The organism is Streptomyces sp. PU-14G (assembly GCF_041028275.1).
Taxonomy (GTDB): domain Bacteria; phylum Actinomycetota; class Actinomycetes; order Streptomycetales; family Streptomycetaceae; genus Streptomyces.
In genome coordinates, this window is the sequence record NZ_JASKYT010000011.1 from 1 (window position 1) to 46,801 (window position 46,801).

Annotated in this window: 32 protein-coding genes, 1 tRNA gene, 1 pseudogene and 1 riboswitch; of the genes and pseudogenes, 13 read left to right on the forward strand and 21 right to left on the reverse strand. The window is 71.1% G+C overall.

The genetic code is table 11. The features are described from left to right. Nucleotides 1-64 precede the first annotated feature (64 nt). Complete coding sequence (locus AB8Z75_RS02715; protein WP_369199718.1) at nucleotides 65-2,089, forward strand: galactose oxidase-like domain-containing protein; 2,025 nt, start codon at nucleotides 65-67, stop codon at nucleotides 2,087-2,089. 22 nt (nucleotides 2,090-2,111) lie between these two features. On the opposite strand, the gene AB8Z75_RS02720 is transcribed toward AB8Z75_RS02715, so the two are convergent. The 10 genes from AB8Z75_RS02720 to AB8Z75_RS02765 form a co-directional block, all read right to left on the reverse strand. Then, the gene (locus tag AB8Z75_RS02720; protein ID WP_369199719.1) at nucleotides 2,112-3,203 is read right to left on the reverse strand and encodes a glycoside hydrolase family 6 protein; all 1,092 of its coding nucleotides are present in this window, start codon (nucleotides 3,201-3,203) and stop codon (nucleotides 2,112-2,114) included. Nucleotides 3,204-3,472: 269 nt separating this feature from the next. Beyond that, nucleotides 3,473-4,252, reverse strand: coding sequence for an HAD-IIA family hydrolase (locus AB8Z75_RS02725; protein ID WP_114024486.1), 780 nt, complete (start codon nucleotides 4,250-4,252; stop codon nucleotides 3,473-3,475). A 107-nt stretch (nucleotides 4,253-4,359) separates the two neighbouring features. After that, nucleotides 4,360-5,892, reverse strand: a complete 1,533-nt coding sequence (locus AB8Z75_RS02730) for an alkaline phosphatase family protein (protein WP_369199720.1) — start codon at nucleotides 5,890-5,892, stop codon at nucleotides 4,360-4,362. A gap of 112 nt (nucleotides 5,893-6,004) precedes the next feature. Then, entirely contained in the window at nucleotides 6,005-7,081 is a 1,077-nt protein-coding gene (locus AB8Z75_RS02735) for a 2-aminoethylphosphonate ABC transporter substrate-binding protein (RefSeq protein WP_369199721.1), read from the reverse strand. Between the two features lie 70 nt (nucleotides 7,082-7,151). Next, the gene (locus AB8Z75_RS02740; protein ID WP_369199722.1) at nucleotides 7,152-7,949 is read right to left on the reverse strand and encodes an ABC transporter permease subunit; all 798 of its coding nucleotides are present in this window, start codon (nucleotides 7,947-7,949) and stop codon (nucleotides 7,152-7,154) included. Further along, a complete protein-coding gene (locus AB8Z75_RS02745; RefSeq protein WP_369199723.1) occupies nucleotides 7,930-8,838 on the reverse strand; it encodes a 2-aminoethylphosphonate ABC transporter permease subunit in 909 nt (302 codons plus the stop codon). Before AB8Z75_RS02745 ends, AB8Z75_RS02740 begins: the two co-directional genes overlap by 20 nt. Continuing rightward, the gene (locus tag AB8Z75_RS02750) at nucleotides 8,831-9,901 is read right to left on the reverse strand and encodes an ABC transporter ATP-binding protein (RefSeq protein ID WP_369199724.1); all 1,071 of its coding nucleotides are present in this window, start codon (nucleotides 9,899-9,901) and stop codon (nucleotides 8,831-8,833) included. The genes AB8Z75_RS02745 and AB8Z75_RS02750 overlap by 8 nt, the downstream gene beginning before the upstream one ends. Next, nucleotides 9,894-10,610 (reverse strand): phosphonatase-like hydrolase, encoded by a 717-nt coding sequence (locus AB8Z75_RS02755; protein ID WP_369199744.1) that lies wholly within the window; start codon nucleotides 10,608-10,610, stop codon nucleotides 9,894-9,896. Before AB8Z75_RS02755 ends, AB8Z75_RS02750 begins: the two co-directional genes overlap by 8 nt. A gap of 41 nt (nucleotides 10,611-10,651) precedes the next feature. Beyond that, nucleotides 10,652-11,794: a TIGR03364 family FAD-dependent oxidoreductase gene (locus AB8Z75_RS02760; protein WP_369199725.1), complete on the reverse strand. Its 1,143-nt coding sequence runs from the start codon at nucleotides 11,792-11,794 to the stop codon at nucleotides 10,652-10,654. A 151-nt stretch (nucleotides 11,795-11,945) separates the two neighbouring features. Next, entirely contained in the window at nucleotides 11,946-12,728 is a 783-nt protein-coding gene (locus AB8Z75_RS02765) for a GntR family transcriptional regulator (protein ID WP_369199726.1), read from the reverse strand. Between the two features lie 391 nt (nucleotides 12,729-13,119). Here AB8Z75_RS02765 and AB8Z75_RS02770 point away from each other — a divergent pair, with 391 nt between their 5' ends. Next, nucleotides 13,120-14,196: a Gfo/Idh/MocA family oxidoreductase gene (locus tag AB8Z75_RS02770; protein WP_369199727.1), complete on the forward strand. Its 1,077-nt coding sequence runs from the start codon at nucleotides 13,120-13,122 to the stop codon at nucleotides 14,194-14,196. A gap of 60 nt (nucleotides 14,197-14,256) precedes the next feature. Here AB8Z75_RS02770 and AB8Z75_RS02775 read toward each other — a convergent pair whose 3' ends face one another. The 3 genes and pseudogenes from AB8Z75_RS02775 to AB8Z75_RS02785 form a co-directional block, all read right to left on the reverse strand. Continuing rightward, complete coding sequence (locus AB8Z75_RS02775) at nucleotides 14,257-15,126, reverse strand: fumarylacetoacetate hydrolase family protein (protein WP_369199728.1); 870 nt, start codon at nucleotides 15,124-15,126, stop codon at nucleotides 14,257-14,259. 294 nt (nucleotides 15,127-15,420) lie between these two features. Continuing rightward, a pseudogene (locus tag AB8Z75_RS02780) lies at nucleotides 15,421-15,528 on the reverse strand (TetR family transcriptional regulator); the annotation flags it as partial. Between the two features lie 27 nt (nucleotides 15,529-15,555). Beyond that, nucleotides 15,556-17,001, reverse strand: a complete 1,446-nt coding sequence (locus AB8Z75_RS02785; protein ID WP_369199729.1) for a DUF445 domain-containing protein — start codon at nucleotides 16,999-17,001, stop codon at nucleotides 15,556-15,558. 554 nt (nucleotides 17,002-17,555) lie between these two features. Between AB8Z75_RS02785 and AB8Z75_RS02790 the strand changes: the two genes are divergently transcribed. Further along, nucleotides 17,556-18,854 (forward strand): SGNH/GDSL hydrolase family protein, encoded by a 1,299-nt coding sequence (locus AB8Z75_RS02790; RefSeq protein WP_369199745.1) that lies wholly within the window; start codon nucleotides 17,556-17,558, stop codon nucleotides 18,852-18,854. 95 nt (nucleotides 18,855-18,949) lie between these two features. Here the strand turns inward: AB8Z75_RS02790 and AB8Z75_RS02795 are convergent, their stop codons facing one another. The 3 genes from AB8Z75_RS02795 to AB8Z75_RS02805 all read right to left on the reverse strand — a co-directional run bounded on the left by AB8Z75_RS02795 (nucleotide 18,950) and on the right by AB8Z75_RS02805 (nucleotide 21,699). Next, the gene (locus AB8Z75_RS02795; RefSeq protein WP_369199730.1) at nucleotides 18,950-19,939 is read right to left on the reverse strand and encodes an ATP-binding cassette domain-containing protein; all 990 of its coding nucleotides are present in this window, start codon (nucleotides 19,937-19,939) and stop codon (nucleotides 18,950-18,952) included. An 85-nt stretch (nucleotides 19,940-20,024) separates the two neighbouring features. Beyond that, entirely contained in the window at nucleotides 20,025-20,789 is a 765-nt protein-coding gene (locus AB8Z75_RS02800) for an ABC transporter permease (RefSeq protein ID WP_369199746.1), read from the reverse strand. 103 nt (nucleotides 20,790-20,892) lie between these two features. Next, nucleotides 20,893-21,699 (reverse strand): ABC transporter permease, encoded by an 807-nt coding sequence (locus tag AB8Z75_RS02805; protein ID WP_369199731.1) that lies wholly within the window; start codon nucleotides 21,697-21,699, stop codon nucleotides 20,893-20,895. A 1,601-nt stretch (nucleotides 21,700-23,300) separates the two neighbouring features. Here AB8Z75_RS02805 and AB8Z75_RS02810 point away from each other — a divergent pair. Then, nucleotides 23,301-25,622, forward strand: a complete 2,322-nt coding sequence (locus AB8Z75_RS02810; protein ID WP_369199747.1) for a transglycosylase domain-containing protein — start codon at nucleotides 23,301-23,303, stop codon at nucleotides 25,620-25,622. 80 nt (nucleotides 25,623-25,702) lie between these two features. Continuing rightward, nucleotides 25,703-25,756, forward strand: a riboswitch (guanidine-III (ykkC-III) riboswitch). 29 nt (nucleotides 25,757-25,785) lie between these two features. Then, a complete protein-coding gene (locus tag AB8Z75_RS02815) occupies nucleotides 25,786-26,106 on the forward strand; it encodes a multidrug efflux SMR transporter (RefSeq protein ID WP_369199732.1) in 321 nt (106 codons plus the stop codon). A 116-nt stretch (nucleotides 26,107-26,222) separates the two neighbouring features. Here the strand turns inward: AB8Z75_RS02815 and AB8Z75_RS02820 are convergent, their stop codons facing one another. Next, the gene (locus AB8Z75_RS02820; RefSeq protein WP_114013724.1) at nucleotides 26,223-26,525 is read right to left on the reverse strand and encodes a co-chaperone GroES; all 303 of its coding nucleotides are present in this window, start codon (nucleotides 26,523-26,525) and stop codon (nucleotides 26,223-26,225) included. 73 nt (nucleotides 26,526-26,598) lie between these two features. Beyond that, nucleotides 26,599-26,952: a DUF3618 domain-containing protein gene (locus AB8Z75_RS02825; protein ID WP_369199733.1), complete on the reverse strand. Its 354-nt coding sequence runs from the start codon at nucleotides 26,950-26,952 to the stop codon at nucleotides 26,599-26,601. A 226-nt stretch (nucleotides 26,953-27,178) separates the two neighbouring features. Between AB8Z75_RS02825 and bcp the strand changes: the two genes are divergently transcribed. The 5 genes from bcp (at nucleotide 27,179) to AB8Z75_RS02850 (ending at nucleotide 31,995) form a co-directional block, all read left to right on the forward strand. Further along, nucleotides 27,179-27,655, forward strand: a complete 477-nt coding sequence (bcp, locus tag AB8Z75_RS02830) for a thioredoxin-dependent thiol peroxidase (protein WP_369199734.1) — start codon at nucleotides 27,179-27,181, stop codon at nucleotides 27,653-27,655. Between the two features lie 62 nt (nucleotides 27,656-27,717). Continuing rightward, nucleotides 27,718-29,226 carry an MFS transporter gene (locus tag AB8Z75_RS02835; RefSeq protein ID WP_369199735.1) on the forward strand — a complete coding sequence of 503 codons (1,509 nt, stop codon included), beginning with the start codon at nucleotides 27,718-27,720 and terminating at the stop codon, nucleotides 29,224-29,226. 189 nt (nucleotides 29,227-29,415) lie between these two features. Beyond that, nucleotides 29,416-29,497 (forward strand) — tRNA-Leu (locus AB8Z75_RS02840). A gap of 272 nt (nucleotides 29,498-29,769) precedes the next feature. Continuing rightward, nucleotides 29,770-30,759, forward strand: coding sequence for a DNA cytosine methyltransferase (locus AB8Z75_RS02845; RefSeq protein WP_369199736.1), 990 nt, complete (start codon nucleotides 29,770-29,772; stop codon nucleotides 30,757-30,759). A 165-nt stretch (nucleotides 30,760-30,924) separates the two neighbouring features. After that, nucleotides 30,925-31,995: a DNA cytosine methyltransferase gene (locus tag AB8Z75_RS02850; protein ID WP_369199737.1), complete on the forward strand. Its 1,071-nt coding sequence runs from the start codon at nucleotides 30,925-30,927 to the stop codon at nucleotides 31,993-31,995. Between the two features lies 1 nt (nucleotide 31,996). On the opposite strand, the gene AB8Z75_RS02855 is transcribed toward AB8Z75_RS02850, so the two are convergent. The 3 genes from AB8Z75_RS02855 to AB8Z75_RS02865 are packed head-to-tail and all read right to left on the reverse strand — an operon-like array spanning nucleotide 31,997 to nucleotide 35,999. After that, nucleotides 31,997-32,866, reverse strand: a complete 870-nt coding sequence (locus AB8Z75_RS02855; protein WP_369199738.1) for a DUF6339 family protein — start codon at nucleotides 32,864-32,866, stop codon at nucleotides 31,997-31,999. After that, a complete protein-coding gene (locus AB8Z75_RS02860) occupies nucleotides 32,866-33,858 on the reverse strand; it encodes a hypothetical protein (protein WP_369199739.1) in 993 nt (330 codons plus the stop codon). Before AB8Z75_RS02860 ends, AB8Z75_RS02855 begins: the two co-directional genes overlap by 1 nt. After that, the gene (locus AB8Z75_RS02865; protein WP_369199740.1) at nucleotides 33,858-35,999 is read right to left on the reverse strand and encodes a helix-turn-helix domain-containing protein; all 2,142 of its coding nucleotides are present in this window, start codon (nucleotides 35,997-35,999) and stop codon (nucleotides 33,858-33,860) included. The genes AB8Z75_RS02860 and AB8Z75_RS02865 overlap by 1 nt, the downstream gene beginning before the upstream one ends. Before the next feature lie 895 nt (nucleotides 36,000-36,894). Between AB8Z75_RS02865 and AB8Z75_RS02870 the strand changes: the two genes are divergently transcribed. The 3 genes from AB8Z75_RS02870 to AB8Z75_RS02880 form a co-directional block, all read left to right on the forward strand. Next, complete coding sequence (locus tag AB8Z75_RS02870; RefSeq protein WP_369199741.1) at nucleotides 36,895-41,652, forward strand: DEAD/DEAH box helicase; 4,758 nt, start codon at nucleotides 36,895-36,897, stop codon at nucleotides 41,650-41,652. Continuing rightward, nucleotides 41,649-43,571 carry a UvrD-helicase domain-containing protein gene (locus AB8Z75_RS02875; protein WP_369199742.1) on the forward strand — a complete coding sequence of 641 codons (1,923 nt, stop codon included), beginning with the start codon at nucleotides 41,649-41,651 and terminating at the stop codon, nucleotides 43,569-43,571. Before AB8Z75_RS02870 ends, AB8Z75_RS02875 begins: the two co-directional genes overlap by 4 nt. Next, nucleotides 43,568-46,801 (forward strand): helicase-related protein (locus AB8Z75_RS02880; protein WP_369199743.1); only part of this gene is annotated, 3,234 nt, incomplete at its 3' end. The genes AB8Z75_RS02875 and AB8Z75_RS02880, both read left to right, overlap by 4 nt.

Below are 46,801 nucleotides of genomic sequence, written 5' to 3' on the forward strand. Positions count from 1 at the left end.
CGTGAGCGGGCCCGCCGCCCCCGCCCGAACAGCACGCGCCGATCGCCCTTAGGGGACCCGAACCATGACCTCCCGCTCCACCCGCCACCAGGCCAGACGCCGTTCCCAGCACCGCCGCGTCAAGCGCATCGCGATCGGTACCGCGGTCGTCGTCGCCATCGCCGGATTCAACGGCCCCGCGCTCTACGGTTTCGCGTCGGCGAAGTACCACGACTACGAGATCAACCGGCCCGAGTACAAGGCCGCCAAGGGCCACTGGCAGATCGTCGACGTTCCCGAGAAGTACCGCATCAACACCATCCACGCCGCGCTGCTGAACACCGGCAAGGTGCTGCTGGTGGCGGGCTCGGGCAACGACGCGAAGAACTTCGCCGCCAAGAGCTTCCGCACGGTGCTGTGGGACCCGGCCAAGAACACCTTCAAGAACATCCCCACCCCCAACGACCTGTTCTGCTCCGGGCACAACCAGCTTCCGGACGGCAAGCTGCTGGTCGCGGGCGGCACCCAGCGGTACGAGACGCTCAAGGGCGATGTGAAGAAGGCCGGCGGGCTGATGCTGCTCTACAACGAGAACCCCGACCGCGCCAAGATGATCAAGAAGGGGACCCGCTTCACCGGCCGCGAGAACGGCAAGACCTTCATCTCCCAGAAGGCCGTCAACCTGCCGCCCGCGAAGAAGGTGAAGGACCCGGACACCGGCGAGGTCGGCACCGAGGCCAGCGTCACGCGCGTCTACGCCGAGGCGGAGAGGGAAGGTCGCGAGTACCAGACGGGCACGCAGGACAAGTACACGGTCAGCGGCCTGACGGGCTCCTGGAAGCAGAACGTCTACGGCATCGCGCAGAAGATGTCCTTCGACAAGAAGGACTTCCAGGGCATCAAGGACGCCTACGAGTTCGACCCGGTGGCGGAGCGCTACCTGACCGTCGACCCGATGCACGAGGCCCGCTGGTACCCCACCCAGGTCACGCTCCAGGACGGCCGGGTACTGACCGTCTCCGGACTCGACGACATCGGGCAGGTCGTCCCCGGCAAGAACGAGGTCTTCGACCCGAAGACGAAGAAGTGGCACTACCTGCCCGACACCCGCTTCTTCCCCACCTACCCGGGGCTGCATCTGATCGGCGAGAACCGCCTCTTCTACAGCGGTACGACAGCCGGCTACGGGCCCGCCGACAAGGGCCGCAAGCCCGGCATCTGGAACATCGAGACCAACGAGTTCACCGAGATCCCCGGCATGAGCGACCCCGACGTGCTGGAGACGGCGATGTCCGTGCCGCTGCCGCCCACCCAGTCGCGGAAGTTCATGGTGCAGGGCGGGGGCGGTGTCGGCGAGTCGCCCACGTCGTCTTCCAAGACCCGCATCGTCGACCTCAAGGACGAGGAGCCCCGCTTCCGGGACGGCCCCGACCTCTACGACAAGGTCCGCTACCCCAGCAGCGTCATCCTGCCCGACGACACGGTGCTGACCACCAACGGCTCGGGCCAGTACCGCGGCAAGAGCGACAGCAACGTGCTCAAGGCCGCGCTCTACGACCCGAAGGCCAACGCGTACGAGGAGGCCGCCGCGCCCCTCGTCGGCCGCAATTACCACTCCGGGGGCCTGCTGCTGCCGGACGGCCGCGTGATGACCTTCGGCTCCGACTCGCTCTACGCCGACAAGGCCAACACGAAACCGGGCCAGTTCGACCAGCGCATCGAGATCTACACGCCTCCCTATCTGAACAAGGGCAAGAAGCAGCCCGACCTCAGGGACGCCGGCGAGAGCCGCAGGACGGTGGAGGTCGGCGACCGCGTCTCCTTCCGGAGCGAGGACGCCGACTCGCTCGAGAAGCTCCGCCTGGTGCGGCCCGGCTCGTTCACCCACGTGACGAACGTGGAGCAGTCGTCGGTCGCGCTGAAGATGACCAAGTCCGGCGACGGCAAGGTGACGACGACCATTCCCGACGATCCCTCCCTGGTCACCCCGGGCTGGTGGATGGTCTTCGCCGTGGACGGCGACGGCATCCCCTCCAAGGCGCGCTGGATCAAGGTGGAGGTGGACCCGACCGCCGCGCACGCCACGGTCACCGCCCAGGATCCGGAGTAGGCCGCGGCGGGCCGGGCGGGGGTCAGCCCTTGGCGTTGCGGGCCAGTTGGAGAGCGTAGGCCGGCCACCACCGGCCGGCCGGGGGGCCGCCCTTGCACTCGCCGTCGGACTCGCCCGGACGCTTGATCCACAGGTAGGCGTCCACCCGCTCGTGGCCCGTCTCGACGGTCGGCGGCTCGCCCAGGGCGCGGCCCGGCGGGTTGCACCACGCCTCCTCGTCCCCGTGCGCGCCCTCCAGCGGTCCGTTGCCGTTGCGGCTGGTGTCGATGACGAAGGGCTTGTTGCCGACCTTGGGCGACAGCTCCTTGCCGTAGGCGATGTTCGAGGCCGTGGTCTGGTAGTTGGACACGTTCAGGGAGAAGCCGTCGGCCTCGGCGATGCCCGCCCGCCTCAGCGGCTCGACCAGGGCGCCCGTGTCGCGTATCCAGTCGGGGTTGCCCGCGTCCAGGTAGACCGTCGTGTCGGGGAGGCGCTTGAGCTCGGTGACGGCCTCGGCGAGCAGGCCGTAGCGCTCGTCGTGGAACTTCCGGGGGGTGCAGCCCTCGGCCACCACGTGGGCGAGGGCGTCCGGCTCGACGATCACCGTGGCCGCTCTGTCACCGATGCCCGCGACGACGGCGTCCAGCCACTTCCGGTAGGCCGCGGCGTCCTTCGCGCCCCCCTTGCTGTACTGCCCGCAGTCGCGGTGGGGCACGTTGTAGAGGACGAGCAGCGCGCTGCGGTCCACCTTCGCGGCGGCCTTGGTGACCCGTTCGGTCTGGCCGCGGGGGTCCTCGGTGCCGATCCACTCCGCCACCGGCTGCGCGGCGATCTTCTTCATCCGGGCGGCCTCGGCCGACTTCCCCTCCCGCTCGTACGAGGCGGCCTGGCGCGCGGCGTTCCCCGCCGGGTCCACCCAGTAGGGCGCCTGGGACTTGGGGCGCTGTCCGACGGTGGGCGAGGGCTCCGAGGAGGCGGACCCGCCGCCTTTCCCGTCACCGGACGAGGAGCAGCCGGCCAGCAGCAGGGCGGCGCCCGCGAGCACCGCGGCCAGTGCCCGCGCGCGGCGCCGGATGGTGGCGCCGCGCCGGCCGCGCGTCGCACGCGGCGGCCTGCGGCCGTGACTGCCGTACATCCGCTCCCCCTTGGTCCCCCGGCCTGGAGCCTCATGGTGCCACAGGGCCCACCGCCCGCGGTCGGCCTGTGGATAACGCGTGCAACCAGCGGTTCTCACCCGGCTGTTGCGTGACGGCCGCCGTCTGCTCGCGGCCCCGCTGCCCCGGCGGCGCCTGGCGGCGGGTGAGGAAGCGGCGCGGCGGGCGAGGAAGCGGCACGGCGGGTGGGAAACCGACGCGGCGGGCGAGCAGCGGCGGGGCACCGCTCGCCCGCGTGCCCCGCCGGTTCTCAGACCCGCTCGACCAGGTCGGCGATCGAGTTGACCACGCTGGAGGCGCGGAACGGGTACCGCTCGATCTCGTCGGGCCGGGTGAGCCCCGTCAGCACGAGGAAGGTCTCCAGGCCTGCCTCCATGCCGGCGCGCACGTCGGTGTCCATGCGGTCGCCGATCATGGCGCTCGTCTCGGAGTGGGCGCCGATCGCGTTGAGCCCGGCCCGCATCATCAGCGGGTTGGGCTTGCCGACGAAGTAGGGGTGCGCGCCTGTCGCCTTGGTGATGAGGGCGGCCACGGAGCCGGTGGCGGGCAGTGCGCCCTCCGCCGAGGGGCCGGTCTCGTCGGGGTTGGTGGCGATGAACCGCGCCCCGTCGTTGATCAGCCGGATGGCGCGGGTCAGGGCCTCGAAGCTGTAGGTACGGGTCTCCCCCAGGACCACGTAGTCGGGGTCGGCGTCGGAGAGGACGTAGCCGATGTCGTGCAGGGCCGTCGTCAGCCCGGCCTCTCCTATCACGTAGGCGGTGCCGCCGGGCCGCTGGTCGTCGAGGAACTGCGCGGTGGCCAGTGCCGAGGTCCAGATGTTCTCCGTCGGCACGTCGAGGCCGATGCGGGCCAGCCGCGCGTGCAGGTCCCTCGGGGTGTACATCGAGTTGTTCGTGAGCACCAGGAACGGCCGCCCCGACTCCTTGAGCCGCTTGATGAAGGAGTCGGCGCCGGGGACCGGGATCCCCTCGTGCATCAGCACACCGTCCATGTCGGTGAGCCAGGACTCGATGGGCTTGCGCTCTGCCACGGGTGGGCTCCTGCCGGGGTCGTGGTGGTCAGGGCGGCGGGGAGGACGTACGACGGTGTACGGGAACCGGCCGCCGCGCTCAGCGTAACCGCAGCGGCCGGTGCCGGTCAGCCGAGGCGGACGGCGTCCACGGCCCAGAACCAGGTGTTCTCACCGGCACAGCGGAAGCTGACGCGGGCGCGGGAGGCGCCGGCGGGCACGGCCAGTTCGATGGCCTCCTCGCGGGCGAGCGCGTCCGCGTCGTACTCCTTGACGACCTGGGGCGCGGTCCCGCCGTCGGAGTCGTAGGAGACGAGGACCTGGGCTGTTTGGCCGGGGTCGTGGGCGTAGTGGGAGACGAAGCGCAGGGTCGCCCGCTGCCCGCCGGTGACCGGCCACGCGGGGCTGAGCAGGGTGGAGTCGAAGGGTCCCCGCGCTCCGCCCCCGTCGGCCCACTCGTCCGGGTCGGCCACCGCGAAGACACCGCGGGCCCGGACGTTCAGCTCGCGGCGCTGGTCGCGCTGGGTGCGGGTCCAAAAAGCGTCGGTGGTGAACGACCAGCCGCGCCACTCGGTCATCCCGCCCGTGCCCATGCGGCTGTTGTCGACCCGCCAGCCGGGCGGCGGGGTGTGGGTGAAGCCGAGCACCCCGGGCTCGATGCCGTCCTCGTCCACCGCGCCCCGCAGCCGCTCGCGCAGGGTGTCGAAGGCGTCCTGCGGGCGCTCCCCCAGCGGCCTGCCGTCCAGGTCCCCCTCGGCGCGTGCGGGGATGCCCAGGTGGGCGAGCGCGGTGGCGGCGACGTCGACGAGGCGTACGTCCTCGCGGGTGGTGCCGGCTTCGATGCCCGCGCCTGTGGCCAGGACGAAGGTGGCGCGTTCGTTCGGGTCCGAGCCGCCGTGGCCGCCCGCGTCGGTGTGCCCGTGGTCGGCGGTGACCATGATCAGCCAGTCCTCGTCCGCGTACGTGGGCCGGGCCTCGACGGCGGCCAGGACGCGGCCCACCTGGGCGTCGGCGCCGGCGATCGCGTCCAGATATTCCTGACTGGCCCCGCCGCTGCTGTGGCCCGCGTGGTCGATGTTGTCCAGTTGGAGGAAGAGGGCGTCCGGCTGGGCGTCCCGGAGCTGGGTGACGGCCCGCCGGGTGGTGCCCTCGTCGTACTCGTCCGCCGGGGAGGCGTCCTTGCCGTCCACCTCGGCCGAGACGAGGGTGTCGGTGATGGGTGCCCACGAGGCCACCGCGTACGTGCGCAGGGAGGGCTTCGCCCGCTCGACGCGGGTGAGGAAGTCGGGGTGGGCGGCCAGGTCGGCGCCCTGGAAGCTGTTGTCCCGCACCTTGTGCTTGTCCGGCCACACCCCGGTGAGGATGGTGGCCCAGCCGGGCCCCGACTCGGTGCGGGCCATCGGCGAGGTGTACAGCGCCGAGGGCGCCGCCAGCCCCGCGGCGGCCAGCCCCCGCAGGTGGGGCGCCTCGGCCTCCTCGATGCGGTGCAGCATGGCGCCGTCCAGGCCGATGACCAGCACCTTCGGCGTGCGGTCCGCGGCATGGCCGGCCCTCCCGCCACGAGGGTCGGCAGCGGCGTACGCGGGGGAGGCCAGGGTGCCGGCGGCAAGTGACGCGGACGCTCCGGCCAGGAGGGAGCGACGGGAGATACCTCTGCTCATGCCTCTGCTCACGGGAGAACTCCTCGGGAAAGGGAGAGGGGTGGGTCCGGACCTGTTACCTTCTCGTCATCTGCCCCGGTGGTCCAGACCCCTGCGGCGACGCGGCTCGTCGTCAGCTGCCGGTGGCCCGCTTCCAGTCGGAGAGGTAGGAGTCGAGGTGGCCCGCCACCTCCTCCCAGTCCGGGCGGAAGATCTCGACCCCCTTCATCAGCGCCGCCAGCTCCTTGGCCTGGTCGTCCCGCGCCTCGATGTCGTCGCGCACGGTGAAGCCGCCGCCGATCGAGGAGACCTCCCGCTGGGGCCGCTCACCGAGGAGGAAGTCCAGCAGCTTCTTGCCGTTCTGAGTGTGCGGGCCGCCCTTGACGAGACCCGCCGTGTACGGCAACGCGAACGTGGTGGGCTTCGCGCCCTTCTTCGCGGCGGGGAAGAAGATGCCGAGGTGCGGCATGGTCTCGGCCTGTGCGTAGTTCATCTGCACGTCGCCGTTGGCGACCAGCAGCTCCCCCTTGTCCACTTTCGGGGCGAGCTTGCTGGTCGAGGAGGAGGGGCCGACGTTGTTCTCCTGGAGCGCACCCAGGTACTCCATCGCCTGCTTCCGGCCGCCGAAGTCGTGGATCGCCTTGATGAGCAGCGCCGTTCCGTCACCGGCCACGCCCGGTGACGAGTACTGCAGCTTGCCCTTGTACTTCTGGGAGAGCAGCTCGTCCCACGTCGCGGGCGGCTCCGGCAGTTCCTTCGTGTTGTGGATGAACCCGAAGTAGTTGTTGACCAGCGGCGTCCAGTGGGCATCGGCCGGGCGCTCCCCCTCGGGGATGTGCGCGGCGCCCGCGGGCTCGTACCTGCTCAGCAGGCCCTTGCTGTCGGCCTGCTGGATGAACGGCGGGAGGGTGACCAGGACGTCCGCCTGGGTGTTGTTCTTCTCCCGGTCGGTGCGCTGCACCATCTCGCCGGAGCCGCCCTCGACGTACTTGACCTTGATACCGGTCTTGCGCTCGAACGCCGCGAACTGCTCGTCGTACCAGCCGTTGCCCCGCTCGCCCTTGAGGCCGTCGGCGCTGTAGACGGTGACCACCTTGTCGTCCCCCGCGGCGGCCGGACCCGTGCCCCCGCAGCCGGAGAGGGTCAGCGCGGTCAGCGGAAGCACGAGCGCCACCGGGGCGTACCTGGAGAAGCGGAGGTGAGGGGACATGGAGAGGTGAACCTTTCGCAAGACGGGAGAGCGGCGAGGGGCCAGGGGGACGGGACCGTCCCAAGGGGCCTCAGCGGTAGGAGGCCTTCGTACGGACACGGGAGACGGCGAACAGCACCAGTGACGTGGCCGCCATCAGCACCACCGCCAGCGCGGACCCGGTGAACAGCGATCCCCGGTCGGTGGCGGCGAAGATCTGCACGGGCAGCGGCATCCAGTCCGGCGGGTAGAGCATCATCGTGGCGCTCAGCTCCCCCATCGACAGCGCGAAGCACAGGCCGGCCGCCGCCGTCAGCGACGGCAGCAGCAGTGGCAGCTTCACCCGCCACAGCACGTACCAAGGGCGCGCTCCCAGCGAGGCCGCCGCCTGCGCGTAGGCGGGGTCGAGCCGGGTCAGCGCGGCGGACACCGACTGGTAGGCGAACGCGGTCACCAGCACCGTGTGCGCCAGCATCACGATCCACCGGGTGCCGTTGAGCAGCACGGGCGGTTGGCTGTACGCCACCAGGACGGCCAGCCCCACCACCACGGAGGGCACCGCGACCGGCAGCATGAACAGCGCGTCCACCAGGCGGCGGCCACGCCGCCCCAGGGACGCCGCCGACAGCGCGGCCCACGTCCCCACGGCCAGCGCCAGCACGCTCGCGAGCAGCGCCGTCTGCAAGGAGACGCTCAGCGCCGCCAGCGACTCGCCCCTGGTGGCCGTCGCGTAGTGCCCGCCCGTGGGGCCCGAGGGCAGCGCGCCGCTCCAGTTCGTGGACAGCGACGCCGTGGCGATCACCAGCAGCGGCAGGGCGAACAGCGGGACGAACACCACCGCGAAGCCGGCCCACACCGCCCAGCGCCCCTTACGCGTGTGCACGAGCACGACGGCTGCTCCTTCCGGTGAGGAAGCGGTAGAGGCCGTAGAGGCCCACGGAGAGGACGACGTTGACCGTGGCGACCACACACGCCGAGACGTAGTCGGACTCCAGGATCGCCTTGCTGTAGACCAGCATCGGCAGCGTCACCACGTCCTTCGCCCCCGTGAACAGCACGATGGCGAACTCGTTCAGGCACATCACCAGTACGAGCGCGCCACCCGACATCAGCGCCGGGTACGCCTCGGGCAGGATCACCCGCCGGACGATCCGCGCGGGGCGCGCCCCCAGGGAGGACGCGACCTCCAACTGCGCCGTCTCCACCTGTGCGAACGCAGCCAGCAGGGGGCGCATCACGAACGGGGTGAAGTAGGTGACCTCCGCCAGCAGCACGCCCCACGGGGTCGTCAGAAAGTGGAACGGCCCCTCCTGGGCCCCCGTCACGCCCGTCCACAGCCCGTTCGCCATCCCCACCGTGCCGTACAGGAAGAGCAGCGCGAGCGTGATCAGGAACGAGGGGAAGGACAGGAACACGTCGATGAACCGCGCCACTGACCTGCTGCCGGGGAACGGCACGAACGCGACGACCAGCGCGAGGGCGAACCCGATGACGACGCAGCCGAGGGTGGCTCCCACGGCGATGGTCACCGTCGTCACCAACGCGTCGACGAACGCCTCGGAACCGAACACCTGCCGGTAGGCCGCCGTTCCGCCCGAGAAGCTCTCGCGCACCATCAGTGCGAGCGGGTGGAGAAAGAGCACGCCCAGCACGGCGAGGGGCGGAAGCGCCCACAGCCAGGTGCGTCCGCCGGGCGCGTACGCTGCGCGCCGCTCGCGTCCGTACCGCTCCCGAACGCGTGGCCGTGCCGGCCGGCGCACGGCGTCGGTCTCAGTCATCGAGCAGCACTCCGTCCTCCGCCGCGAAGGACACGGCGGCCCGGTCGCCGACGGCGGGCGGCGAGGCCGACTCGGGGACGTCGGCGACGACCTCGTGCCCGTCGACGTCGACGGCCACGCGGTGGGTGGCGCCGCGCCACTGGACGGCTGTCGCCACACCGCGCAGCACGTTGGCCCCGCCGTCCCCGAGGGCGACCCGGTGCGGACGGACGCACAAGGTGGCAGACTCACCGCCAAAGGCCCGCCCCAGGGTGGCGACCCGCAACTCGGCAGCGCCGAACCTGACGGTGTTCCCGCCCGCCCTGGTGACCGGCAGCAGGTTGGCCGAGCCGACGAAGGACGCGGTGAAACTCCCCCGTGGCGCCCGGTAGAGCTGCCGCGGGGTGCCGACCTCCTGCAGCCGCGCCCGGTCCATGACGGCGACGCGGTCGGCCAGGGTCAGCGCCTCCACCTGGTCGTGGGTGACGTACAGGACGGAGACGTCGGGCAGTTCGCGGTGGAGGCGGTCCAGTTCGGCGAGCATGCCGGACCGCAGCCGCGCGTCCAGCGCGGAGAGCGGTTCGTCGAGCAGCAGCACTCCGGGCCGTACGGCCAGTGCGCGGGCGATGGCGACGCGCTGCTGCTGCCCGCCGGACAGTTCGCGGGGGTAGCGGCGGGCGTAGCCGCCCATACCGACCATGTCCAGCGCTTCGGTGACGCGTTCGGCCACCTGTCCGCGCGGTGTCTTCCTGGCTTTGAGTCCGAAGGCGACGTTGTCGGCGACGCGCATGTGCGGGAAGAGCGCGTACTGCTGGACGACCATGCCGACGTCCCGGGCGTGGGGCGGCAGGTCGGTGACGTCGCGGTCGCCGATCCGCACACGTCCGCCCGCCGGGCGGACGAATCCCGCGACGGCGCGCAGGGCGGTCGTCTTGCCCGATCCCGAGGGGCCGAGGAGGGCCATGACCTCGCCGGGTTCGACACTCAGGTCGAAGTCCTCCAGGACCGGGGTGCCGTCGTAGGCGACGGTCACCCGGTCGAAGCGGATACCACCGGCCCTGTGCGCGCTGGTGTGCTCAGGCATCCGGGCGCTCCAGCGAAGACAGCAGCTCGGGCAGACGGGCGACGGAGTCCAGCACGTGCGTCGCCCCGGCCTCGCGCAGCGCCTCCGTACCGTGCGCCCCGGTGAGCACGCCCGCCACCACGCCCGCGCCGGCGCGTACGCCGGAGCGCATGTCGTACACCGTGTCACCGACGACGGCGACGCGGCGCACGTCGTCGGCCGCGCCGGTCCGCAGCAGCGCGGCGAGCACCAGGTCGGGGTGGGGCCGTCCACGCCCCAGCGGGCCGGTGTCGGCGGGGCACAGGGTGGCCGCGACCAGCTCGTGCCAGCCCAGCGCGGCGAGGATGGCGTCCTGGGTGGCCCGCGCGAAGCCGGTCGTCAGCACGACGGTGCGCCCGGCGGCGCGCAGCCGTTCGATGGCCTCGCGGGCTCCGGGTACGGGGGCGCAGTGCCCGTCGGCCACCAGCCGGCCGTAGGCGTCCTCGAACGCGGAGTTGGCCTGCCGCGCCCGCTCCTCGTCGCCGCCGGCCAGGTGCCGGAAGACGGAGATCTTGGACTCGCCCATGGTGGCGCGGACGTGGTCGAGCATCCTCGCGAACGCCGGGGTGCCGGGTTCGGTTCCCAGGCGCGTCGCCGCCGCGCCGAACGCCTGCTCGACCAGTCCGTCGTCCGCGACGGTGGTGCCCGCCATGTCCAGCACGACCAGCGTGGTGGCCGCCGTGCCCACCATGTCCGGCGCCCGGTCCTTCGGTGTCACTGTCGTCAATGTCCTCACCAGCCCAGCTCGTCGGCGGTACGTTCGGCGATCGCGGGCGAGCAGGTCATGCCGCGCCCGCCGGGTCCGGTCACCAGCCACGCCGAGGTCCGCTCCGGCACGGGCTGTCGCAGCACCACACGCCCCGGCTCGGTGCACTGCGCGTACACCCCGGCCCAGCGCCTGCGCACCGGCGGCAGCGCGCGCCCCAGCAGCCGTTCGGCGACGGCGGTCAGATGCCGGTAGGGCTGCTCGTCCACGTCGAAGGCGAACGGCGTCTCGTACTCGTGGGTGTCGCCGATGGTCAGGGAGCCGTCCGCGCGCTGCACCATCAGCAGCTGCATCCGGTGCTCGGCGGCGACGGGCGGCTGCGGCTGGGCCGCCGCCAGCGCGTCGAGCGCGGCGCCGCCGTAGGCCGGGTAGTAGCGGAAACTGTCCGCGTCCGCGACCGCGGTGGTCAGCTTCTCGTCCAGAGGTTCGGTCTGCATCATCTGCAGCCGCACCCGGCGCACCGGCGGCTCGGGCAGCAGTGCGCGGACCAGGCCGCCCAGCCAGGCGCCGGTGCACAGCACGACGGCGTCCCCCTCGTGCAGTTCGCCGCGGTCGTCCCGGACCGCCGCCGTGGGACCGGACGGCAGGTCGCGGACCTCGCGCCCGCCCAGGAACGTGTAGCGGCCCCCCGCACGCTCGCGCAGCGCCTCCTGGAGGGCGCGCTGCGCGGGGCGCGGCTCGAGTGCCGCGTCCCTCTCGCACCACAGCCCGCCCAGCAGCGCGCTGCCGCGCAGCGCCGGATTGAGCCGCCTGACCTCCTCGGGCGTCAGCAGCGTGTAGCCGCGCCGGGCGGCGTCGGGGCGCGCTGCGGCGGCCCGGGCGACGGCCAGTTCGGCCTCGGTGGTGACGGCCGTCAGAGAGCCGCAGGCCCGGAAGCCGAGTGCGGGAACCTCCTGACCGATCCGCTCCCACAGCTCCCGGGCGCGCAGCGCCGCCTCCAACTCGGGGCCTTCCGCCCTGCCGCCGACCCACACCAGGCCGAAGTTCCGCACGGAGGCGCCGCGGGCCGCCTCCTCCCGCTCGATGTGCACGACCTCGTGACCGCGCTGAACCGCCTGCCAGGCGTGCAGGGACCCCAGCACGCCCGCTCCCACCACTATGACTCGCATGACCGCGACCCTTCCGGGCCCCGGTGACCCGGGAACGACCGCCGGGTGAACGGCCCGGCAATTCTGGTCCGGACCCGTTATGTTTCCGTGATCAGCTCTCGGGTGGCCTCCGCGCGGCGCCGGTGTACCCGCCGGAGCCCGCGGGGCGGCGTCACCCCTCCAGCCGCACCGTGAAGCTGAAACGGTCGCCGCGGTAGAGCAGCCGCACCCGCTCCAGCGGAGCCCCCTCGGCGTCCCGGGAACGCCGGTGGATCAGGAGCATCGGCAGCCCGGGCGGCGTTCCGACCAGCAGCGCCTCCCGCGGCGTGGCGAGCACCGTCTCCAACCGCTCCTCCGCCTCGCCGAACCGGATCCCCAACCCCTCCCGCAGGTACGCGTAGAAGGACGAGTCGGCCTCGAAGTCCCGCTCCAGATCAGGCACCCGCTCGACCGCGACGTACGTGGACTCCAGACCGACCCGCTCGTCGTCCGCGAACAGCAACCGCTCCAGGTGCCAGACCGCGTCCCCCTCGGCGATTCCGAGGTCGGCGGCGAGCGCGGCGGGGCTGGGATGCCGGGTCAGACCGACCAGCGTGCGCCCCGGCACCCGGCCCTGACGGCGGACGCCCTCGGTGTAACTGGCCAGGGCGAGCGGCTGCGCCAGCTTCGGCCCGGCCACGACCGTGCCGCGCCCGGCGCGCCGCAACCGCCCCTCCAGCAGCAGTTCACGCAGCGCCTGGCGCACCGTCTCGCGGGACACCTCGTGGTGCAGCGCCAGTTCCCGCTCGGTGGGCAACACGCCCCCCTCGCCCAACTGTTCCAGCAGCGGAACGAGCCGCGCCTTGAGCCAGTAGTACTTGGGGACCCGCCCGTGCTCGGGGATGCCGGCCCGCACGGGCGCGGCCCCGTCGGCGGGGATCTCGTAGGGTGCGGAGCTTTCGCGCGAGGTAGCCACCTCGGCATCCTCGCAGGGTGCGCACACGCCAGGCGGAGCGTACTCGGCCTCGGCGCACACTCGGCCTCGGGGCCACCCCGTATCGGGGCGCGCTCAGCATCGGGGGCCGCCCCACCTCGGGCCGCCCGACGTCGGGGGCCACCCCATGCCGGGAGCCACCCCATGTCGGGGGCCGCCGCATGTCGGGGGCGCGCTCCGTGTCAGGGAGCACCCGGCCTCGGGGGCGCACCCCGTATCGGGGGCGCGCTCCGCCTCGGGGGCGCGCTCAGCATCGGGGGCGCACCCCGCCTCGGGGGCGCACCCCGCCTCGGGGAGCACACGGCACCCCGCGTACTCGACCTCGTGGCGGGCGGTGCGTGCCCGCCCGCACCCGCTTTGCAAGGGTGGGGGCATGAACCGCATGGACACCTCCCCCTCGCCGCTCCGCGTCGGCCTGCTCGGGTTCGGCCTGGCCGGCTCGGTCTTCCACGCCCCGCTGATCGCCACGACGCCGGGGCTGGCCCTGGACACCGTCGTCACCTCCGACCCCGAGCGGCAGAGGCACGCACGGGAGGCGGGCGCCCCGGGCGGTGGCCAGGTGCGGACACTGTCCTCGGCCGACGACCTGTTCGCGGACCCGGACAGGCTCGACCTGGTGGTGATCGCCACGCCGAACCGCACTCACGTGCGGCTCGCCCACCGCGCCCTGGACGCGGGGCTGCCCGTCGTCGTCGACAAGCCGCTGGCCCCCACCGCCGCCGAGGCCCGCGAACTGGCGGCCAAGGCCGAGGCGAAAGGGTTGCTGCTGGCCCCGTTCCAGAACCGGCGCTGGGACAACGACTTCCTCACCCTGCGCTCCCTCCTCGCCGAGGACGCACTGGGCGAGGTCCAGCGCTTCGAGTCCCGGTTCGAGCGCTGGCGGCCCCGGCCCAAGGGCGGCTGGCGCGAGTCGGGCGACCCTCAGGAAGTGGGCGGCCTCCTCTACGACCTGGGCAGCCACCTCGTCGACCAGGCACTGACCCTCTTCGGACCCGCCGCCTCCGTCTACGCGGAGTCCGACGTACGCCGCGCCGGCGCCGAGGCGGACGACGACACCTTCATCGCCCTCACCCACGAGAGCGGCGTCCGCTCCCACCTGTGGATGAGCGCCACCGCGGCCCGGCTCGGACCCCGCTTCCGAGTGCTGGGCAGCAGGGCCGGCTACGTCAAGTACGGCCTCGACCCGCAGGAGAACGCGTTGCGCGAGGGCGCGCGTCCCTGCCAGGGCACGCCCTGGGGCGTGGAACCCGAGGACGCCTGGGGCACGTTGGGCGCGCTGGAGGACACCCGCAAGGTCCCCACACTGGACGGCGACTACCCCGCCTTCTACGACGCGGTCGCGACCGCACTGCGCGAGGGCACGCCCCCGCCGGTGACGGCGCACGAGGCGGCAGCCGCCCTCCAGGTCCTGGAAACGGCCCGCTCCTTCACCCGCGCCCGCACCATGTGAGGCCCCGGACACGCCACGGGCCCCCCGAGGAGACCGCCGGCTCACCCGGGGGCCGCCCGCTCACGCGGACTTCATCACCTGGCGCTGCCGGCCCAGGCCGGCGATCTCCAGCTCGACGACGTCGCCCTCACGCAGGTAGGGCTTGGGCTCCGGCTGTCCCATGGCGACGCCCGCGGGGGTGCCGGTCGAGATGACGTCACCCGGATACAGCGTCATGAAGTGGGAGAGGTAGCGCACCACTTCGGCGACGGGGAAGATCTGATCCGCGGACGTGCCGTCCTGGCGTATCTCGCCGTTGACCCACAGCCGCATCGTCAGCGCCTGGGGGTCCGGCACCTCGTCCGCGGTCACCAGCCAGGGGCCCAGCGGGTTGAACGTCTCGCAGTTCTTGCCCTTGTCCCACTGGCCGCCGCGGTCGATCTGGAAGGCCCGCTCGGACACGTCGTTGGCGATCGCGTATCCGGCGACGCAGGCCAGCGCCTCCTCGTGGGAGGCCAGATAGCGCGCGGTCCTGCCGATGACGACGGCCAGCTCGACCTCCCAGTCGGTCTTCTCGCTGCCGCGCGGGATCAGCACCGTGTCGTCGGGCCCGACGACGGTGTCGGGCGCCTTCATGAAGACGATCGGCTCCTTGGGGATCGCGGCGCCCGTCTCCCGCGCGTGGTCGTGGAAGTTCAGCCCGATGCACACCACCTTGCCGATCCCCGACAGCGGCGGCCCGACCCGTGCGGCTCCGGTCTCGGCGCCCGCGGCCAGCTCGGGCAGCCGCCCGGCGGCAGCGGCTTCGCGGACCCGCCCGAACGCGGCCTCGTCCGCGAGCAGCCCCGCATCGATGTCGGGGACGATCCCCGACAGGTCTCGCAGGGTGTTGTCCTCGTCCAGCAGCGCGGGGCGCTCAGTCCCCGCCGATCCGACGCGCAACAGTTTCACGTCGCTCTCCCTCCCAGGCGAATCAGCTGATCCTCCAAGAGCCCGTTCAGAACCACAAGACCGCGTTCACGTACTGGACCGTAGCCTCGGCTTCCGCTTCCCTCCACTTCCCTTCCGCTTCCCTTCCGGCTCACTCCCGGGTGCGCTCCCGGCCCGCAGCGCCGTCCGGCGGAGCCGAACAGGGCGTGCTCCAGCAGGGCGTCGCCGTGAGGCGCCGCCCGGCGGGGGCACCGCCCGGCGGGGGCGTCGGATGGTGGGGCGGCGGATGGTGGCCCTCCCGGGGCGCGTCAGGCGTCAGGCCGCGGCGAGCCGGCCCACCAGCAACTCCACCCGCCGTTCGGCGTCTCCCGGCGGCAGCCGTCCCGCCCGGGTCAGGGTCGCCAGCCCGTGCAGGGCCGCCCAGACCGGACCGCGCGGGTGGCGTCCTCCTCAAGCCCCCAGCAAGTGGGCCACCGTGTGGATCGCGAGGCCGGCCAGGGAGCCGACGACGGTGCCGTTGATACGGATGAATTGCAGGTCGCGGCCGATGTGGGCCTCGATCTTCCTGGAGGTGTGCTCGGCATCCCAGCCGGCGACGGTCTCCGAGATGAGCGAGGTGATCTCGTCCCGGTAGCTGGTCACCAGGTGGACCGCGGCGCCCTCGATCCAGCCGTCCAGCTTGTCCTGGAGCCGCCCGTCGGACGCCAGGCGCTGTCCCAGGGACAGCAGTGCGGCACGGGCCCGCACCCGCAGTTCGCTGCGCTCGTCCTCGGCCGCGGCCACCAGCATCGACCGCACGGCCCCCCACACGGAGGCGATCAGGTCCTGCACCTCGTCGCGGGCCAGCGTCTCGTTCTTGAGCCGTTCGACCCGCGCGCGGGTGTCGGGGTCGGAGCGCAGGTCGGCGGCGAAGTCGGTGAGGAAACGGTCGACGGCGCCGCGCGCGGGGTGGTCGGGCATGTCCCGCATCTCGGTGACGAAGCGGAGCAGTTCGCGGTAGACCCGCTCGCCGATCTTGCGGTCCACGAACCGCGGCGTCCAGCCGGGCGCCCCGCCGGCGACCGCGTCCATGACGGAACCGCCGTGCTCGTCCAGCCACTCCGCCGCCCGCGTGCACACCAGGTCGACGACGCGGCGGTGGCCACCGTCCGCGACGATCTTCTCCAGCATCGTGCCGAGCCCCGGCGCCACCTCCTTGGCCGTGGCGCGGCGGGTGATGGCCTCACTGACGACGGCCTGCACGTCCGCGTCCCGCAGCACGGTGAGCGCGCCGCGCAGCGCCGTGGACAGTTCCGCCGTCACACGGTCGGCGTTCTCCGGCTGGGCGAGCCAGGACCCGAACCGGTTGCCGATGCCGACGGCGCGCAGCCGGGTGCGGACGACGTCGGCGGACAGGAAGTTCTCGCCGACGAAGTCCCCGAGGCTCTGCCCCAGTTGGTCCTTCTTGGTCGGGATGATGGCGGTGTGCGGGATGGGCAGCCCCATCGGGTGGCGGAAGAGCGCCGTGACGGCGAACCAGTCGGCGAGCGCGCCGACCATGCCGGCCTCGGCGGCAGCCGCCACATAGCCGGTCCAGGCGCCGGCGCCCGCGTGCCCGGCCCAGGTGGCCAGTGCGAAGACGGCGGCCATCAGCAGCAGGGCGCCCGTCGCGATGGCCTTCATGCGGCGTACGCCGCGCCGCCGTTCCTCGTCAGCCGCGGTGAAGCCCCCGGGCCCGCTTCCGGAACCGCCGAGCCCACCGCCCGCGCCGTGGGACGCGCCCCCGGCGCCGCCGGACCCGCCACCGGGGTCCGCAGGCGCGCCACCGGAACCACCGGACCCGCCACCGGGGTCGCCGGGCCCACCACCGGAACCACCGGACCCGCCCGCGTCGCTGCCGCCGCCCTTCGGGGCCACAGGCGGGGGCGGACGGCGTGCGAGGGCGCCACCGTCCGCCGGGTCTCCGGCGTCCGGGGAGGGGTCCGGACCACCCGATCGGCTCAATGCGCCGTGTCCGCTTCCCCCGCGGTCCGCACGGCGTACGGGTCCCCCGGAAGCGGGACGGCCGCGTGTGACGGCTCTCACGTGGGCATCATCATGACCAAGCAGCTCGCCCTCATTTGTCCGTTCCATCCGCTCCCACCGTCCCCGTGGACACCCCTGATCACCGCCCCGCCCCCCGGTCCTCGGCCCGGTTCGCGGAGTGTCATTCTCCCTCTCCCGGAACCGAGTGGAACGGACGGCGGCTCTTCCGCGTCTGTCTGATCGGCAGCATTGAAACAACATCGACTACGACCCGGTGCCGCGCCGGAACGACCCTTCCCCAGCCTCCGGCCGGGAGGTGTCCCAGACCCCGGAGCGCACGCCCCCCGGAGGGCGCCATGCCCCTTTCGTGGGATCATGGCACCGCCGACCGTCCGGAGCCGGGGCTCCGTCCAGTTCGAGGAGAACCAGCGCGCGTGACCAGGAACATGGGCTATGCCCTGCTCGCCGGACTTGCGGCGATCGTGGTCCTCGTGTCGACCGCGATATTCATCGGGGCGGGCAGCGGCGAAGGGGGACTGGGCGAGGACTCGCCGCAGTCCCGTAACCCGGCGGCTCCGGCCTCCTCGGGCCAGTGGGTCGGCACCTGGTCGGCGGCCCCGGCCGCGGCCGAGCCGCGCAGTCGCGACGGCTTCGCGAACATGTCGATCCGGAACGTGGTGCACACCGCCGTGGGCGGCACCCAGGCGCGCATCCAGCTCTCCAACCTGTTCGGCAACCGCCCGCTGACGATCTCCCACGCGACCATCGCCCTGGCCGCGGCCCCCAGCAACCCGACGGCCGCGGCCGGCAGCATGCGCCGCCTCAGCTTCGGGAACAAGCCCTCGGTCACCATCCCGGCCGGCGGCGAGGTCACCAGCGACGCGGTGCGGCTCAACGTGCCGCACGCCGCCGACCTGCTGGTCACCACGTACTCGCCCACCCCCTCGGGGCCTGTGACCTACCACCCCTACGCCCGGCAGACCAGCTACGTGGCCGCGGGCGACCGCACCGAGGACACCTCCGGCACCGCCTTCAACCAGCAGAGCCCGTACTGGCGGTACCTGACCGCCGTCGACGTGTGGAGCAACGAGACCGACGGCGCCGTGGCAGTGCTGGGGGACTCGATCACCGACGGCATCACCTCCAGCCCCGGCGCCAACCACCGCTGGACCGACTTCCTGGCCGAGCGGCTGCGCACCGAGCGGGGCGCGCCCCGGCTCAGCGTGCTGAACGCAGGCATCAGCGGCAACCGGGTGCTGGTCGACGGCAGCAAGTTCTCGCCCAACAACGGTCCGAGCGGGCTGACCCGCGTCAACCGCGACGTGCTCTCCCGTACGGGCGTGAAGGTCGTCGTCGTGGAGATGGGGCTCAACGACATCATCAAGCCGCCGCGGCAGCGTGATCCGGCCAAGATCGTGAACGGGCTGCGGGACCTCGTGCGCCAGGCGCACAGCCGCGGGCTGCGGGTCGTGGGCGCGACGCTGACGCCGTTCGGCGGGCACCGCGGCTACACGCCCCGGATGGACGCCGTGCGCCGGGCGGTCAACGAGGAGATCAGGGCCGGCAAGGTGTTCGACGCCGTCGTCGACTTCGACGCGGCACTGCGGGACCCCGCGCATCCCGAGCGGCTGCGTGCGGCGTACGACTCCGGTGATCACCTGCACCCCAGCGACAACGGGTACCGGGCGATGGCCCAGGCGCTCGACCTGCAGGTACTGAAGGGGTCGCGGCCCGCGAAGCTGTGACGGCCGCCATCGCCGTGACGGTCTCCGTCGCCGTGTCGGCCACCGTCGCCGTGACGGCCGCCATCGCCGTGACGGCCACCGTCGCGCGGGGCGCCTCAGCGCGCGTACATGCTGGCGATCACGTCCTCGATCGCCGGTTCGCGCAGGGAGAGGTCCACCAGCGGGTAGTCGGCCGCGATCCGGGAGACCAGCGGCGCCGCGCTGGCCGTGGCGGGGAAGGTGAGCCACTGACGCGGGCCCTCGGTGCGCACGGTGCGGGCCCCGGGGACGCCCTCGATCGGTGGCAGCTCCCTTTCCAGGTCCACCACCAGGGTGCGTTCGCCGCGGCCCACCTCGTGCAGCCCCGCAAGAGCCCCGTCGTACATCAGACGCCCGTGGTCGATGACCACGACCCGCTCGCACAGGTGCTCGATGTCGCTCAGGTCGTGCGTCGTCAGCAGCACGGTCGTGCCACGCTCCGCGTTGAGGTTCAGCAAGAACTCCCGCACCCGCGCCTTGCTGACGACGTCCAGCCCGATCGTCGGCTCGTCCAGGTACAGCACGTCCGGGTCGTGCAGCAGCGCGGCCGTGATGTCACCGCGCATCCGCTGCCCCAGCGAGAGCTGCCGTACGGGAACGTCCAGCAGCCCGTCCAGCTCCAGCAGCTCCACGCAGCGCGCCAGATTCTCCTCGTAGCGGGCCCGCGGGATGCGGTACATGCGGCGCACCAGGCCGTAGGAGTCGCGCAGCGGCAGGTCCCACCACAAGGTGGTGCGCTGTCCGAAGACGACGCCGATGCGGCGCACCAGGCGGGTGCGGTCCCGCGCTGGATCCACCCCGGCGACCCGCAGCCGCCCGCCGCTGGGCGTGAGGATGCCGGTGAGCATCTTGATCGTCGTCGACTTGCCGGCCCCGTTGGGCCCGATGAATCCGGTCATCTCGCCGCGCCGCAGCGCGAAGGAGATCCCGTCCACCGCGTGCACCTCACTGCTGGTGCGGCGCAGCAGCCCGCTCCTGCGCCGCACCCGGAAGGTCTTCCGCAGATCCGTCACGTCGATGAAAGCACCGTCCGTATCCCGCACGGCCCCGCCCGCGTCCTCCTGCACGACTTCCCGCCCCTCCTGTGACTCGTCGGCTTCCCCTGCGGCTCACCAGCCACGTCCGCGGCTCGTCAGCCACGTCTGCGGCTCGTCAGCTGCCCGTACTGCGGTAGGAGCGCAGCCCCGCCCGCCACACCAGTGCCGTGCCCGTGCAGCACAGCAGCGCCACGGCGGGCGCGGCGAAGTCCACCCAGCCGGGCAGGCCCAGCGGGTCGTCACGGCCGAGCACCCGCAGCGCGGGCAGCCAGTTGACGAAGGCCAGCGGCACCACGAACGTCACCCCGCGCACCAGCTCCCTGCCGAAGACGGTGGGCGGGTACTGCAGCAGCGTGGTGCCGCCGTAGGTGAAGGCGTTCTGCACCTCGGAGGCGTCCTGCGCCCAGAACTGGAAGGCGCCGCCGAGTACGAACAGGCAGCCGAAGATCAGGCAGCCGCACAGCACCATCGACACGGTCATCAGCACACTGGCCACCGTCCAGTCCAGCTCCAGCCGCGTCATCGACCAGCCCAGTACGAGCGCCCCCTGGACGATCCGTCCGAGCCTGCGCAGCGCGAACCGGTCCGCCGCGATCTGGCTGAGGACGGGCACCGGCCGTGTCAGCAGGACGTCCATGGTCCCGTCGCGCACCCGGCGGCCGATCCGCTCCCCCTCCCCCAGCAGCAGGTCGGCCAGGCCGAAGGAGACACCGGAGGTGCCGTAGAGAAACGCCACCTCGGCGAGCGTGAAACCGCCCAGCGCGTCCACCTGCGAGAACATGATCATGATCGCGGCGAAGTCGAGGAACGTCGTCGCGAAGTTGGCCACCAGCATCATCGCGAACGACGCGCGGTACGCCATCGTCGAGCGGACCCACATCGCCGCGATGAAGCCGTACGCACGCAGCCCCCAGGCCGCGCGGCCCAGCGCCCGGCGCACCGGCAGCCCCCGCTCCGGCGTCCGGCGCCCCACCGCGACCGGCTCAGCCACCCTGCACCACCACCTTGCGCGTCGCGGCCGACTGGAGCAGCCGGCCCGCGGTCAGCAGCACGCCGGCCCACGCGAGCTGGAAACCGAGCCCCGCCGCACCGCCGGCCCCGCTCTCCCCCAGCAGCACGTCCGCGGGCACCTGAAGCGTGGCGGCCCACGGCAGCCAGCGCACCACCTCGCCGAACACGCCGGGGAAGACCGTCAGCGGCAGCAGCATCCCCGAGAAGAACACGCTCAGCAGGGTCGACAGGGCGCTGAGCCCCGTCGCGTCCAACAGCCAGAAGCCGCACAGCGCGAACAGATAGCGCAGCGCGAAGCTGACCACCACCGCCAGGAACACGGCGCACAGGAACAGCAGCCAGACTGCGGGAGAGGACGGCAGCGTCAGCTCGAAGGCGAAAGCGCCGACGGCCATCGGGACCAGGCCGCGGCCCAGCAGCTGGAAGGCGGCCCGCCCCAGGTCGGAAGCGAACCACCACAGCTGGAGGTCGACGGGCCGGTAGAGGTCGATGGCGACGTCGCCGTTCCTGACGCGTTCGTGGAACTCGTCCTGGAAGCCGCCGCCCATCAGCGCGGCGGTGGCCAGCATCGCCTGCCCGATCCACACGAAGGTCAGCGCCTGCGACTGGTCGTAACCGCCCAGGTGTGGACGCTCGTACCACAGAGCGATGAACGTATAAGCGAGAATGAAGCCGAAGACGGTGTTGGTGAAGACGCCGGCCGCCGTGGCGACACGGTAGGTGGCGTAACGCCGGAAGCCGCTCGCGGCCACGGCGAGATTGAGACGGAGCAGATGCATCCTTTCGAGCTCCTCCACCGTCTTTCCAGTAGCACTTCCGTGCGAGAACCGAGCGCGGGCCAAGCGCTGGAGCCTAGCCCGCCGGACCGGTGGCCAGCCACCGCATATCCACAGGGCCCGACCGCGCCCTGGGCTCGGTCTGCTGCACGGAAGCTGCGAAAGTGCTCTACGGGGCGTACGACGCATCGCCCGCCATTGGACGAGGAGTCCCTGCAAACATGAGTGACGAGCCGAACAGCGACGCCGAAGGCCGAGAGCCGGAGTCGGACGGCCCGCCCGAGAAGAGCCCGGCCCAGGGGGACACTCCGGCCAAGAGGGAGCAGCCGGGCAAGCCGGCCGGCCCCGCGGCGAACCCCGCCCCGAAGCGGACCGCCCGCGGAGCGAAGTCCGGCCCCCGCAGCCCGGCGCCCGTGTCCGCGCCCGCGTCCGCGCCGGGCGTTCGCCCGAACGCGGGGGACTCCAGCGGCAGCGGCACCCCCGGCGACAGACCCACCCCTGACGAGGGCGACTCGGGCGCCTCAGCCGCTCCGCACGCCTCGGGCGACTCGGGTACCTCGGACGCCTCGGGCACCTCGGGCGACTCGGACGCCTCCGACCGGGGCTCGACCGGCGAGGACGTCTCCGCCGCGCGGACGTCCGAAGAGGGCACCTCCGACGGGGCTGCCTCAGACGGGGCCGCCTCTGACGAGGACACGTCCAGCTCGGGTACCTCCCGCTCGCGTGCTTCCGGCTCGCCTGCTTCCGGCAGTGGCGCCGCGTCCGGTGACGAGTCGGCCTCGGGCAAGGGCGGAACCGCCGGCGGCGAGCGCCCTGACGGCGGTGGGCCCGACAGCGGAGTGCCTGGCGGCGGAGTGCCCGGCGCGGGCGAGGCGCCCGGTAAGAGCCGCATCCCGATGACGAGCAGTTCTCCCGGCAAGAGCCGCATCCCCACCACCAGCAGCACTCCCTCCAAGGGCGGTCCCGCTGAGGACGACCTCTCGGACGGCTCCGCCGGAGACGACGCGAGCTCTGCCGCCCCCGGCGCCGGCCCCGGCACCGGCACCGGCGGCCCTTCGGGTCCCTCGAAGGGCACCGCAGCGGCACAGCCGCGGCCCGACGCGGAAAGCGGCGCGACGCGAGCCATGCGGACCACCAGTTGGGGAGCCGCCGCAGCCGCCGCGGAAGCCGGAGGAGCGGCCGGTAGTGCGGCCGGAGGAGCGGCCGGACGGGCCGGGGCGGCCGGAGGAGCGGCCGGACGGGCCGGTGCGGCCGGACAGGCCGGGGCGGAGGCCGCCACCCGCGCGACCCCGTCGCCCGCCGGACCAGGCGGCAGCACCGGACCCGCCAGCGGCCCGGGCAGCGCCACGGGCGCCCGTGGCGGACCGGCCACCGCCGGCGGCCCGGCCACCGGCGGGGACTCGGACGGTGGCGGGGACTCGGCCGGTGGTGGCGACACGGCCGCCGGGACAGCCGGTGTGGGCCGGACCTCGCCCGCCGAGACAGCCATCATGGGTCAGGCCGCCGCAGGATCAGGCGGCCCCGGTGCCCCGGGCGGTTCCGGTGGTCCGGACGGCCCGGGCGCCGCGCAGACGCCGCCCGCCGCGAGCGACGAGGCGGGAATGATGGAGAAGAAGGGCAAGAAAGGCAAGAAGGAGAAAGACAAGAAAGGGAAGGAGAAGCGCCGCCGCACCGGCTGGCGGCGGCTTCTGCCGACCTGGCGGATGGTCCTCGGCGGCCTGCTGCTGATCGTCCTGCTCATCTCCGGCGCGCTTGTCGCCGGCTACCTGCTGGTGAGCATCCCGGCACCGAACGAGGCGGCAGCGGCGCAGACCAACGTCTACCTGTACGCGGACGGCAGCCAGATCGCCCGCGACGGCGACATAAACCGGGAGAGCGTCCCGCTCAGCAAGATTCCCAAGGAGACGCAGCACGCGGTGCTGGCCGCGGAGGACCGCGACTTCTACCACGAGTCAGCCGTGGACCCGCAGGCCATGGCCCGCGCGGGCTGGAACATGCTCACCGGGGGCGGGCGCCAGTCCGGTTCGACGATCACCCAGCAGTACGTGAAGAACTACTACCTGAGCCAGGACCAGACGGTCACGCGCAAGGCCAAGGAGTTCTTCATCGCGCTGAAGCTGGACAACGAGGTCAGCAAGAACGACATCCTCCAGGGCTACCTCAACACGAGCTACTTCGGCCGCAACGCCTACGGCATCCAGTCGGCCGCGCACGCCTACTACGGCAAGGAGGCCAGCGAGCTCTCCACGGAGGAGAGCGCCTACCTGGCGGCGCTGGTCAACTCGCCCAACGCGTACGACACCCGCGCCCACCCGGAGAACAAGAAGCGGGCGCTGGCGCGCTGGAACTACGTGCTGGACGGCATGGTCGAGGAGGGGTGGCTCAAGAAGGGCGACCGGAAGGGGATGGAGTTCCCCGAGCCGGACGAGCCCAAGCCGGCCCGGAACATGTCCGGCGAGCGCGGATACCTGGTCGAAGCGGTCAAGAACTACCTCATCAACAACAAAATCGTCGACGAGCAGCGGCTGCGCGCCGGGGGCTTCCGGATCACCACGACCTTCCAGCCCAAGAAGCAGAAGGCCATGCGGGACGCCGTCGACGACAAGCTGATGTCGAAGCTCGACAAGAAGAACCGGAAGATCGACAAGTACGTCCGTGCGGGCGGCGCGTCGGTGGACCCCAAGACCGGCGAGGTCGTCGCCATGTACGGCGGCATCGGGGCCACCAAACAGTGGACGAACGCCGCGACGAACCGCGAGTACCAGGTCGGCTCCACGTTCAAGCCGTTCGTGTTCACCTCGGCCGTGCAGAACAAGTCCACGACGCAGGACGGCCGGCCGATCAAGCTGAACACGGTGTACGACGGCACGAACAAGCGCGAGGTGGTCAGCGACGGGCAGGGCACCGGCTACGCGCCCGCCAACGAGGACGACCGCTCCTACGGGCAGATCCCGGTCACCACGGCCATGGACAAGTCGGTGAACAGCGTCTTCGCGCAGATGGGCATCGACGTCGGCCCCAAGAAGGTCAAGCAGACGGCCATCGATCTGGGTCTGCCGAAGGCCACGCCCAACCTCACCGAGGACGGGTCCATCGCGCTGGGTGTCGCAGCGGCGTCGCCGCTGGACATGGCCGAGGCGTACGCCACGCTCGCCAACCACGGCAAGCACGGCCACTACAGCATGGTCAGCAAGATCACTCGTGGCGGGGAGGTCGTCGACCTGCCCGACCATGATCCCAAGCGGGCCGTGTCCCGGGCTGCCGCCGACACCACGACGGCCTCGCTGCGCAGCGTCGTCGAGGGCGGCACGGGTACGGCGGCCAAGGCCGCGGGGCGCCCGGCGGCGGGCAAGACCGGCACGGCCGAGGAGGACAAGGCGGCCTGGTTCGCCGGCTACACCCCCGACCTGGCCACCGTCATCGGCGTGATGGGCAAGGACCCGGCCGACGGCGCGCAGAAGCCGCTGTACGGGGCCGGCGGGCAGCCACGTGTCAACGGTGGCGGCTTCCCCGCTGAGATCTGGGGCGCCTACACGAAGGAGGCGCTGGAGGGCCGCCCGGTCAAGAAGTTCGACCTGGACACCACGGGCAACGGGAGCGTGCCGAGCTCGCAGCCGCCGGACACGTCGACGCCGCCGTCCGGACCGCCGACCTCCCAGGGGCCGTCCGAGGAGCCCTCGCAACCGCAGGAGCCGTCGGACGCCCCGTCGACGCCGGAGCCGCCGACGACCGGACCGCCGACGAGCCCGGGCCCGAGCATCCCGGAGATCGGCGGGGTCGACGGCGGTGATCCGGGCGGCGGCCCCGGCGGTGACGGGGGCAACGGCGATCCGGGCGGCGGCCCCGGCGGTGACGGCGGCGTCGGGGGCAACGGCGATCCCGGCAACGGCTGGGGCGGCGGCGCCCCGGGCGTACGCGAGTGGTGAGCGGGGGCGGGGTCTGGTGACCTGAGCCACCCCGCCCGACCGTGCTGTTTGCTACGGTCCAGGGACCGGCCGCCGCACACGCGGGGCCGGTCCCGACGAGACGCGCCGTACCGGGCCCGACAAGACGACGCACCCCCGCAAGCGTTTTTACGGAGGTGCCGTCATGGCCTGGATCATGCTTGTCGTCGCCGGTCTCGTCGAGGTCACCTGGGCGATCGGCCTCAAGTTCACCGAGGGCTTCACCAAACTGTGGCCCAGCGTCTTCACCGTCGCGGGCTTCGCCACCAGCATGATCCTGCTGGCGCTGGCCGCCAAGAGCCTGCCCATCGGAACCGCCTACGGCGTGTGGGTCGGCATCGGCGCCGCCGGAGCAGCGGTGGTCGGCATGCTGATGCTGGGCGAACCCGTGACCGCGGGGCGCATCTTCTTCATTGCTCTGCTCTTGGTCGCGGTGGTGGGCCTGAAACTGACCTCAGACCACTGACCGGCCGGGGGTACGGGGGTTGCCCCCCGGAAGACACAGCATCGCTCTGCTCTTGGTCGCGGTGGTGGGCCTGAAACTGACCTCAGGCCACTGACCGGCTCGGGCAGCGGGTGCGCTCAGAGGTAGAGGCCCGTCGAACCGTCGCTGTCCTGGAGGCGTTCGGCGGCCACGGCGTGGAGGTCGCGTTCGCGCATCAGGACGTACGCGACCCCGCGCACCTCGACCTCGGCCCGGTCCTCGGGGTCGTACAGCACCCGGTCCCCGGGTTCGACCGTGCGCACGTTCTGGCCGACGGCGACGACCTCGGCCCAGTCGAGTTTGCGTCCGACGGCCGCCGTCGCGGGGATCACGATGCCGCCGGAGGAGCGGCGTTCGCCCTCGCTGGTGTCGGTCCGCACCAGCACGCGGTCGTGCAGCATGCGGATCGGCAGCTTGTCATCGTGGGCGGGGGCAGGGGTCTTTGGGCTCACCGGAAGACCGTATCTCAGCGTCTCAGCGGTGTCGGCGGCGCGCCTTCCCACGGCCGGCGGGCTTGCGGCGGGTGGACAGGGCGTAGGTGCCGCCGATCGCGGCGATGGCCAGCGCGGCGACGGGCACGACCCGCTCCAGCCGGAGGTTGCCGTCCTCGGTGACGAACTGGGAGCGCACGTCGGTGACCGTGCGGTTGGCGACGACGTAGGCGCGTCCCGCCGTGCGGTCCACCGCGGCTGCGGCCTTCGCCTTGACGTCGCCCATGATCGTCTTAGGGTGAACGCGCACGGCGATCTCGTCGAGCGCTGCGGCGAGATCCTGCCGCCTGCGGACGATGTCCGCCTCGATGTCCGCGGGGGTCCTGGCTTCCGGCACCGAGTTGCCTCCGTCGCTGTCAGTCCTGCGTCCTACCGTGTCAGCGGCCATCCTGTCAGCTCACCGGGGCCGATGCCCCACGGCACCCCCGAACGGCGGCTTCCGGCTACGCTCAGGCAGGTCCAGGCCGCTGCCGACCCGCTGAGAGGTACAGCACTACTGGTGAGTACCGCCGCGGGGCGCAAGGGAAACCACGAGTGAACGTACCGCTGTGAAGGAGCCTTCGATGAGTCAGCGACTCGAGCCCGGCGACACCGCCCCCGACTTCACGCTGCCCGACGCGGACGGCAAGGACGTCTCGCTGGCAGGCCGCAGGGGCCGCAAGGTGATCGTCTACTTCTACCCGGCGGCCATGACCCCGGGCTGCACGAAGCAGGCCTGCGACTTCACCGACAACCTGGAGCTGCTGGCGGGTCAGGGGTACGACGTCATCGGCGTCTCCCCGGACAAGCCGGAAAAGCTGGCGAAGTTCAGGGAGAAGGAGTCGCTGAGGATCACGCTGGTCGGCGACCCGGGCAAGGAGACGATGGAGGCGTACGGCGCCTTCGGCGAGAAGAAGCTGTACGGGAAAACCGTCACCGGCGTCATCCGCTCCACGGTGGTCGTGGACGAGGAGGGCAAGGTCGAACGGGCGCTCTACAACGTGAAGGCGACCGGCCACGTGGCGAAGCTGATCAGGGATCTCGGGCTGGTTTCGGGGTAATTGCACCCGGCGCGACGGGGCCGTGTTGCGTTCGGGTACGCCAGGTGCGGTACTCATGAGGGATGAACCACGAAGAGGATCAGCCCGCCGACCCGGCTGCCCTCAAGCGGCACCGGCACCTCTTCCGCGCTGTCAGACGCAGCCGGAAGCCAAAAGTCCGTCGTAGCGACATCACGGTCACGGACGAAGCCACGGTCAAGCGCGCCACGAAGGCCGCGGCCGTCGGTAATGCCATGGAGTGGTTCGACTTCGGGATCTACGCCTATCTCGCGGTCACCATCGGCAAGGTCTTCTTCCCCGGCGGCAGCACCCAGCTCCTGGCCTCGTTCACGGCCTTCGCCGCCTCCTTCCTGGTGCGGCCACTGGGCGGCCTGTTCTTCGGGCCGCTCGGCGACCGCATCGGGCGCAAGAAGGTGCTCGGCCTGACGATGGTCATGATGGCCGCGGGCACCTTCTTCATCGGTCTGATCCCGAGTTACGAGTCCATCGGCATCGTCTCCCCCGTCCTGCTGCTCGTCTGCCGCCTGGTGCAGGGCTTCTCCACGGGCGGCGAGTACGGGGGCGCGGCCACCTTCATCGCCGAGTACGCCCCCGACAAGCGGCGCGGCTTCTTCGGCAGCTTCCTCGAGCTGGGCACGCTCACCGGTTACACCGGCGCGGCCGGCCTGGTCCTCATCCTGAACACCGCGCTCGGTGACGACGCCATGCTCCAGTGGGGATGGCGTATCCCCTTCCTGGTGGGCGGACCGATCGGCGTGGTCGGTCTGTACCTGCGGATGAAGCTGGACGAGACCCCGGCCTTCCAGAAGCAGGCCGCCCAGATGTCGCACTCCCCCGAGGCCTCCACGACGGAGACGAGCGAGCCGAGGCTGTCGGAGAACGTGCCGCAGAAGGAGCTCAAGACGATCTTCGCCCAGCAGTGGCGCACGCTGCTGCTGTGCATCGGCCTGGTCGCCGCCTACAACGTCACCGACTACATGCTCCTGTCGTACATGCCCGCCTACCTGACCGACGCCCTCGGGTACGAGAACTCGATGGAACTGGTCGCGGCCATCATCGCCATGGTGGCGATGGCGCTGGTGATCCAGCGGGTCGGGCACCTCAACGACCGCTTCGGCCGCAAGCCCGTCCTGATGGCCGGCATGATCGGTTTCGTCCTGCTGACGATCCCCGCCTTCGCCCTCTTCCAGCAGGGCAGCTTCGTGGCCGTCCTCGTCGGACTGCTGGCGCTGGGCGCCTGCCTGGTGTGCCTGCTCGGCACCATGTCGGCGACGCTGCCCGCGCTCTTCCCCACCGATGTGCGCTACGGGTCGCTGTCCATCGGCTACAACGTGGCCACCGCGGTCTTCGGCGGTACGGCGCCGGGTGTCATGACGTACCTGGTCAACAGCACCGGCGACAACCTGGCCCCGGCCTACTACGCCTCGGGCGCGGCCGTCGTCGGCATCATCGCCGTCCTGTGCATGAAGGAGACGGCCCGCAAACCGCTGGCGGGCTCGCCGCCCTCCGTCAGCACCCACGAGGAGGCCCGCGCTCTGGCCAGGGCGGAGACCAACGAGCCCACCTTCTGACCGGCGCGGGCGGCGGCCCGCAGGGAGCACGACGACACCACGGACCCGCGAGGACCCGTGCCGGCGACGGCACGGGTCCTCGCCGTCGGATGACCTGTACCGCGGGCCCGACGCGAACCGGCACCTTCCGGAGGCGGCCCGTGACCCGCCCGGTGCCGGTCCCCCACGCGCGCAGTACGATACGTGCGCGCGCGAGTGCCGGAATTGGTAGACGGGACGGCTTTAGGTGCCGGTGTCTTCGGACGTGGGGGTTCGAGTCCCCCCTCGCGCACCGCTACACCGCGGGCCGCACCGCCCCTGGTTCTACTGACCTGCGACGACGACCTCATCTCGCTGTCGTCGTGCACCCTCACGCCGAGCTGCACACGAGGGCTCGCCCACCCCTGCTCCCCCAGAGAGTCGCGGCCTACCGCGCGCTCGACGCTCACTTCTCGCTGGCGGTGCGCATCAAGGCCATGTCCGCATATCTCCGTGAGTGGACGGGGTAGCCACACCCCGTCTACCCTCGCCCGGTTCTCTCGATGACGACCAAGAACGGTGACCATGGAAGATCCCGCGTCCGGACGGCTCGGCTGTCTCTCCGTGTGCGCCGGCGCCGGCGGCCTTGCGCTAGGCCTCGAACAGGCCGGGTTCGACCCGGTCCTCCTGCTGGACAACCGCCCCGTGGCCTGCGAGACCCTGCGTCTGAACCGGCCGCAGTGGAATGTCCTCGAAGCCGACCTGCTGGACTTCGACCCTGTCGACCACAGGGAAGCCTACGACGTGGACCTCCTCGCTGCCGGCCTGCCCCGGGTCAAGGCGACCGCGGCCGTCAAGCGTGAGGACAGGGACGAGGAGATCCGGATACTCGAGGCCACCGTCATGCTCATGCACGGTGTGCAACCTCGGGCCCTGCTCATCGAGAACGTTCCCGACCTCGTCTCGAAGCCCGCGTACGAGCCGATCCGCGCGTACGTCGCGACCGAACTGAGGCACCTCGGGTATCGCTATCGCTGGCTCGTCGTCAACGCCAAGAACTACGGCGTTCCTCAGGATCGCAAGCAGGGCCTCCTCGTGGCGTTCAAAGCGGACGACCTCGATCGTTTCGTGCGTCCGGCCCCGGATACGGACCCCCCGCTCACCGTGGGCGAGGCGCTGGGCGCATCCATGGCCGCGCGGGGCTGGCCCGAGGCGGCGGCCTGGGCGGCGCAGGCCGATCGGGTCGCCCCGACGGTGGTGGGCGGATCGTGGAACCGTGGCGGGGCCGACCTGGGACCCACGGGGTCGAAACGCTCCTGGGCTCGGATCGGTGTGAACGGCGGCACCATCGCCGACGAAGTCCCCGGACCGGATTTCCACTTGGACCCCGACGTCCCCCACGACAAGGGCCTGGTCGCACTCACCGTCGCGCAGGCGGCGCGGCTGCAGGGTTTCCCCGACGATTGGGCCTTCGCAGGACGCAAGACAGCTCGTTACCGTCAGGTGGGACACGCCTCTCCACCACCTGTCGGCCGAGCCGTCGGCCTTGCGATCCGAGCCGCCCTCGGCCGCTGAGCGGTGCCGGGTGGTCGAATCGACGGGGTCGGATCGGCCCATGAGGCACAGGACAACCGGGTAATCTATGGGGCAGTTGGTGAACAAAAAAGCTGGTGAAAGGCGCCATCGGGCTCTGCCCGCCGCCACCGGTCCTTCGCATCGAAAGCACTGGCAGGAGATCAAGTGAGCTGCTACGAGATCGTGGATCTCTTCGCCGGCCCCGGCGGGCTAGACGTGGCGGCACACCGACTCGGCATCCCGGTGACCGGGATTGAGTGGGACGCGGACGCGTGCGCCACACGTCGCGCGTACGAGAAGGATCTCAAGTCCTGTGACCCGCACCTGCGCACGGAAGAGGGCGACGTCAGGCTCTTCGGCCCCGAGAAATTCCCGACGGCGAACGTGCTCACCGGCGGCCCGCCGTGTCAGACCTTCACCGTGGCAGGGGGCGGCGCGGGGCGCCGCGCCCTCGATCGGGTGCTCACGTTCATCGACCGCATGGCGAATGACGAGGACGTCCGGGACGACGTGGCGCTGCTCGACGACGAGCGCACCGGGCTCGTGCTGGAGCCGCTGCGCTGGGCTCTCGAGGCCATCAGGCGGGAGAACCCCTACGAGGCCATCATCCTCGAACAGGTCCCCGCGGTCCTGCCCGTCTGGCGGGCCATGGCGACCGTCCTTCGCGAGCGCGGTTACTCGGTCGCCGAACCGGAGGTCCTCCACACCGAGGAGTACGGGGTGCCGCAGACCCGGCGCCGCGCGATCCTCGTGGCAAGGCTCCAGACGCCCGACAACCCCACCGAAGCACGCCTTCCGCAACCCACCCATCAGCGCTATCGCAAAGACGTCGCCCCGATCCCCGAGCCCCCGGCCGCCCTCACTCCCTGGGTGTCCATGGGGGAAGCGCTCGGCCGCAGCGACTTCACGGTGATCTCCAACTACGGCACCGGTGGCGATCCCAAGTCCCGAGGCCGCCGTACGGACAAGGAGCCGGCCTTCACCGTCACCGGCAAGATCTCTCGCAACCGCGTACTCGCGCAGCAGGGCGGCGTTCGGCACGACAGCCGCTTCGGTAACGAGGAAGCGGGCCTCCTGCAGACTTTCCCCCGCTATTACCCCTGGAGTGGCAAGGCCATCGCCCAACAGATCGGCAATGCCGTCCCCCCGCTTCTCGCCGCTCACATACTGACGGCAGCCCTCGATCTTCCTCCGCGTGCCGACGGCAAGATCGCCTTGGGTTACGACAACTTCTGACTCACGTCGTCTCCCTGTCGCGGACCGGCGCCTCGGCGAAGAGCTCGCGGAAGTACTCGACCAGCGTTTCCACGGACTCCTTCGGGGTGCGTTCCTCCTCAGGGCCTTCGGGGAGAGCACGGCGGCTTACGGGCATCGCGTTCTCGGCGCCGTCGACCCACGCCTGGACAGCGGCGGGGGCGTGTTCGACGTCGGGGGCCAAGGCGTCGAAGAAGAGGGTTGCCGCAGCGGCGTTCACCGCCCTGAGCAAGGCACTGGTCTCACGGGAGGCACTCAGCGTGCCGTCCGCAAGGAGGCGAACGATGGCCTGGACGGTTGGCCGGTGGTCGCTGACCTTCTGCCGCAGCGCGGTGTTCAGCATTTCCTGGTCGCCGCATGCCGTGACGACGGGCCGGTAGTCCGGTCCGTCTCGGAAGAACTCGGCAGCCCACCACAGTCGGGAGAATGCCTGCTTGTCCCCAGGGCCCTTGAAGTACTTCACGTTCACAGGTGCCGGATCCGCACGTCGCTTACCCGCCGGCAGGTGCCGCCAGAGCACGTAGTCGGGGGCCACGCCCAAGGCCAGGTAGTTCCACAGCCCGGGGTCCGCCGCCTCGGACCGGGTGAGACGGAGGGTGGCGTGCAGCCGGGGAGCGAGCCAGGCATCCGCCTTGGTGCGGTTCTCCTCATGGCCGTACATCGCGTCCTCGACGAGATCCCGAATGGCGGACCACTGAAAGCGCCGCTCCTCGGCGAGGGGTGTGGCGATCTCGTTGAGCTGGATGGACTTGACGTTCTCCGCCCCCGTGAGCAGCCCTTCGGTGAGGAAGGGGCTCGCGCCTCGGTCGGGCAGGAGCTTCAGGTAAAGGGGCTGACTGGTCGGCTTGCTCATCATTCGTCGTCCTCTCGACGCAGTCGCTCCAGCCCTCTCACGGCTTGGACCAAGGTGGTGCTCGCCCCGCCCCTGCGGGCAGCGGCGTAGTGGATGCGTGGCTGCACGTCGGTCCAGCCACCGACGCCGACGCGCCGCTGGTGCAGTGTGCGCAGGGCGGTTTCGAGGGGCTGCTCGGGGAGGATGTCGGGGAGCATCTCCCGCAGTACGGAGCCTCGCCATCCTCCGGGGAACAACGGACGCCCCCACTCGTCGAGCTCGAGGTCGCCGAGGGCCGCGTGGAAGACGGCAAGCCAGATGTCCGAGGCCATCTGCGCGGCGAGCAGTTCACCCACGGCGCTTTCGATCCCCCGACCGTCGGCGTCGAGCAGCGCGTCGATGCCTTCGACGTCGGTGTTGATGTGCACGGTGGGAAGCTTTCCGGACGGATCGACGATCCAGGGCGCGTCCTTCATCCGCCGCAGCCAGTGCGGGCCTTTCGCGAAGCTGTGCCGTACGGTCTCGAACGGCCGGTCGCGGACCGGCACCTCGGCGGAGACGTCGATGAACCAATCGTCCTTCGACTCGCCGATCAGCCGGCCGGGAACGCCGTCGACGGTGGCGACGACCTGAGCGGAAAGTCGGGCACGGTCGGAGATGTCGGCGCGGGCGAGGTTCAATTCGCCGGCCCAGTGACACGGGTCGTCGGCCGTCGGCGCGAGGCATGCGGTCAGGCGGGTGTTGGTGGCGCCTTCGGTGAGCAGCGCGTACACCGCCAGGTCCGTCCACGGCGAGTCGTGGCGAGTCGAGCTTTCCGGCACGGTGGCACTGATCTTGAGGGTGGCCGCGTCCCACCCTTCCGTCTCGGCTGTACCGAGGGCGAGGACCCTGTCGATGACAGAGCGGGCCGAGGCAGCCAGCGCTTCGCGGGGGGAGCCGGGGGCGGTGACAGCCGCTCCGTCCACCGCGATGGCCGTGGCGGCGCGCAGTCGGGGATAGGGGAAGACCTTCATCACACGTCCCCTTCCACGAGGTCGAGTTCGACGACGAGGCCGGAACGGCCACCGCGCACGGGCTGCGTGGACGGATCGGTGACGGCCCGGAAGACGGCGCTCTGCACGCCGGGGGTGAATCGGAGGACGCCGTCGACGACCTCGCAGTCGCGTACGCCTTCCATTTCGGCCCAGGCGATGCGGAACCCGGGACCCGAGCGGGCGGCGAGGACGGCGGTGGGACGAGCGCCCCAACCGTCACCGCCGCGGGGGATGGTGATCTCGCCGGTGATCTGCCAGGCGCCGTCGGGCAGCACCGTGTGCTGCAAGTCGGCCAACGTGGGCCGGGCCGTGGCGCCCGCGCGCGGCCTCGGCTTGGGATTGGCCTTCGGCGCGATGCGTTTCGCCAGGTTGCCGCCCTCCCGCTGCGCGGCGCTCTTCCGCTTGGGCTGCGCCAACAGCTCCTTCACCTGCACGTGCGCGGCGTGGATCATCGTCGTGACGCGACGGTGGGCGCTGGACGCGTACTCGTTGGTGAGGTCTTCCGTCTGCATCCACTTGTTGTGCTCGGGGGGTTCCGCGGCGCGCAGGAACCGCTCGGCCTCCAGCGCGTACGGCGCCTTCTCCCCGGCGGCGATGCCGGTGAGCAGCACGGCCTGGAAGGGATTGGCGCCCATCGGGATACCGGGCACGTTCTTGGCCCGCACCGTCATGCGGTTGCCGCGCATCGCGGCCATCACGTTCGCGGGATCCTCGCCGTCGACGGCGTCGGTGACGAGCAGGACCGCCTCGTGCACCCCAGTGGTGGACCGTCCGTCGCGGCCGGGCAGCTTCAGCGGGACGGTGGCCTGGGCGACCTGTCCCGCTTCGGTGAGGCGGTCGACCGTGCCGCCGCCGAGGAACGCTTTCAGCGCGCGGGTGCGGGAGGGTTCGGCGACTGCCGGATCGACGCGTTCCTCTGCGATGAGTTCCCTCCCGTCGCGCAGGGTGCGGACGGATGCTTCCAGCTGGGGGCGGGCGTCGTCCGCGGCGGTCATGGCCGCCCAGAAATTACGGCCCAGCGCGTCGACCAGGCGGCGGTGCATGCGGCGCAGCTCGTCCCCGTTGTCGTTCGGCTCTTCGTCGTCCCCCAGCGGCTTGCCCGCGGCCAGCCCGGCGACGTCGTGCGCGCCGACGACCAAGAACGAAGTGCCGGGTTCCGCGTTCTCGCGGACGAGATGGAGGCGGCGGACGGTGTCCTCCTCCGCCCACCAGGAACGGGCGATACGGGCGCCAGGGGTGTCCGGATCCGCGCGGCCGAACCACGCGGGCCCGGCCAGCGCCTCGTCGTCGACCCGCCGCCACGGCAGTTCGAGACGTCCGACGACACGGTGCTCCGTGCGGCCCTCGTAGGGTTCGGACAGCGTGGAGTTGATCAGCACCATGCCGAGCCGGCTCGTGCCCCACAGGGTGGCCTTGCCCAGGCCGTACGAGCCGCCCGAGGTGCCGTTCGCCTCATTGTGGCTGTCGAGCGTGCGTCGGACGACGGCCGCGTAGACGCTGTCGTCGTACTCGTCGCCGGTGAGACCGACGGCGTTGTAGTCGTCCACGCGGAGCAGGACGAGCCGATCGCGTTCGTGGAGGTCCCTGAGACCCGCCTTGACAGCCCTGCTGACCTTCTGGCGGGCGTCTCCCGCGACAGCCGCGTAATGCGGGTACAGCTCGTCCCACTGCACTGCGGCGAGGAAGTCGGCGAGCTTCTCACCGGTGATCTCATGGAGCGTGAAGCGCAACCGCACCGGCCTGCCGTTGTCGACGAGACGCGCGTCAAGGCTGTTCTGGCCGGTCTCGCGAGCCAGCACCCCCACGTCCGCGTCGAAGGCGAAGGTGGCCGCGTTGCCCATCTCCCGCCCCCGGTCCGCGTGTTCCGGACGGTGGTACCAGCCGACGGGGAGGCCGGCCGTGGTGTCGGTGTCGCGGGTGTGGACGGTGGCCACGTCGGTCCCCAACGCCTCGGCGATGAGGGCGACCACCTCGGGACGGGGGGTGGAGCGCTTGGTGACCCAGGCGGAGACGGCGGCACGCGTGACACCGACCTTCTCCGCCAGCTCCGTCTGACTCTTGCCCGTGAGCTTCAGCTGCCGTGCCAGCCACGGGCCGAACTCGGTTCCCGTCGTCTCCACTCTCCACCTGCCCGGCTAGACGTCCCGCGCGATACGCGGCCCTCACCATACCTCAGTCGATTGACAGTGGTGACTCGTGTCAACTGACCTTTGACTCATCACTCGGGGAGGATTCCCATTAGCGGGAGGCGGTGGCAAGACAAGAGGTGGTGGAAGGGCACCGTCGGATCACGGTCGAGCGAACCGCCTTCCGGAGTGCCACGCTCCACTACAACCCCGTCGGCCTCGCCGGAAGTTACGTCGACCACGCCGGAATCGATGGCTCCGTTTCCCGTCCGCCCAAACGCCTTGCGGTCCGCTGGCGACCGCTCTAGCGTTATCGGCCAGCGATCGGATCCACACCCCGGATCGGACCGCGCAAACCGGGCCAGAGCTCTGCCGTTTTCCAGGTACACCCGCCGGAAAGCGCTCGCGCCACCGAATCGCCGTTCACGGCTCCCGTCTTCTCCAAAGGAAGAGGATCACGCCCTTGCCAACCGCCCCCGAGCCTCCCGAGTCATGCGAGGAGAGGCTCGCCCGCTACCAAAAAATGGTGGCCGAGTTCTCGATGTGCACCTCCGAGGAAGAGCGCACCACGTGTCTCCGCCGATACGGGGAGACGGAAGCGTCCATGCGATCCCTGCGGGACGCCCTGGAATGCATCCACTGCCCCGGGAAATGGGGCCATGGAAACCGCGAACGGTGCAGCGGTAGTGTTCATTACCCCCGTCACCGGCACCAGTTGGCGCGCCGTGGCGTGTGCTACTGCCGACGCACCTGAAGGTGCTGCGCCACCGCGTCCACCAGCAGCTTCGCGTCATCCTGTGTGGGTCGCGTGCGCTCCGGCGCGACCCGCAGGGCACCGCCTGACCTCCCGCTCACCCGCTTTCGCCGGCCCTTCTCCGATCGGAGCGTCATGAACGACATTTCATTGCCCGTGATCAAGCAGGTCATCGACATGTCGGAGACGGTGCTGCGGGTCTACGCCGAGGACCCCAAAATCGTCACCGAGAACGCGAATGCGGAGCGCCGCATCACCAAGGGCGGATACGGTGATCGTCAGCTCTTCGAAGTGGTGCAGAACGGTGCCGACGAGGTGGCTGCGGAACCGGGGGGAAAGATTCATGCCGTTCTGACGGAGTCGCACCTCTACTGCGCGAACCAGGGGACTCCGGTCACCCCGGAAGGTGTCGACACGATTCTCCGGATGGGGGTCTCGAACAAGCGTGGGGGCCAGATCGGCAGATTCGGTGTCGGCGTCAAGTCCGTCCTGGTCGTCACGGACACTCCGCAGTTCTTTTCCGAGAGCGGATCATTCGGATTCGATCGCGCGTGGGCCCGGGAGCGTATCCGTTCGGTTCCCAACGTCACCGAGACGCTCGGCGACGACTTCGAGGCCCCCGTCCTGCGCATGGCCCGTCCGCTGGACGAAGCCGCCGAGCGTGCCGCCGACCCGGTCCTGGACGAGCTGCTGGGCACGTACACAACCGTGGTGCGGCTGCCGCTGCTGGAGGGCATGGCGGACCGGCTGAGCGAGGACATGCTCGGGCACACCGGGACCGGGCGCCCGCTGGGCCGTGAACAGTTCCCCGCCGGATTCCAGCTCTTCTCGCCGCACGTCGGCACGGTCACGTTGGAGGATCGCCGCCGGCGACCGATCCAGCGCCGCGTGCTCACGGTCACGCACGACGGCGTTCACCACAGCGTGCACGAGGTTCGCACCCAAAAGGCACCGGAGACCCGGGACTGGTGGGTCTTCCGCACCACGCACGAGCCATCCCCCGCCGCCCGCGCGGACGCCGGCGAGCTGCACGACCGGGTGAGTCTGGACCTGGCGTGGGCCGTCCCGAAGTTCATCCCCGATGAGAAGTCGGGTCTGCACCAGGCCCAGTCGGGGCGTGGCCGGATGTGGTCGTTCTTCCCGACCAAGTACGAGATGACCCTGACGGGCATTCTCAACGGGGCCTGGAAGACCAACGAGGACCGGCAGAACTTGCTGGACGCCAGCGCGTTCAACACCGAGATGCTGCGCGTGGCCGCCGAGCTGGTCGTCGACTCGCTTCCGGAACTCGCTCCGGCCGAGGACCCGGCCGCCTACCTGCCCCTGCTGCCCGGCCGCACCAAGGCCGTGGAGATGCTCAGTTGGGCGGATGAGTCCCTCACCCGGACCATCTGGGAAGCCACGTCCCGCCGCCCCTCCCTCCCCGATCAGGACGGAGTACTCCGCCTTCCCGACGACCTACACGTCCACCCGTCCCTCGGCAAGGACAAGGCACTCGCCCGCTGGCTGCGGATGTGGCACGCGTACCCTGGCCGTCCCACGAACTGGCTGCACCCCTCGGTCGAGGCCACGGACCTGCGCTCCGGCAAGGTCGAACACGTGCTGGCCGCCGCCCGCAAGGAACGGGCGAGCCTGAGGGAGTGGCTTGAGGCGGTGGTCACGGACGGTAGCCCGAAAGCCTCGACCGTCGCCCTGACCATCGTGGCCGACATCGTGGAAACCGCCCCGAGCTTCGCCGCCGAGGCACGCACCGCGAAAGTCCTGCTCACCGAGGACATGGGCATGGTTCCGCCCGCCGCGGGCCAGATCTATTTGCGCAGCGACGACAGCGCCCTGCGCGAGACCCTCACCTATGTCCACCCCGAACTGGCTGCCGACCCGGAGGCCGCTCGCGCCCTGCGCACCCTCGGGGTGCGCGAGGCGGACGCGGAAGGGCGGTTTCTCTCCGTGCTGGAGGCCGGTTTCGACGGTTACGGCCCGCGCCAGTGGGAGCAGTTCTGGGACCGCCTGCACCGGGCAGGCAGCAACCGTCTGGGCCACCGGATTCTGCAGAAGGTCGACGACGCAGCCACAGTTCTGCATGTGCGCACGGTCGCCGGGCGGTTCGTACCGGTGCGGGACGCGATGCTGCCCGGTCCGGTGGTCACAGCGGAGTCCGATCCTACGATCGCGGTCGATCCGGGGTTCCACTCCGACGACCGCTCCTTCTTCCACGACCTGGGGTTGAGCGACCGGCCCACCCCTGGCCACGACGTAACCGGCACCCACTGGTTCGACGACTACCGCGAGGCCCTGCGCAAGGGGCTGGCCCGCAAGGCGGAGTTCGCGAACCGGGCACCGAGCCTTCCGACGATCAAGGCTGAGGGCTCGGCGGTCGGAGGACCTCTGCACTTGCTGGAGCGGATGTCCGAGGAAGCCCGGGCCCGCTTCCTCACCGAGCTGCCCACCGAGGCGCTGATCGATTTCTGGACCGTCCAGGTCGGCAACCGCTCCACCACTCGCCAGCAGGCTCCGTCCCCCATCCGTTGGATGTTGAGGAAGCACGGCCGGGTCCGCACCTCGCAGGGCGTCAAACCGCTCGCGCAGGCCGTCGGCCCTCAGCTGGCCGAGTACGGCGCCTTCCTCCCGGTGGCCGACCTGCCGGTCGAGAAGGCCCGCAAACTGCACCTGGCGACCACGCTCGAAGAGTTGCCGAGTGCTCGCTGGCAGGAGCTCTTCGACGAACTGTCCCGCAGCGAGGACGACGCGTTCGTCGGCTCGATGTACGTGCTGCTCACCCGCCGGGAACTGGATTTCCCCGAGGGCCTCACCCGCTGCCGGATCGGTGACGCCTGGGAGGCCCGCGAGGACGCGGAGATCGCCGTCACCGCTGACGAGGCCCAGTACCGGGCACTGCGCGCGGAACGGGTTCCGGCGCTCCTGGTCGGCTCCGTCGAAGACGCCGAGCTGATGATCGAACGCTGGAACATGATGCCGTTCACGGATGTGATCAGTGTCGAGACCCGGCATGTGGCGAGCGACGAACCCGTGCCGGTCGGTGAGTTGTTCCCGTCGCTCCGGAAGATCGTCGCCGGCAAGATCGCCCAGTACTCGGTGGTGCGCTGCTCGGAGTTGGAAGAGGTGACCCGCACGCCCAACGGCGTCACCCCGAGGCCGTTGCGAAGCGCCCTGCTCGGTTCGCAGGTCCTGGTCGCGGACGGCGCCGACCGCCTGCAGGTCCTCGTCGCCGTCGCCGCCGAGCTGCGCCTCGGCCTCGACGCGAGCCGCTGCCGCCTGATCCTCGACAACGAGCGCAAGGACGCCGAGGACAAGGAGCGGCGTGACGCCCGGAAGCGGGTGAGGGACACCGAGGACGTCGTCGAGAAGCTACTCCTGCTGCTCGGCGCGGACACCCTGCGCGAGCGCCTCCCGGAGACGCTGCTGGATGCCGAGCGAAGCGCGACGGGAGACGACGTGTCGGATCGTCGCACCGCCGAACTCGCCCTCCACGTGCACGAGGAGGGCGTCCTGCAAGTGCACGCCCGTGACCTGCAGCAGCGATATCCCGACGCGCCCGGCAGCTTCCACGGCTCAGCGCCCGCCGTCCGCTTCGTCTCCGAGCTGGGCTTCCCCGGCTCGTTCGCCGGATTCCGCACGCCGACCCTGGAGTCGCGGATCGATGTCGAGGGGCCGCGCGACTTCCCACGTCTGCACGCCTACCAGGAGAAGCTGGCCGAGAGCATCTACGCGATGCTCGACCGGCTCCAGCCGCAGCGAGCGATGTTGTCGCTGCCGACAGGAGCGGGCAAGACCCGCATCGTCGCCGAAGCTGTGATCCGCTGGATCAAACAGGCCGGTGAGCTGTCCGGTCCGATCCTGTGGATCGGTCAGACGGAGGAGCTGTGCGAGCAGGCCGTGCAGAGCTGGAAGTTCGTCTGGGAGAAGGTGGGCGCGGCCGGGCCGCTGACGATCAGTCGGCTCTGGAGCACCCGCGAGGTCGGGCCGGTGGACGACCGTCCGCACCTGGTGGTGGCCACGGATGCCAAGCTGGACGTGGAGTCGTGTTTGGCGGATCCCTCGTACGACTGGCTTCGGCGGGCAGCGCTGGTGATCGTCGACGAGGCACACGCCGCCACCACCCCGCGCTACACCCGCATCCTCAGGTTGCTGGGGCTCACCGCCCACCAGACCGAGAGGCACCTGCTCGGGCTCACCGCGACCCCGTTCCGGGGCCGCAGCGAGGAGGAGACGCGACGGCTCGTCGAGCGGTTCGGTGCCAAACGTCTGGACGAGGGAGTCTTCGCCCAGGAGGACCCATACACGGAGCTGCGCAAACTCGGCGTCCTCGCCCGTGTCGAGCATCAGGTCATGCACGGCGGTTCGATCACCCTGAGCCGTGAGGAGATCGAGCACGTCGACAAAATGAAGGTGCTGTCCCGCGCGGCCGAGCTCCGGCTGGCCCAGGATCACGAGCGCAGTGCCCGCATCGTCGAGCAGATCGCGGAGATGCCCCGGGACTGGCCGGTGCTGGCTTTCGCCACGTCGGTCGACCACGCCAAGACGCTCGCTGCCCAGTTGAAGGATCTCGGCATCACCGCGGCCTCCATCGACGGCGGCACCTCGCCGCAGGACCGCCAGTCCCGTGTCGAGGGCTTCCGCAGCGGGCGCATTCGGGTGCTCACCAACTTCGGCGTGCTCACCCAGGGTTTCGACGCCCCCGCCACCCGCGCGGTCGTCGTAGCCCGGCCCGTCTACAGCCCGAATGTCTACCAGCAGATGATCGGGCGCGGACTGCGCGGAGAACTCAACGGTGGTAAGGAGACCTGTCTGATCCTCGACGTCCGCGACAACATCGAGAACTACGACCACAACCTCGCCTTCACCGAGTTCGAGCACCTCTGGAGCCGTCCGTGACCCACCCGAGTCCCGCCGCGCCACCGCTCACCGACGAGCAGCGCGCCGTGGTCGAACAGCCCTGGGACGCCCGTCTGCTGGTCATGGCGGGCGCGGGCTCAGGCAAGACGCACACGGTGGTGCGACGCCTGGACCACCTGGTCGGCGGCGACGACCCCGAGGAGGCGCTGGAGGCAGGCGAGATCCTCGTCCTCAGCTTCTCCCGGGCGGCGGTGCGCGAGCTGACCGAGCGGATCGCCCGCCACGGTGAGCGGGCGAACCGTGTGCGGGCGCGCACGTTCGACGCCTGGGCCCTCGACCTGCTGCTGCGTACCTACCCCGACGCGGAGTGGCACGCCGAGTCCTTCGAGACCCGGATCGCGGCGGCGGTGAAGGCCGTCGCGGCCGGCGCCCTGGAGGTGACCGAGGAGGGTCCCCCTGCGCATGTCCTCATCGACGAGGCGCAGGACCTGGTCGGCGAGCGTCGGAACCTGGTGGAGACGCTGCTCGACAGGCACCAGGAGGAGCTGGGTTTCACGATCGTCGGCGACAGCGCTCAGGGCATCTACGGTTTCCAGGTGTCGCCCGAGAACCGCGTGGCGGAGAACGGCTGGTTCATCGACTGGCTGCGCGGTTCCTATCCGGACGACCTGGTCGAGCTGGAGCTCACCGCCAACTTCCGCTCCCGCACCGCCGAGGCGCGCACCGCCCTGCCGCTCTCCGGGCGTGTGCAGCGGCTGGGCGGGAGCGAAGCCGAGGTGCAGTCCGAGCGGCTCTACCGGGAGCTGTCCGACGAGATCCTCGACCTGCTGGGCTTCGACTCCCTCGACGACGAGCTGTTCCTCATGGCACTGCGGGACAACCCGACGCCGACGGCGATCCTCACCCGAGACAACCGCCAAGCGCTCATGGTCTCCGAGAAGCTGCGCGACCACGGCGTCCCGCACACCCTCAAACGCAGGCTGGAGGATCGCTTCGCACCCGGCTGGTTCGCCGACCTGTGCGCCCGCACCGACGCGAGCGTGCTCGCGAGGAGCCGGTTCGTCACCCTCTTCGCTCAACTCAGCCCGCACCCCGGCATCGAAGGTGACGAGGCGTGGCGAGTGCTGCTGCGGCACGCCCGTGCGGGTTCCGGCAGGGCCGAGCAGATCGACCTCGCTCGCATGCGCGAGCTGATCGGCGCCGGCCGCTTTCCCGAGGAACTGGCCCCCGTCGACACTGCGCCACTCACCGTCTCGACCATCCACCGGGCCAAGGGTTTGGAGTACGACCGTGTCGTACTCCTCGACCCGCCCAACTGGTCGGCGCTGCCGAACATGACGAAGGGGCAGGTCGACCCGGTGGCCGAGGTGCGGGGACTGTATGTGGCGATGACGCGGGCCCGCGACCAGTTGCTGCACGTGCCGGGTCCGGAGGTACGACAGCTGCGTACCGAACCCAGGTCCGGTCGCGCCTACCTGGGTGGGTGGCAACGTTGGGAGCGCTACGGCCTGCAGCTGCGCGGTCGCGACGTCCGCCGTGACGTCCCACCGGGCCATGACGCGGACGCGGAGCCCGCGAGTGTCCAGGAGTACCTGCGCGGCGCTGTCCGCCCCGGCGACCCGGTGACACTTCTCGCTCCCTTGAGGTTGCCCGAGGGGGACGGCCAGAGCCCGCGTTACCTGATCGTCCACGGTGAGAAGGAGCGGATCGTCGGCGAGGTCTCGGAGAGCTTCCGGCGCGAGCTCCACGCGGTGCGCAAGGTGAGCGACACCTGGGAGATCCGTGACTGGCCGGAGCGGATCGTGGGCGGTCACGTGGACTGCCTGGAGGCGGTCGGTGGCGCAGCCTCGGTCGCCGCCGACTGCAAAGTGGCGGGCAACGGGGTGTGGACGGCGGTGCGGTTGGCAGGTCTGGCCCGGTTCGCAGGGTTCGGAAGCGACGACGAGGAGAAGGCGTGAGCACGAACGACGGGCGGCACGCCGCCCACTACCGGGTTCGCGATGCATTGGCGAATCGGCTGCGCCGCGAACTTCTCGGTCCCGACGGGCAGGACCACCCCGACCGGGAGGAGGTGCTGACGGACGACGCTCCAGTCACCCGCTACCTGACGGGCGTGCTCTTCCCGCGCCGGGCCGAGGGCAAGGCCACGGCGCCCGTCGACGAGGGGGGCGACCCGCAGGCCGAAGACCTGGCCCCCGAGCTGCGCGTCAAGGCGCCGGACGACGACCCCGCAGACGCGGCGCCGTCGTCGGCCGGGCAGCGTCGACCGTCCACCATGGGCATCACCTTCGCCGTCGCACCGGCCCTTGCCTCCCGGATCGTCATCACCGCCCGCGCCGCCCGCTACGAGCCCACCGACGCCGAGGGCCGCCCGATCGCGGCCCGCCGGGCCGAGGCGCGCACGACCCATGCGCAGACCGAGCACTGGCGGCGCCGTGAGCTCGCGCTCGCCCCGGTCACGGTCGATGTCACCGTTCCCGTAGCGGCGTTGAAGACCGAACTGGCCGCCGGACTACAGCTGTCGGTGCGGGTTCGCCCTGCGAGCCCGGAGACGGGAACCGTCACGGTGACCGCGACCCTCGTCAACACCCACACCGTCTCCGAACGCGACCTGGCCGACGCCTTCGCCGTCTTCCAGGCCGGGCTGATGGTGCGCGCGGAGGATGGAGCGAGCTGCTTCGTGGAGCGCCCCGCGGCCGGTGGCACGGACGATCCGGACGTGCGCACCAACCGTCTCCTGTACCGCCATGCGCCGACCTTCGCGGTCGGGCACGGCTGCGCGGCCGAGTGGGACTGGAGGCCCGCTCCGGTCGGCCTGGCCGAGATGGAGTGCGCCGCCGTCGACGAGGTCCGCACCGAGTTCGTGCCGAGCCACGAGGTCCTGCTGACCGAGTCGAACCCGGCGATCGACGCCTCCGCCCTCGGCATGATGGGCCTGGCGCGCGGCTCGAAGGCCGAGGTGATGACCGCGCTGTTCCGGCTGGCCGACGGCTACGAGCAGTGGATCGCGGCCCGTCGTCTCGACGCGAAGGCTCTGTCCGGCACCGTCCATGAGCAGGCCGCCCAGGAGCGGATCGCCGACTGCGTCGAGACTTTGGAGCGGATGCGGACCGGCATCGCTCTGCTCGACGAGAAGCCCGATGTGCTGCGCGCCTTCCGGCTGGCCAACGAGGCGATGGCCGCCCAGCGCGCCCGCAGCGCCTGGATCAAGGGCGGTCGGAAGGGCGAACCGGACCTGACGGACGCCCGGTGGCGTCCCTTCCAGATCGCGTTCGTCCTGCTCTGTCTCGCCGGCATCGACGACTCCGAGCACCCGGACCGCTCTGTCTCCGACCTTCTGTGGTTCCCCACGGGTGGTGGCAAGACCGAGGCGTATCTCGGCTTGATCGCTTTCACGACGTTCCTGCGTCGGCTGCGCCTCGGCCCTCGCGGCGCCGGCGTCACCGTGCTCATGCGCTACACCCTTCGCCTGCTCACCCTCCAGCAATTCGAACGCGCCTCGGTCCTGATCTGCGCGATGGAGGCCCTGCGCCGCCGCGAGCCGGGCGAGTTGGGCGATGAGGAGATCTCCATCGGCATGTGGGTGGGCAGATCGGCCACACCCAACTCGCTGGACTCCGCGGCGGAACGGCTCCGCAAAGCTGCCGGCGGCCAGGCTCTCCAGACCGAGAACCCCGTCCAGCTGCACGCCTGCCCCTGGTGCGGCGCGGGGCTCGATGCCCACGCCTACGAGGTGGATCTCCTGGCCACACGGATGCACGTCCGCTGCCCGGACACGGCCTGCACATTCCACGGCGGCCTGCCGGTGCACATCGTGGACGAGGCCGTCTACGCCGCTCGCCCCACTTTGGTCATCGCCACTGTCGACAAGTTCGCGTCGATGCCGTGGCGGCCACGCACCGCCGCCCTGTTCAACCGCGACCGGCAGGACGGCACGCCCGCCCCGGAGCTGATCGTCCAGGACGAGCTGCACCTGATCTCCGGCCCGCTCGGCACCCTCACCGGCCTCTACGAGACCGCGGTCGACGCCCTCGCCGACCATCCCAAGGTGATCGCCTCCACCGCGACCATCCGCCGCGCCGCCGACCAGGGCCGCAGCCTCTTCGACCGTTCCGTACAGCAATTCCCGCCGGCGGGTCTGGACGGCCGCGATTCCTGGTTCGCCGTGGAGACCGCACGCGAGCACAAGGCCGCACGCCGCTATGTCGGCCTCTTCGCGCCCGGGACCAGCCAAGCCACGCTGCTCATCCGCACCTACGCGGCCCTCCTCCACCAGGCAATGCGCGCGGACTGCCCGGACGAGGTGCGTGACGCGTACTGGACCCTGGTCGGCTATTTCAACAGCCTTCGGCTGCTCTCGGCCGCCGAGCTCCAGGTCAACGACGACGTCGTCGACCAGCTCAAGGTGCTTGCCGGGATCGACGGCTGCGAGCCACGGGACAGCAGCGGCTACGCCGAGCTGACCAGCCGGGTCGACGCCAGTGACATTCCGGCCCGGCTCAAGCAGATCGAGAAGAAGTTGCCCAGCGCGGACACGGTCGACGTTCTCCTGGCCACCAACATGATCGCCGTCGGCGTCGACATCGACAGGCTCGGCCTGATGGCCGTCATGGGCCAGCCGCAGACCACCGCCGAGTACATCCAGGCCACCAGTCGGGTCGGCCGACAGCATCCCGGTCTGGTCGCGGTCATGTTCAATGCGACGCGTTCCCGTGACCGCTCGCACTACGAGAACTTCACCCATTTCCACTCGGCCCTCTATCGCGAGGTGGAGTCGACGTCGGTCACTCCGTTCTCGGCCCGCGCCCGCGACCGCGGTCTGCACGCCGTCGTCGTCGCCCTGACCCGGCTGACGATCCAGGAGGCCGCCGACAACGAGGCGGCCGCCCGGATCGACCGCTTCGTCGACCGCGTCCGGTGCGAGGTGAAGCCGCGGATCGTCTCTCGGGTGCGGAAAGTGGCACCGGACGAGGAGGCCCAGGCCACCGACCTCGCCGTCGAGGAATTCCTGTCCTGGTGGTTGGAGGAGGCGGAGCTCCACCCGAGCCTCGCCTACGAGTCGCCCCACAGCCCCCGTCCCGCCCTGCTCGCCCCGTTCGACGACCGCGCCGAGGGTTCCCATGCGTGGGAGACCCTGTGGAGCCTGCGCGACGTCGACGCCGAGTCGAAGCTCTTCCTGGAGTCGGGC

What these genes read in the sequence shown, in the direction of transcription:
- AB8Z75_RS02715 (WP_369199718.1), top strand. Translation starts at nt 65, where the DNA reads ATGACCTCCCGCTCCACCCGCCACCAGGCCAGACGCCGTTCCCAGCAC.
- AB8Z75_RS02720 (WP_369199719.1), bottom strand. Translation starts at nt 3,203, where the DNA reads ATGTACGGCAGTCACGGCCGCAGGCCGCCGCGTGCGACGCGCGGCCGG.
- AB8Z75_RS02730 (WP_369199720.1), bottom strand. Translation starts at nt 5,892, where the DNA reads ATGAGCAGAGGTATCTCCCGTCGCTCCCTCCTGGCCGGAGCGTCCGCG.
- AB8Z75_RS02735 (WP_369199721.1), bottom strand. Translation starts at nt 7,081, where the DNA reads ATGTCCCCTCACCTCCGCTTCTCCAGGTACGCCCCGGTGGCGCTCGTG.
- AB8Z75_RS02745 (WP_369199723.1), bottom strand. Translation starts at nt 8,838, where the DNA reads ATGACTGAGACCGACGCCGTGCGCCGGCCGGCACGGCCACGCGTTCGG.
- AB8Z75_RS02750 (WP_369199724.1), bottom strand. Translation starts at nt 9,901, where the DNA reads ATGCCTGAGCACACCAGCGCGCACAGGGCCGGTGGTATCCGCTTCGAC.
- AB8Z75_RS02755 (WP_369199744.1), bottom strand. Translation starts at nt 10,610, where the DNA reads ATGGTGGGCACGGCGGCCACCACGCTGGTCGTGCTGGACATGGCGGGC.
- AB8Z75_RS02760 (WP_369199725.1), bottom strand. Translation starts at nt 11,794, where the DNA reads ATGCGAGTCATAGTGGTGGGAGCGGGCGTGCTGGGGTCCCTGCACGCC.
- AB8Z75_RS02770 (WP_369199727.1), top strand. Translation starts at nt 13,120, where the DNA reads ATGAACCGCATGGACACCTCCCCCTCGCCGCTCCGCGTCGGCCTGCTC.
- AB8Z75_RS02790 (WP_369199745.1), top strand. Translation starts at nt 17,556, where the DNA reads ATGGGCTATGCCCTGCTCGCCGGACTTGCGGCGATCGTGGTCCTCGTG.
- AB8Z75_RS02800 (WP_369199746.1), bottom strand. Translation starts at nt 20,789, where the DNA reads ATGTGGGTCCGCTCGACGATGGCGTACCGCGCGTCGTTCGCGATGATG.
- AB8Z75_RS02805 (WP_369199731.1), bottom strand. Translation starts at nt 21,699, where the DNA reads ATGCATCTGCTCCGTCTCAATCTCGCCGTGGCCGCGAGCGGCTTCCGG.
- AB8Z75_RS02810 (WP_369199747.1), top strand. Translation starts at nt 23,301, where the DNA reads ATGGAGAAGAAGGGCAAGAAAGGCAAGAAGGAGAAAGACAAGAAAGGG.
- AB8Z75_RS02815 (WP_369199732.1), top strand. Translation starts at nt 25,786, where the DNA reads ATGGCCTGGATCATGCTTGTCGTCGCCGGTCTCGTCGAGGTCACCTGG.
- AB8Z75_RS02820 (WP_114013724.1), bottom strand. Translation starts at nt 26,525, where the DNA reads ATGCTGCACGACCGCGTGCTGGTGCGGACCGACACCAGCGAGGGCGAA.
- bcp (WP_369199734.1), top strand. Translation starts at nt 27,179, where the DNA reads ATGAGTCAGCGACTCGAGCCCGGCGACACCGCCCCCGACTTCACGCTG.
- AB8Z75_RS02835 (WP_369199735.1), top strand. Translation starts at nt 27,718, where the DNA reads ATGAACCACGAAGAGGATCAGCCCGCCGACCCGGCTGCCCTCAAGCGG.
- AB8Z75_RS02845 (WP_369199736.1), top strand. Translation starts at nt 29,770, where the DNA reads ATGGAAGATCCCGCGTCCGGACGGCTCGGCTGTCTCTCCGTGTGCGCC.
- AB8Z75_RS02855 (WP_369199738.1), bottom strand. Translation starts at nt 32,866, where the DNA reads ATGAGCAAGCCGACCAGTCAGCCCCTTTACCTGAAGCTCCTGCCCGAC.
- AB8Z75_RS02860 (WP_369199739.1), bottom strand. Translation starts at nt 33,858, where the DNA reads ATGAAGGTCTTCCCCTATCCCCGACTGCGCGCCGCCACGGCCATCGCG.
- AB8Z75_RS02870 (WP_369199741.1), top strand. Translation starts at nt 36,895, where the DNA reads ATGAACGACATTTCATTGCCCGTGATCAAGCAGGTCATCGACATGTCG.